Genomic DNA, 56,660 nt, shown 5'->3' with positions numbered 1-56,660 from the left:
TGTGCTGCGGGTACTGGAATGTGGCACACGGCGCGGCCCCGCGGTTGAGGCTCAGACGCTTTACACCTTGCTCGAACCGGAGGGATAGGCTGTGCGCAATGCCGCAGCGAAAAGCCGGGCCTCTCTCTTGAAAGAGGGTTCATCCCCCGCTAGGACGGGGCAGGAAGCTGTTCAATCGGGGTTTCACCAATGACCTACGTCGTCATCGATAACTGCATCAACTGCAAATATACCGACTGCGTCGAGGTCTGCCCGGTGGATTGCTTCTACGAGGGGGAGAATACGTTGGTGATCCATCCCGACGAATGCATCGATTGTGGCGTCTGCGAGCCCGAATGCCCCGCCGATGCGATCCGTCCGGATACCGAGCCGGGAATGGAATCCTGGGTCGAACTAAACCGGAAGTATTCCGAGCTCTGGCCGGTGATCACCCAGAAGAAAGATCCGATGCCGGAAGCCGAGAAATACGACGGCGAGAGTGGCAAGCTGGAGAAGTATTTCTCCGAGGCGCCTGGCGAAGGCGACTGACGGGTCGGTGATTCTGACCAATTTTCCCCGATTCTCTGGGAATTGGGGCGGTTTACGCTGCGGCATTTTGTCAAAATCCCCTGCGTAACTCTTTGAAAACGCATCATATTACATATGCGCGACAGTTACGCGCTTTGAAATTCATGCGATTCTTGCTATATTACTGTCACAAATGAGTTCGACCCCACCTTTTGCGTCGCCCGCTCGCCCGCAAAAGAGATCTCGTGACTGACTGACGAACGCGGAGCTAGAGAGCCCCGTGGGCGTCGTATGCTCGCTGGATACCGGGGTTCGTGACCGGCTGCAAGGAAACGAACCGCATGACCAAAACCAAGAAGACCGAATTCCGCCCCAACGATTTCGTCGTCTACCCGGCGCATGGCGTAGGGAAGATCATGTCCATCGAAGAACAGGAAATCGCCGGGCTCAAGCTCGAGCTTTTCGTGATCTCCTTCGAGAAGGACAAGATGACCCTCCGCGTGCCGACGCACAAGGCGACCGAAGTCGGGATGCGCAGCCTCTCCTCGCCCGACATGGTGACCAAGGCCCTCGAGACCCTCAAGGGTAAGGCCAAGGTCAAGCGGGCGATGTGGTCGCGCCGTGCGCAGGAATACGAACAGAAAATCAATTCGGGCGACCTGCTCGCGATCGCTGAAGTGGTGCGCGACCTGCACCGCAGCGACGATCAGCGCGAGCAGTCCTACTCGGAGCGCCAGCTTTATGAAGCCGCGCTCGAGCGTCTGACCCGCGAAGTGGCCGCCGTTTCGGGCACCGACGAAGAGCGTGCCGCGAAAACCGTTGACGAGGTTCTGGTCGGCCGCGCCGCCTGATCCCGACACACGCGGAACTTTTCCAACGCGAGGCTTGCGAGCCTCGCGTTTTTTCATGGGCGAAGGGCAATGGAGCCGTTGCCCGCGATCACGCTTCCGGCCCGGTCTTTTCGTTGCCCGGGGCCTCGCGATCGCTTTCGTCGCGCTCGCCGCGGCGGCGGAACTGCTCCATCATTGCGGCTTCCAGCTCTGCGTTGAGCTCCTTCGTGCGCGCGATGTACTCGGCGTTCTGTTCGACCGGCACGCCCGGCTTCCAGACCTGCGCCAGGTCGCGCACGGCGGCCCGGTCGAGCTTGAAGAACAGTTTCTCCAGCTCCGAGGCTTCGAAGGCCGACAATCCCGCGTTCTCGAGCACATACCGCCCGGCGCGCAGGGAGCTGTCGAACATCTCGCGCACGATGTCATTCGCGCCGGCTCGATACAGATCGAACACATGCGTCCGGTCGCGCGCGCGGGCGACAATGTGAAGGTCGGGCCGGATGCGGCGCGCATAGGCCACGAGCTTCGTGGTCTGTTCGCGCCCGTCGAGCGCTGCGACCAGCACCCGCGCCTGATTGATGCCGGCCGCGGCGAGCAGGTCGGGGCGCGTCGGATCCCCGAAATAGCCCTTGAAGCCGAAGGTTCGCATCAGCTGGATCGTCTTGAGATCGGCGTCCAGAACGGTCGTGCGCATGCCGGACATCGTCACCAGACGGTTCACCACCTGCCCGAAACGGCCCACGCCTGCGATGATGATCGGCTGCTGCTCGTCGATCGCGTCCGGGTCGGGGCCCGGCGGCTTGCGCAGCCTGAGGCCGATCTGCTCGTGCAGGATGAACAGCAAGGGCGTGATGAGCATCGACAGCGCGATCACCACCAGAAGCTTCTCGGCCAAGGCATTCGGCAAAATCCGTTGGCCGACCGCGAAGGAGACCAGCACGAAGCCGAATTCGCCAGCCTGCGCGAGACTCAGCGTGAACAGCGAACGATCCGGCCCGCGGATCTTGAACAGCACCGACAGCCCGTAAAGCACCGCCGATTTCAGCGCGACCAGCAGGAAGACCAGCGCGAAGATATTCGCAGGCTGCGCGGTGATGACGTCGAAATTGATGCCCGCGCCCACGGTGATGAAGAACAGGCCCATCAGCAGGCCCTTGAAGGGCTCGATATCGGATTCCATCTCGTGTTTGAACTCGCTGTCGGCCAGCACGACCCCGGCGAGAAAAGTCCCAAGCGCGGGCGAGAGACCTACGAGGTTCATCAGGCTCGCGATGCCCACCACGATCAGCAGCGCCATCGCCGTGTTCACCTCGCGCAGCCTTGCGCCTTGCACGAACCGGAACAGCGGGCGCACTAGGTAATGCCCGATCAGCACGGTGAAGGCGACCGCGGCCAGCGTGATCACCGTGACGCCCCAGGCGGGCAACGAGTCGATCACGCGCGCCACGACGTGATCGCCGTGCCCAGCCTTCGCCACCGCCCGCGCGCCGGGCAGGGCCAGAAGCGGCATCAGCGCCAGCATCGGGATTACCGCGATATCCTGCGTCAGCAGCACCGCGAAGGAGGACCGCCCGCCCGCCGTCTGCATCAGTCGCTTCTCGTTGAGAGTCTGCAACACGATCGCCGTCGAGGACAGTGACAGCGTCATCCCGATCGCGAGCGAGACACGGAAATCCTCGCCCATCGTCATCACGATCGCGGTGACGAGGATCATCGTGACCAGCACCTGCAACCCGCCGAGACCGATCAGCTTGTCGCGCATCGCCCATAGCGCACGCGGCTCCAGCTCCAGTCCGATCAGGAACAGCATCATCACCACGCCGAACTCGGCGAAATGCTGCAGGTCGGTCATCTCGGCGCCGGAGAGCCCCGTGACCGGGCCGATCAGGATGCCCGCGATCAGGTAGCCCAGCACAGAGCCAAGGCCGGCACGGGTGGCCAGCGGCACTGCGATCACCATCGCGAGCAGGTACAACGTGGCTTGAAAGAGAAAGCTTTCCATCGGCGGCTTGTTTCCTTGGGCGGTGCGCGGGAGGGGGAGGGGCGCGACGCGTCTACGTCCCAGCGTAATCCAGCGCAGACCGTGCGCAAGGGTTCAAGGTCGCGAATGATTACGCCGCGCGCGTTTAGCCCTCTTGCAGCAGCTTCAGCGTCAGGCTGCGCGACCCTTTCTTATAGGTCAGCGCATTGGAGCCGATCTGCGTCACCCGCCCGCCATCCAGCCGGTCGCCCACCCCCACTTTGACGAAGCGCCCGTTCGAGAGCCGCACGAGGGCGCGGCGGTTCGACGAGGAGCCGTAAAGCCCGATCAGGTTGATCTTGCGCAGGTTGATGACGTTCTTCTCGGTCGCTTGTCTGGCGACGGAGGCAGAGGTCGGCAGGCGCGTCGGCGCGGCAGTGGGTTCCGGCTCGTCGAGATCGGCGGGCCGCGGGTCGGGCACGGGCGTGGCGACCGGGGCGCGCGCGGCAGCGGCGGCGACCGTTTGCGCGGGCTCGGCGGCGATCGCAGCGGCAAGGGCGTTCTCGACGGAACGCGAGAAGTTACGCGGTTTCGTCGGCGGGACGGCGGAGCGCGCCACCGCCAGAGCGGTCGCGCCGGCGAAGGGATCGGCGTTCTCGGCGACGGCTTCATCTTGCGCCTGCACGGCGGCGGCGACCGACTCCTGGATCGATGCCGGACGGCGCGGTGGCCGCAGTGCCGCGAGTTCAGGGTTCGCGACCGCTGCGGATTCCGAGGCGGGCGCCTGCGTTGTGGCGAGCTTGGTCACCGCGTCGGGGCGAGCCGTCGGGCGCGTCGTCTGGAGTTCGGGATTGGGCTGAAGTGCCGGGTCGAGCGCGCCTTGATCGTTCGGATCAGCCTGCGTGGCGGGATCGGTCTCATTTGGCGCTGCGGTTGCGCCGGTGAGGTCGGCGGGCTTGTCCGCGGGACGGAATCCCGACAGCGACGGGATCGCGCCGAGCGTACCTTCCGGCGTGATCGGCTGGGTCGCGGCATAGGCCTTCGCGACGGCTTCGGGGCGGGGGCCCGGAGTGACGGCGGGCGCGCCCGCGTAAAGCGTGAAGCCGCCCGGCATTTCCACTCCGTCCTCCGTCGGCGTGACAGGCGGGGTGTCTGGGGGCTGCGTGTCGCTCTGCAGCGTATCGGCGCTCGGCGGGGCGAGCGGCGTCGCGGTGAAGGCCGGAAGCTCTGCGGGCGGCGTCGCAGGCGACGCGGTCTGCGCCTCGGTTGCGGGAGCTTCGGTCGCGTCGCTTTGTGCGGTTTCGCTGGCGGTCGCGTCGTTTGCCGCAACGTCCGTTTGCGTCTCAGCCGTGGCGTCCGGAGTCTCTGCCTGCGAATTGAGCATGGTGTCGGGGGCGGTGTCCACCGTGTCCGACGCTGTGATGTCCGAAGCGGTCGCCTGCGCGTCGGCGGGCGGCTCTGCCGCCGCCGTATCGGCAGGCTGCGTGTCAGAGGGCTGTGCGTCGGCGCCGCTCTGCGTGGGCGCCTGATCCTGCGCTGGCGCGGCGGTGTCGGGCGTGGCCGTGGTGACCGCGTCGCTTTGTTCCGACGGGGCGGGTTGCGCATCAGTCGGGGCGAGCGCCGCGACTTGCTCGTCTTGAGGAGCGGGTTGGTTGGCCTGAGCCTGAGCGTCGGATTGCGTTGCCTCGGGGGCCGCCACTTCAGGAGTGGCCGGCGCGAGTGCGGTCTGCTCTGGCGCGTCACCCGCAGCCGGGGCGGACGCTTCGGCGATGGCGTCCACCGGCGCATCGACCGGTGCGGGATCGTCCAGCAGTGTGGTCCAGAGCGCGATGATCGCCAGTACCAGCACCAGCGCGCCGGTAAGCATCAGCCCGAGATGGCGCGGCTTGCCGCCAGTCGTCGGCCGCTTGGTGCCGCCGAAAACAGTCTTGTCGCTCGTACGCTCGACGATCGGCGCCGGGGTGGCGGTGCTCGCATCCGGCCCGTCCTTCGCCTCCTCGCGCAGCAACGAGGTCGCGGATTTCGCGCCGAGCGCGGTCGTCCCGCCGATCCCCGTGCGCGCCGAGGGGGCTGTAGCCTTGCCCGCTTTCGCCCCGGTTTTCTGCGGTTCTTTCGGCGTGAAACGCGGATCGGGCTCGTCGAAATCGAGCGTGGGCGCGGTGATCTTGGCGTCGCCCGATGCGATCTTGCTGCGATCGGGCATCGGGCTGAGCCGCGTGGCCCCGCCGAGCCGCGGTGGCGTGTCGTTCACGGTCACCGTCGCCGCGTGGTCGCGGCGCGAAGCGAAGGCGGCGGCGATAACGCTGGCGTCGGATTTCGGCAGATCGTCGTCGTCCTCGTCGCTTTCGAGAGCCTCGGATTGGTCGCTCTCCGCGTCGTGCGCCACCTCCTCAGGTTTGGCATCGGCCTCCGCGGCGGTCGGCAAGGCCGGTGCGGCCGCAAGGCCAGCAGCGGCGAGGGCTGTGTCCGAGGTTTCCTCGGCACTGTCCGCCTCCGCGTCGTCGGAGAGCGCGCCCTCCGGCTCGCCCTCGGCAAATTCGACCGCATCCGCAGCCTCGGTTTCCTCGGGTGCGATTTCGCCCGCCGCCACCGCTTCGGCAGCCTTGGCGGCGGGGCTTGCCGCAGCGGGCGTGTCCTCGCTCGGCGCGCCTTGCTGCGCGTCGGGCTCGGCGCCCGCCGCATCGAGCAACTCGGAGAATTCGCCCGGCTCGTCCGGCAGCGTGAGATCAGCCTCTTCCGCCGTGGCCTCCGCTCTCGCCGACTGATCCAGCGCGCTCAATTCTGCCAGTTCGGTTTCCGAGACTGCGCTGTCGTCGGAGAGCTCCGCCATGTCGCTCTGCGCAGCGGCGGTTCCCACCTCGGCGGACTCCGTCTCCGGGGCTTCTGACGGAACGGCCTCCGCCGGTGTCTCGCTTGCCTCCTCGGACAGATCGACAGCCACGATCAGCGCGGATTTGTCGGGCTCGACATGCGCACCTTCGGGAATGTACTGCGCGACCGACGAGGTCAGCCCGAATTGCGGCTCGCCGGGGAAGTCGCCGGGTTCGGGGGCGGCCACGAAGCTGACCGGGTTGAAGCCGTTCTCCTGCGCGAAGCTCTCGGCTTCCTTCAATGTCTCGCGTGCGATCACGGCGACCTGCACGGTCTGGCCGGGGCCCGCGAAATCATAGACCAGCTCGCTGACGGGGTAGGGCGTCATGCCTTCCAGCGCCGCTTCGATCTGTTTCTTGCGCTGCGCCGGGCTGGGACCGGGCGCGTAGATCGCGGTATATAGAATCTGCGTATCCGGCAGCACGAGCTTCGAAGTGAAGCCGCGCGGAGCCTGCGCCCGGGCCTTGTCGCGCAGGGCCGCGACCTCGGCCATCGGGTCGTCCCCTTCGAGCGCGGCCTCGCCCAGAAGCGTCCAGCCCTCTTTCGCGCGGTGCACCAGAGCGATGCCATCATGCGAGAGGATCAATGCAAAATCGGGTTTCATGGGTGCTGCGCGCGCCTCGGGGCGGTCCGGTCCAAGTGTTCACATCTTGGTAAAGGAGATTCGATCTTCTGAAAAGCGCCGCGACGGGGACGGAGCGGGCATTTGCCGGTTTTCCACCGTTTCAACGGCGCAGACGCGGGAAGCGACGCAAGAAATATCGGAAATGCAATCCGCGGTCATGGATGGCGCGCCGACATCGCGGCGCGCCATCTGTGTTATCAGCTGGTTGCGGCGCTCAGCGCCTGATCGAGATCGGCGATAAGGTCGTCCGCATTCTCGATCCCGATCGACAGGCGCACCACGTTCGGCGCGGCCCCTGCGGCGATCTGCTGGGCTTCGGTCAGCTGGCGGTGCGTGGTTGAAGCCGAGTGGATGATCAGCGAGCGCGCATCGCCAAGGTTGGCGACGTGGCTGAACAGCTTGAGATTGTTCACCAGCTTCACGCAGGCGTCGTATCCGCCTTTGACCGCGACGGTGAACAGCCCGCCCGCGCCCTTCGGCGAGACGGTCTTCATACGCTCATGCCACGGCGAGCTCTCCAGCCCCGCATAGGTGACGTAATCGATGCGCGGGTCCTTTTCGAGCCATTCGGCAATCGCTTTGGCGTTGGCGTTGTGCTTGTCCATCCGCAGGCTCAGCGTCTCGATCCCCATCAGCGTGTAATGCGCGCCTTGCGGGTTCATCGTCATGCCGAGATCACGCAGGCCGACCGCGATCGAGTGAAAGGTGAAGGCCATGGGCCCCAGCGCCTCGTGGAATTTCAGCCCGTGATAGGCGGGCTCGGGTTCGCTCAGCGACGGGAACTTGCCCGAGGCGGACCAGTCGAACTTGCCGCTATCGACGACGCAGCCGCCGGTGACGGTGCCGTTGCCGGTCATGTATTTCGTCAGCGAGTGGACGACGAGGGTCGCGCCATGCTCGATCGGGCGGCACAGGTAGGGGGTGGCCAGCGTGTTGTCGACGATCAGCGGCAGGCCGACCTTGTCGGCCAGTTTCGCCACCGCCGGAAGGTCGGTGATGTAGCCGCCCGGATTCGAGATCGACTCGCAGAAGATCGCGCGGGTGTTCTCGTCCACAGCCGCTTCCAACGCGTCGAGATCGTCGAAATCGACGAAGGTGCAGGACCAGCCGAAGCGCTTGATCGTGTGGCTGAACTGGGTGATCGAGCCACCGTAGAGCCGCGTCGAGGCCACGATGTTCAGCCCCGGCCCCATCAGCGGGAAGAGCGCCATGATCTGCGCCGCATGACCCGAGGAACAGGTCACGCCGCCTGCCGCGCCTTCAAGCGCCGCGACACGTTCGGCCAGCTTCATCACCGTCGGGTTGGTCAGGCGCGAATAGATGAAGCCGACTTCCTCGAGATTGAACAGGCGCGCCGCGTGGTCGGCGTCTTTGAAGGCGTAGGATGTGGTCTGGTAGATCGGCACCTGAACCGCGCCCGTCGCGGGATCGGGATCGGCCGCGGCGTGGATTTGCAGGGTGTCGAATGCGTAGTCGGACATATCGGGGCTCCTCTTTTCTTGCCGAGACGTTAGCGGCACCGGGAGAGGCCGACAAACACATTCGTTTTCGGTGATAAGAGGCCAGAGAAGGACCGCGCGGCTCAGCGCATCCAGAGCTTCGCGCGCTTGATCCGGTTACGCAGCGCCTTCTCCTGCCGTGGCATGCCTTCCTCCGCGATGATCCCGCGCAGCTTCCGGCCCTTACCCTGATAAATCAGCTTCTTGGCAGGCTCGTAAGCCTTCAGCACTTTCTTGACCCTGTTCGGGGACGTCAGCTCTTCGACAGTCGCGATCACGGTGTCGCTCTCGCGCGCGTACATCAACGGCAGCGCGCGGTAATGACAGCTGACATCGCCGTCGAGCCCATCGAGCTCGGATCCCGGGCGCCCGCCGCCGAAGGAATGGATCACCAGCGGCAGCGCAACCTGATCGAGCCACGGATCGAGCGATTGGCAGGCCAGCTCATCCGGCGTCTCGTCGCGGATGTCGCGGGCGTAGCGCAGGAAACGGTCGCCGAACTCCGCCGGGTCGGGACCGAAGAACCAGCCTGCGTTGAAATACATGTAGCGCCGCCAGTATTCGTCCGGCTGGCTCAGATCGAGCGTCTCCTCGAACCCGTCCAGCCCGAATTTGTCGTAGAGCGACTTCCAGATGCCGGTATAGCCCGGACCGTAAAGCGGCGGCTCGGGCCAGGTTCCGGTGCGGCGCATCGAGGCTGATGGGTGGTCGAAGTCGAAACCGACCTGCGACAGCGGCCCGGTAAAAACCGTATCGGTGTCGAAGAAGACGAAGGGCATCCCCGCGGGCAGGGCGGCGAGCGCCTCGATCTTGTTGCCATGGGGGTAGGACTGGCCGAAGACCTTCGACTCGAAGGGCACGATCTCGGCGCCGACCTCTTCGAGCAGCGCCCGGACCGGACCGGAGATCCGCGTCTCCTCGGACCAGCGCGGGCCGGGTTGCGGCTCGGCGATCAGCAAGCGCCCAGCGAAGTCCGGATTGGCGGCGCGGAAACTCAATACGAACAGAATCGCTTCGAATTCCAGCCGTCCCGCCTGTGCAACACAGAAGATGTTGTAGGGTTGTGAAGTCCGGTCGTTCGCCGCCATACTGCCGCCTGTCGGAGGATTTGAGCGCAGTATAGCGAGAAAGTTCAGGGGTAAAAGGTGATACAGATAAGCAAGTTAGCCGCGTTGGCGCTGTGTGGTGTCGCATTGAGCGGCCCCGCGAACGCGCAGAATTTTACCACCGCTGCCGAAGTGCGCCCGATTCTCGGCATGACCCGCGACTCCTGGGTCGCGATCCGGGAATACGGTGGCAAGGATCTGGTCTACTTCACCCATCTTCTGGCGTGGCGCTGCGGGCTGAGCGAGATTCGCTACGGTTTCAACGGTGCGCCGCCCACCAAATCGTTCAAGATGGAGAAATGCCACGAGGGCGCAGCCCAGCCCAACGCGATCTCGGGCGACAATGTCTATGTCAGCCAACCGCAGGGCTCGGTCTCCGAGGTGCGGGTGAAGCTGATCTATGACGATGGCAGTTCGGAAGAAGCACGGTTCAGCCGCAAGGCGGTGCTGCAATAAACGGCGCAACGAATGGGCGTTATTCAACACAGCGGCCCCCCGTGGGAGCCGCGTGTCACCAGTTCCTGAAAGGGGAAGTGGTGGGTGACCCTGGAATCGAACCAGGCGTGGGTCGCCCCGGCGGAGTTACAGTCCGCTGCCGCACCTTGCAGCACGTCACCCGACGCTGGGCGGGAGATACAAAAGGGGGCGGGGGGCGTCAAGAGAGAGTTTGCCGAAAAATCGCGCTCCGGATCAGAGCTTGCCAAACGAGGTCATTCCGCGCAGGTAGGGGCCAAAGGAGACCCGCGATGAAAAAGCCAGCCTGGGTGATCGATAAGGAACGCGCCAAGCGCGCTGCGGCCGCCGAGACCGTGTGGCTCTTCGGCCTGCATGCGGTGCGCGATGCGCTGCAGAACCCGATGCGCGAGCGTCTGCGGTTGGTCTGTTCGAAGAACGCCGCCGACAAACTGGCCGAGGCGATCAAGGCGTCGGGCATGGAGCACGAGATCGTCGATGTCCGCAAGTTCGACAAGTTCGTGCCGATCTCGACCGACTCCGTCCATCAGGGCGCGGCGCTCGAGGTGAAGCCGCTCGATTGGGGCGCGCTGAAGGATGTCTGCTTCGGGGCGCGCCGTGTGGTGCTGCTCGACCGCGTCACCGATCCGCATAACGTCGGCGCCATCCTGCGCTCGGCCGAGGTGTTTGGCGCGGCCGCCGTGATCGCGCCGCATCGCCATTCCGCACCCGAGACCGGCGCACTCGCGAAAACCGCCTCCGGCGCGCTCGAGCGTCAGCCCTATCTGCGGGTGAAGAACCTCTCCGACGCGATGGAGGAGCTTCGCCAGATGGGCTTCCGGCTGATCGGGCTTGCGGGCGAGGCGAAGATGTCGCTCGAAGACGGGCTGTCCGAGGCGGGAATGGAGCCGGTGGCGCTCGTTTTGGGCGCCGAGGGACCGGGCCTGCGCGAGAAGACCCGCGAGACCTGCGACCGTCTGGTGCGAATCCCCTTCGCGGGCGAATTCGGTTCGCTCAACGTGTCGAATGCCGCCGCGGTGTCTCTTTATGCATCTGCAAGTCGGTAATGGTCACAAAATCGCGATCATGAGGGCCTGGACCTTAAAAGCGGCGGGATGCGTTCCTATCTCGATGTCTGAGGCGCAGCTTCGGAACCGCTGCGTCTCTAGTTCACTGTCCCTCGTTCCGCCACTGTTGCGCCCAGCCTTCAAGGCTTGGGCGCATTTTTCTTAGAGGGCTGCGACAAAGGAGAGGTTTCAGATGCAAGACGAGATTCGCGACATTCTGGAAAGTACCAAGGTCATCGCCGTGGTCGGCATGTCCCACAAGCCGGAGCGCCCCTCTTACGAAGTGGCGCGGTTCCTGCAATCCAAGGGGTATCGTGTGATCCCGGTCAATCCTGGGCTCGCGGGGCAGCAGCTGCTGGGCGAGACGGTCTATGCCGATCTCGGCGCGATCCCCGACGAGATCGCGGTGGATATGGTCGACGTGTTCCGCCGTTCCGAGGCGGTGCCGGAGGTCGTGGACGAGGCGCTGGCGCATCTGCCCCATCTCAAAACGATCTGGATGCAGCTTGGCGTGTCGCATGACGCTGCCGCCGAGAAAGCCCGAGGGCAGGGGGTGAAAGTCGTGATGAACCGTTGCCCGAAGATCGACTATCCCCGCGTGATGGTCGGGTAAGGCGAGGGGGGGCTCTGCCCCCTCGGCCTGACGGCCTTGCCCCCGGGATATTTCGATCAAGGAGAAGACCGGATCAGCCCTTCACGGCTTTGACGGCCTCGAGAATCGCATCGGCGATGTAATCGAGATCGGGCTGCTTGAGCCGCGCGGGCAAGCGCGTATCGCAAGCGCGCATCAGCATCTCTCGGGTTTTCGGAAGCTCCGGCACGTCGCCGAGGAACTGCCAGTTCCAGAAGGCGCGCGCATTGTCTTGGCTGAGGCCGAAGACCTGCACGCTGACGCCGCGCGCTTTCGCTTCCGATTGCATCTTGCGGGCTTCGTCATCCGACCAATCGCCCGCGAGGTTGAACTGCAGCGAATCCGGGGCGCGGGTTTCGGGCCCGAGCGGCGGCGGCACGTCGAGCCAGTCGCTCGTGTTCAGCCGCTCCGCGACATAGTCGTGGTTGGCGCGACCATCGTTCACGCGGCGCTCCACTTCCGCGATCTGCGGGCGGATGACGGCGGCGGAGAGGTTCTGCATCCGGCAATTGTATAGCGGCAGCTTGTTCTGCCAGTGATGGAAGCTGTTCTGCAGGCCGGGATGCTTCTTCCAATTATGCTCATAGGCGCCCGACATGATGATCGCGCGGGCGGCGAGCTCCGGATCGTCGGTCAGCAGGATGCCGCCTTCGCCCGCGTTGATCAGCTTGTAGGACTGGAAGGAGAGGCAGCCGATCTTGCCGATGGTGCCGATCTTCTTGCCGTTCCAGAGCGTTCCGAGCGAGTGCGCCGCGTCCTCGATCACCGGCACGTCCTTCTCGGCTGCCAGTTCCATGATCACGTCCATATCGGAGGTGTGGCCGCGCATGTGAGAGATTAGCACCGCGTCGATGCTGTCGTCGAATTTCGCGCGGAAATCGTCGAGGTCGATGCGGAAATTGGAGCCGACTTCGACCAGAATCGGGACGCAATCGGCGTGGACGATGGCGGAAGGGACGGCAGCGAAGGTGAAGGCCGGGACCAGCACGCGCGCGCCGCGCGGCAGGTCGAGCGCCTTCATCGACAGGAAGAGGGCTTGCGAGCAGGATGACACCGCCACGGCGTATTTGACGCCCATGAATTCCGCGAACTCGGCTTCCAGCTTGGCGACCGGCGCGTCTTCCGAGGTGTAGCGGAACAGGTCCCCGCTGGTCAGAAGGCGATCGATTTCGGCCCGGGCGGCCTCGGGAATGGCCTCGGCGTCGTAGCAATTCGGGGCGGTCTGTCCGTCACGCGGCATGGCAAGATATCCTGAAACTGACTTTCAGAAATACTTACACTGCAGGGGGCGAATTCTCCAGTGACCTTTTCATGACGAAACCGAGACCGGCTCAAATCCCCAGTTTGTCGCGCATCGAGAACCACGTCATCGCGGCGACCAGAAGCGGGCTGCGCAGGAGCGATCCTCCCGGGAAGCCCGGCACGTCGAGGCTGGCCATCAGGTCGAAGCGTTCGGCTTGGCCCGCGACTGCCTCGGCCATGATCTTGCCCGCCATCGTGCCCATCGCGACGCCATGGCCGGAAAAGCCGCTGGCCGAGAACGCGTTTTTCAAAGGCCGTGCGAAATAGGGCATCCGGGTGCGGGTGATGGCGAGCGTGCCGCCCCAAGCGTAGTCGATCTTTACATCGGCAAGGGAGGGGTAGACCTCCAGCATCGGCTTGCGCACGGTCTGCACGATATCGGGGAACCTGTAGCCGTAGCTCTCGCCGCCGCCGAAGAGCAGGCGGTTATCGTCAGAGAGCCGCCAGTAATTCACCACGAATTTCGTGTCCGCCACGGCGATATTCTCGCGCAGCACTTGGGCCACGCGCGGGCCCAGCGGCTCTGTCGCGACGATGAAATTGTTGATCGGCATCACATGCGAAGCCACGCGCGGGGCGAGGTTTCCAAGATAGCCATTGGCCGCGAAGATCAGATGATCGGCATCGATATGGCCATGCTCGGTCTGCACGCGCACCGGCGCGCCGGGACGGATATGATGGACGAGCGAACCCTCGTGGATTTCCACGCCGGCCTTGTCGCAAGCGAGCGCCAGGGCCTGGGCGAAGTTCAGCGGATGCAGGTGCCCTGCGCCCCGGTCGATATCGCCGCCAAGATAGGCCTCCGACGGCAGAATTGCGTGCAGCGCCTCGCGGGAGAGCGGCTCCACCTGATCGTAGCCGTAATCGCGGGCCAGTTTCTCCGCCATGTGGTGGGAATGCGCGACCTCGGATTGCGTCCGGCAGGCATGGGCGATGCCGGGGTGGAAGGTCACGTCCATCTCGTATCGTGCGATCAGGTCGCGGATCAGCGCTTTCGCGTCCCCTCCGATATCCCAAAGCCTGCGCGCCATTTCTGGGCCGTGGGCTTTCTCCAGATCGTCCTGCTCCAGCCGCTGGCCCGAGCCCACCTGCCCGCCATTGCGTCCCGACGCCCCGAAGCCTACGCGATGGGCCTCGAGCAGCCGCACAGAATAGCCCTTTTCCGCCAGATGCAGCGCCGCCGAGAGGCCGGTGAAGCCGCCGCCCACCACGCAGACATCCGCCCGGTGGCGGCCCGTCAACGCGGGCCAGCGCCGGTCGGTCAGCGCGGTCGCCGCGTAATAGCTCGGCGCGTGCTCGCCCTTGCGGTCATTGGCGAAGAGCAGGTTCATCGCATCACACGTTCATCAACAGGTGCTCGCGCTCCCACGGCGAGATCACCTGTAGGAACTCTTTGTATTCGTTGCGCTTCACGGCCTCGTAGACGGCGCAGAATTCCGGCCCCAGCACGTCGCGGATCGGGGCACTTTCCGAGAACAGATCGAGCGCATCGCCCAGATTCACCGGCACGTCTTCGGCCGACATATAGGCGTCGCCCAGGCATTCGGGCTTCGGCATCTGCTTTTCCTTGAGGCCCAGATAAGCGCAAGCGAGCGAGGCCGCGAGCCCGAGATAGGGGTTGCAGTCCATTCCCGCGAGACGGTTCTCGATCCGCCGCGCCGCTGGGCCGGAGATCGGCACGCGCAGGCCCGTCGTGCGGTTGTCACGGCCCCATTCAAGATTGATCGGGGCCGCGAAATCCGGGACGTAGCGGCGATAGCTGTTCACGTAGGGCGCCAGCAGCGCGATCACCGCGGGCAGGTGCGTCTGAAGCCCCGCGATGCAATGCAGGAAGGCCTCCGTCTCGCCGCCCTTCTCGTCCGAGAAGATGTTCTCGCCGGTCTTCGTGTCGATCACCGATTGGTGGATATGCATGGCCGAGCCCGGCTCGCCCTCGATCGGCTTCGCCATGAAGGTGGCAAAGCAATCCTGACGCAGGGCGGCCTCGCGGATCAGCCGCTTGAAGTAGAAGATCTGGTCGGCGAGTTCGACCGGGTCGCCATGGGCGAGGTTGATCTCGATCTGCCCGGCACCGCCTTCCTGCAAGATGCCGTCGATCTCGAAACCCTGAAGCTCGGCGAAGTCGTAGATATCGTCGATGACCTTGCCGTATTCATCGACCGCCGACATCGAATAGGCCTGCTTGGCGGCCGCGCGACGACCAGACCGCCCCATCGGCGGGATGATCGGCTGGTTCGGATCCACATTACGTGCAACGAGGAAGAATTCCATTTCGGGGGCGACGACCGGCACCCAGCCCTCGGCCTCGTAAAGCGAAAGCACACGCTTGAGCACGTTGCGTGGGGCGATCGGCACCGGGTTGCCCTGCTGGTCCTCGACGTCGTGGATGATCTGCAAGGTCCAGTCCGCCGTCCAGGGCGCGGCCGTCGCGGTCGAGAAATCGGGCGTCAGGATCATGTCCGGCTCGGTGAAGGCGCCCGAGGGGTTGTCAGTCCACTCGCCGGTGATCGTCTGCAGGAAGATCGAGTTCGGCAGGAAGAAGCGATCCTGGAACTTGAATTTCGACGCGGGCATCGCCTTGCCGCGCGCGACCCCTGCTATATCGGCGACAATGCATTCAACCTCGTCGAGACGCCGACCCTCGATGTAATCGCGTGCGGCTTGCGGGATGCGGTCGGTCCAGTCCTTCATGTCGCTCATCGGTCAGCTTTCCGGGTGCGCGGGCACCCTTGTCTTGAGGAAGAAATCGGCGATGCGCTCGGCGATCCGGGGCGCGCCGTTGGGCCGGCCCAGCCGCGTGCGGGCCGCCTCCATCAACTCGTCGGGCACGACGCCGCGCCCGCGTGTGTCCATCAACCCTTCCACGAATTCGTCGCGAAACTCGGGATGGGGCTGAACGGTGAAGATCGTGTCGCCATAGGTAAGCGCTGGATAGGCGCAGAAATCATTGCCCGCAATCGGTGTCGCACCCGGCGGCAGCTCGGTCACCTGATCCTGATGCCACGCGTTGAGTGCGATCACCTCGCCGCCGAAATCGTAATCCTGCGGGCCTACGGCCCAGCCGCCGGAGAATTTCTCGACCTTGCCGCCAAGCGCCTGCGCGATGATTTGGTGGCCGAAACAGATGCCAACCATCGGCACCTTCTCGGCATGGGCGTCGCGGATGAACGTCTCGAGTGGCTTGATGAAGGGATGATCCTCGTAGGCGCCGTGACGGGAGCCGGTGATCAGCCAGCCGTCGCATTCATGCACGTCTTTCGGGAAGTGCATATGCTCGACGTCGTAGCGTTGGAATTCGAGGCCGCGCCCGGCGAGCAGGGCTTCGAACATGTCGGGATAATCGCCCGCCTTGTCGCGCAGAACGTCGGGGGATTGGCCGGTTTGGAGAATGCCGATACGCATGGGAGGTCCGCTCGTAAGCTCTTGTTGACGAAGCGTAGTGCGGGCCGTGAGCGGCGGCAAGGGGGGCGCGGCTGGTTCGCCGGATCGCGACCGGAAGGCGCGAAGGGGGGCTCCGCCCCCGGCGCGTGCGCGCCTCCCCCGCGATATTTCCATCAAGAGGAAGATCCGTTTCGGCTTGGGCGAAATATCCCGGGGGGAGGGCGATAGCCCGAGGGGGCAGCGCCCCCTCTTCCTTTGGTTTTGTCGCTCTCCGGCGACCGGGGGCAGAGCCCCCGTTCTCGACGCTTAACGCGAGCGGATCATTCCCATGATCTCGAGCGTCTGGCCCAGGATCGGCTGCGCGATCTCGTCGGCCCGGTTTGCGCCATCGCCCAGGATATTGTCGATCTCGCAAGGGTCGTTCATCAGCCGGGTCATCTCGTCCGAGATCGGGGCGAGCTTCGCGACTGCGAGCTCCGCCAGCGCCGGTTTGAACTTGCCGAAGCCCTCGCCGCCATATTCGCCCAGCACTTGGGTCGGCGTCATGTCGGCCAGCGCGGCGTAGATGTTCACGAGGTTGCGCGCCTCGGCTCGGTCCTTGAGCCCCTCGATCTCGGAGGGCAGGGGCTCGGGGTCGGTCACGGCCTTGCGAATCTTCTTGGCGATCGTGTCGGCATCGTCGGTCAGGTTGATGCGGCTCGCGTCCGAGGGGTCGGATTTCGACATCTTCTTGGTGCCGTCGCGCAGGGACATCACCCGGGTAGCGGCGCCTTCGATCAGCGGCTCGGGGGAGGGAAAGAACTCGGTCCCGTAGTCGTGGTTGAACTTGGCCGCAATGTCGCGGGTCAATTCGACGTGCTGCTTCTGATCCTCGCCCACCGGCACCATCGTCGCGTGATATAGCAGGATGTCGGCGGCCATCAGGGCGGGATAGGCATAGAGGCCCAGCGAGGCCTTCTCGGCATTCTTGCCCGCCTTGTCCTTGAACTGGGTCATCCGGTTCATCCAGCCCAGACGCGCGACGCAGTTCAGCGCCCAGGCCAGTTCGGCATGGGCCGACACTTGCGATTGGTTGAACAGGATCGAGCGTTTCGGGTCGACGCCCGAGGCGATGAAGGCGGCAGCTGCCTCGCGGGTGTTGCGGCGCAGCGCCTCGGGCTCTTGCCAGACCGTGATCGCGTGTAGGTCGACGAGGCAGTAGATCGTCTCGATTCCTTCGTCCTGCTTCTGGGCGAAGCGCTTGAGCGCGCCCAGATAGTTGCCCAGCGTAAGCCCGCCCGAGGGCTGGATGCCGGAGAAGATCCGCGGTTTGAAATTGGCGTTGAGGGGTTGCGCTTGCTCGCTCATCTGATGCTCCTGATCTGCGGGGGGTGGAAGCCCGCCATTGAGGATCTCCCGGGGTGGAAATCCGCTCTCCGCTCGCTTATCGCTAAAGCGCAAAGGGCGCAACTGAGCCCGCGAGCAGGAGACCATTAATGCGCGACGGCTATGACGAACACCCGATGAACCCGCTGCCGCCAGTGGTCTGGCTTCTGGCGCTGCCGATCATCGCGACGGAGCTGTTCTTCGCGATGGGCCAGTCGGGGCTGATCGGCGGGGCGCAGGCGGCGGGCTGGCGGCTCGACGCGCTGCAGAAATTCGCCTTCTCGCCGCAGGTGATGCGCGCGATGGTCCAGACCGGGCAATATCCGCCGGAGCAGATGATGCGAATTCTGACCTATCCGTTCGTCAACGCTTCGGTGACTCAGGCGATCTTCGTGCTCGTGTTCCTCTTGGCGCTGGGCAAGATGGTGGGCGAGGTGTTCTCGGGCCTCGCCGTGGCGATCGTCTTCTTCGGGGCGACGATCCTTGGCGCGCTTGTCTATGCGGCGCTGCCCTTTACGCAGATCGGGCTCTATGGCGGCTATCCCGGCGATTACGGGCTGATCGGGGCGTTCACATGGATTCTGTGGACGCGACTGGGGCAGGAAAATGCGAACCAGTTCCGGGCCTTCTCGTTGATCGGCGCACTGATGGGCATTCAGCTGCTGTTTGCGATGATCTTCGGCGCGCGGCCCGACTGGATCGCGGATATCGTCGGGTTCGTGGCAGGCTTCGTGCTGAGCTTCTTCGTGGCGCCCGGCGGAATGCAGCGGACGTTGCAGCGGCTGCGGCGTCGGTGAGCCTTCCTGGCCAGGGGCGACTAGCCCCGGGCCGCGCCCGACCCTCCCACCGGGAGGGCGCATTGGCGAAGTCGGCGCAGGCATTAGCGGCCGTCGGGCATGAGAGATAAAGCGCCCAGCGAGAGACGGATTAAAGTGCCACCCAAGGGTCGGGCGCGGCCCTTACGCCCCGCCCGGACCGCGCCGCATCGCACCTTTCAGATCGGCCATATGCATCGCACCGATCGCGATGGCCGTGCCGAAATAGACGACCATCCCGAACAGCACGAGCCCCAGTAGCGCCAGCGCACGTAGGCCCGGCACGGCGAATGCGCCCGGCACCGCCCAGGTCACCGCCCAGATCGCAGCGCCCATCACCAGCGCCGCGATCACGATGCGGGGCAGGCGGCGGTAGAAACGGTGATCGAAGCTCGCGGCTTCCCCCATCGGGCGTGCGCCGAGCCAAAGCTGCGCGACCATCGCCCAGGCGGCGAGCGTCGTTCCGACGGCCGCCGCAAGGTAGCCGATCACGAAGGACAGCCCGATCGCCAACACCGCATTCACCACCATCGCGACGAGCGCGTAGTTGAACGGCGTGCGCGTGTTCTCGCGGGCGAAATACAAGGGCTGCAGAACCTTTTGCAGCACGAAGGCGGGCAGGCCGAGGCCGTAGATCGCGGTGGCCCAGGCCGTGGCAATGGTGTCCTCGTGGATGAACTGGCCGCGCTCGAACAGGACCGAGACGATGGGCTGGGCTGCCACCAGCAGCGCTACGGCGGGGCCGACGGTGAAGAGGAGCGCGAACTCTCCCGCACGCGAAAAGGAATAGCGGCTGCCGGCCGTGTCGCCGCCGCGCAAGCGACGAGACAGGTCGGGCAGCAGAACCACGCCGATCGCGATGCCCACGACGCCCAGCGGCAACTGATAGAGCCGATCGGCATAGTTCAGCCACGCGATCGCGCCGTCGAAATGCGAGGCGACCTGACGGCCCACCAGCAGGTTCACCTGCACCACGCCGCCCGCGAGCATCGCTGGGATCGCGATCCGAACGAGGCGTTTCATGTCGGGAGAGAGGCGCGGGCGTTTCGGCACGATCTTGTAGCCCGCCCGCCATGCCGCGGCCCAGACCAGCGCCAGTTGCGCCACGCCCGCGACGGGCACGGCCCAGGCCAGCGCATCGCCCACCGGCCAGCCGGCCTGATCGGCCATCAGCATCGCGATGACGAAGGTGACGTTCAGCAGCACGGGTGCCGCGGCGGCAGCGGCGAAGTGACCGGCGGCGTTCAGCACGCCCGACAGAAGCGCGCTGAGCGAGATGAAGAGGATGTAGGGGAAGGCGATCCGGCCATAGCTCGTGGCGATGGCGAACCGCTCATCGCCCGCGAAGCCCGAGGCCATCGCCAGCACCAGCCACGGCATTGCCGCCGAAGCCACCAGTGTCAGCACGATCAGCACCGAGGCCAAGCCGCCCATTGCCTCGCGCGCGAAGCCCTGCGCGTCCTCGCCGCCCTCCAGCTTCTTCGAGAAGATCGGGATGAAGGCGGTGTTGAACGCGCCTTCCGCGAAGAAACGGCGAAACAGGTTCGGTAGCGAGAAGGCCACGAGGAAGGCCTCCGCCACCGGGCCTGCACCGAGATAGGCCGCGATCATCATGTCGCGCGCAAAGCCGAGGATGCGGCTCGCCATGGTCCAGCCGCCCACCGTGAGGAAGCCGCGCACCAGCCGGATTGGTTTCATATTAGTTGCCCGCCCGTTTCGCGCCCGAGGCAATCGCGTCCATCAGCTTCTTCTCGAGAGCTTCCTGGCGCGATTTGGAATGGAGTTTCAGGCCGAACATGTCTTTCACGTAGAAGCTGTCCACGACCTGCGCGCCATAGGTGGCGATCACCGCCGAGGAGATCGAGATATTGTTCGATGCCAGCGCCCGGGTCAGGTCGTAGAGAAGGCCGGGCCGGTCGCGGGTATCGACTTCGATGATCGTGTAGATATCCGATCCCTCGTTGTCGATGGTGATATGGGTCGGGAACTTGAATTCGCGCTCACGCTTCTTGAGCTTGTCGCGATCCTTGAGCGCCTCGCGGGCGACGACCTCGCCTTTCAGCGTCTTCTCGATCATCCCGCGCAGGCGGGTCAGTTTCGAGGCCTCGTAGGGATGGCCCTCGGCATCCTGAACCCAGAAGACGGCGGTCGCGTAGCCGTCCTTCGAGGTATAGGTGCGCGCATCGACCACGTTCGCGCCGACCAGCGCCAGCGCGCCGGAGAGCCGGGAGAAGATGCCGGGGTGATCGGCGAGAGCGAAGCTGACGCGGGTCGCGTCGTGATCGTCATCGGGATGCAGGTCGATACGGATCTCGTTATCGCCCAGATCGCGCAGCAGCCGCGCGAAGATCTCGTGATTGACCGTGGCGAGCGCCTGCCAGTAGGGCGGGTAATGGCGGGCGAGCTCGGCGCGGATGCGGGTCTTGTCCCAGTCGTCCTGCGCCTCCAGCACTTCGCGCAGGGCACGTTTGGCCTCGTCGGTACGCTGCTCGCGATTGACCGCTTCCAGCCCGTGCTCCAACGCCATCGCGGTCTCGGAATGCAGCTTGCGCAGCAGCGTCGCTTTCCAGTTGTTCCACACGTTCGGGCCGACGCCGCGAATGTCACAGACCGTCAGCACCGTCAGCAGGTCGAGTCGCTTGCGCGACTTCACGCGCTTGGCGAAATCGCGGATCGTGCGCGGGTCCGACAGGTCGCGTTTCTGCGCCACGTCGGACATCAGAAGGTGATGGCGCACCAGCCATTCGACGGTGTCGCATTCCTCTGGGTTCAACCCCAGCCGCGGCGCTACCTTGCGGGCGATCTTCGCGCCGAGGATCGAGTGATCTTCGGGGCGTCCCTTGCCGATGTCATGCACCAGCAGCGCGACATAGAGAACCTTGCGATTGATGCCTTCTTCGAGAATATGCGACGAGAGCGGCAGATCCTCCACCAGCTCCTTGCGCTCGATCTGTGCCAGCGTCGAGACGACCTGTATCGTGTGCTCATCCACGGTGTAGCTGTGATACATGTTGAACTGCATCATCGCGACAATCGGCTCGAATTCGGGGATGAAGGCGGCCAGCACGCCCAGCTCGTTCATCCGGCGCAGCGCGCGTTCCGGGTTGCCGTGCTTCAGGAGCAGATCGAGGAAAATACGCTGCGCCTCGCGATTGGTGCGCACCTTGTCGTCGATCAGGTCTAGATTGGCCGAGACGAGCCGCATCGCGTCAGGGTGGATCAGCATCCCCGAGCGCAGCCCCTCTTCGAAGAGGCGCAGCAGGTTGACCGGATCGGAGAGGAAGGCCTTCTCGTCGGCCACGTTGATGCGTCCGTTCTCTTCGCAATAGGGGGCCTTCAGCTTGCGTCGCCGGCGGAAAATCCGCGTCAGCATCGGCGCGCTTTTGACGTGCTGCGCTTCGAGCTTGGTCAGGAAGATGCGGGTCACGTCGCCCACGGCGGTCGCGTGGCGGAAGTAATCCTGCATGAAGACCTCTACCGCGCGGCGGCCCGCCAGATCGCGATAGCCCATGCGCTCGGCCACCTCGACCTGCATGTCGAAGGTCAGCTGATCCGAAGCGCGGCCGGAGATCAGATGCAGGTGACAACGCACCGCCCAGAGGTAATTCTCGGCCTCGTGGAAGGTCTCGTATTCCTCGGGCGAAAATGCCCCGATCTCCATCAATTCGCGGGCGCGGCCCACATGATGGATGTATTTGCCGATCCAGTAGAGGGTCTGCAGGTCGCGCAGGCCCCCCTTGCCCTCTTTCACGTTCGGTTCGAGCACGTAGCGCTGCCCGCCCTGCCGGCGGTGGCGTTGCGAGCGTTCCTCAAGCTTGGCCTCGATGAACTCGGCCTCGGTCCCCTCGAAAAGGTCGTGGTGAAGGCGCAGCGACAGCGCCTCGGCCAGCTTATCGTCGCCGCCGACGCAGCGATGCTCCAGAAGTGCGGTGCGGATCGTGATGTCCTCGCGCCCGAGCCGGATGCAATCGTCGAGCGTCCGAGACGAATGACCGACCTTCAGCTTCAGATCCCAGAGCATGTAGAGCATCGACTCGATGACGCTCTCGGCCCAGGGGGTGACCTTGTAAGGGGTGAGGAAGAGCAGATCGACATCGGAATGTGGCGCCATCTCGGCGCGGCCATAGCCGCCCACGGCGAGCACCGCGAAACGCTCTGCCTCGGTGCGGATGCCGCTTGGATGCAGACGCGTCGTCGCGATGCGCAGCACCGACCGGACGATCCCGTCCGTCATCTGGGCATAGGCTTCGACCGTGTCGCGCGCCGCGCGCGGGTGCCTCTCGAAATCAGCCTCGATCGCAGCGGTGGCGGCGCGGCGCTCCTCGGTGAGGAAGTTCACCGTCGCGGTCCGGATGTCCTTGGGATCGCTTGCACCGGAGGTTGCGGCGTCGAGCGCGTCGAACAGACGCTGCTGATCCAGAAGGAGGGGCGCCCCGGTCGATGCCGGGGCGGTTTCTGTCATGCTGGTCACTGCGCGATCTCGTCCCTTTGCGGGCCCTTTCCTGTAGCGGCGCTCCGGATCAGAAGCCGAAACCGCCGAAGTTGCGCGGCGCCGGATCGATCACGACCGCCTGCCCGTTGCGGACCTGAGCTACGGCGAGTGCGCGCTCGTTGGTGCCGTCGGGCAGGAGCCGGAAGACGCCGTTGACGCCCACGAAGCCCGAACGCTGGGTCAGGCCCTGCTTGGTCAGCGCGTTCGGATTGCCCGATTTCACCAGCGCGCCGATCGCCGCGACCCCGTCATAGGCGAGGCCCGCGATCGGGTGGGGCGCTTGCCCGTAAGCGGCGGTGTAGCGCGACACGAACTGCTGTTGCAGCGCCGGGTCGGGCTCGGCGAACCATCCACCTTGGGTGCCCGGAAGCGACAGGGTCGCCGGCGGGATATCCCAACGGGTCAGGCCGATATATTGCGTGGTCTGCGGGGTCACTCCCTGCTCGCCCATCAGCTGCGTGAGCAGCGGGAGCGCGCCTGCGGTATCGGCGGTCAGGAACAGCGCATCGACGTCGCCGGACTTCACGCGGCTTGCGATCTGCGGCGTCGCATCGACCACGCCCTGCTGCGAGAACGGGTAGGAGGCCACGCCCGCGAGCGAAGCGCCCGACCGTGCGATCGCCGTCTGGATCGCCTGCGCGCCGATTTCGCCTGCCGTGGTCTGCTCATGCACGACCATGATCCGCTGCTTGCCCTGACGCGCGGCGAAGCTCACGAGGCGGTTGGCGGTGTTCTGGAAGGTCGGGCCGAGCACGAAGACATTGCCGCCCGCGACGTTGGTATTGTTCGAAAACGCAAGCACGTTGATGTTGCGCGAGGCCACCGCAAGACCCGCCGCATTCGCCGATTGCGCATAGACGGGGCCGAGGATGACCTTCGCGCCCTCGTCGGCAGCCTTGGTCGCCATCGCGGCGGCCTGCTGCGGATTGCCCGCGGTGTTGTAGACCTGCAGGTCAATGCGGGTGCCCTTCAGGTCCTGGATCGCGAGATTGGCCGCATTCTGCAGAGCCCGTGCGAGAGTCTCATCGCCCGCATTTCCCGACCCCGACGGGACGAGAAGCGCGACCTTGACAGGTGCGCTGCTGTCGATCTTCTGGCCGGAATTGCCCATCGGCCCCGGCTGACAGGCCGCGAGCCAGACCAGAGCAAGGAGGGCTGCGATTCGCGCAGCGAGGGCGCGGGGGTTACGAATGAGATTAAACATGATACGTCCTTTTGGGCGTTGGCGTCCGGTCCGGGCACTGAAGCAAAGCCTGCGAACCGCGATCGGATGACGCGATCGAGACTACGCACAAGCAGGCGTGAAGTAAACGATCCACACAAGTGATGAGGCGGGCGATGGGCGAGGGTGTTGTATCTGATGCAAACGCGCAAAATGGCGGAACCAAGAGGGTGCCTGCGCCGTTAAGCCCGGGGCTTCATTTCATCGCCACGCCGATCGGAGCGGCCCGCGACATCACGCTGCGCGCCCTAGATATGTTGCGCGCCGCCGATGTTCTGGCGGCCGAGGATACCCGCAGCCTGCGGCACCTGATGGAGATTCACGGAGTACCGCTCAACGGGCGCCAGGTGCTCGCCTATCATGACCATAACGGTGCCGCGATGCGGCCGAAAATCCTTGCCGCGCTCGAGGCCGGGAAGTCGGTGGTTTATGCCTCCGAAGCGGGCACGCCGCTGGTCGCCGACCCCGGCTATCAGCTCGGCCGCGCGGTGATCGAGGCCGGGCTGCCGCTCTACAGTGCGCCGGGCCCCTCAGCGGTGCTGACGGCGCTGACGCTCTCGGGCTTGCCGACGGATCGCTTCCTCTTCGCCGGGTTCGCGCCGAACAGTAAAGGCGCGCGGCGGAATTGGCTCGCCGAGTTCAAGGAAATTCCCGCGACACTGGTTTTTTATGAAAGCCCCAAACGCATTAGGGAAATGTTAGCTGACGCGGCCCATAGTCTGGGAAAGGAGAGACAAGCGGCGCTGTGCCGGGAACTGACGAAGCGGTTCGAAGAGGTGCGCCGGGGCACGCTGGAAGAACTTGCGGCAGGCGTGGCTGATGCGCCGATCAAGGGAGAGATCGTGGTGGTGGTCGACAGGCCGCACGCGGTCGAAGTCGATGATGCGGAACTGGAGCGCCGGTTGAGCGCCGCGCTCGAGCGGGAGTCGCTTCGCGATGCGGTCGATGCCGTCGTGGGCGCGACCGGTTTGCCGCGACGCAAGGTCTATCAGGCCGCTCTGGCTATGGAGAAGAAGAAATGAGTGGATCGCTGTCGTATCATTCGGGTCTCGCCGCCGAAGAACAGGTGATGCTGCATTACGAGAGAGAAGGCCGCGCGGTGTCGGAACATCGCTGGCGCGGCAAATATGGCGGCGAGATCGATTTGATCGCGCGCGAGGGCGACACCTTGATCTTCATCGAAGTGAAGAAATCGCGGAGCCATGCCCGTGCTGCCGAACGTCTTTCGCAACGTCAGATGCGCCGAATCTGCGTTTCGGTCGAAGAATACCTGATGCGCCATCCGGCTCCGGCCAACTGCAATCGCAAGGTTCGGTTCGATCTCGCGCTGGTCAATGAGATCGGGGAGATCAAGGTTCTGGAGAACGCCTATTTCGGAATGTGACCGGCCGATGGGTTGAGGTTGCATCCGGGCGCGCCACATTGCATCAAGATTGCACTGAAACAGGGGGCGCGGATGGGTTTGAAAGTTGCGATCCAGATGGATCCGATCGAAGCGGTCAATATCGAGGCTGACAGCACGTTTCGGATCGCCGAAGAAGCGCAGGCTCGTGGACATGAGCTGTTCTATTACACGCCGGGCCGTCTGATTTATCGCGAGGGTCGCGTTTATGCACGTGGTTGGCCGCTCACGGTGCGCCGCGAGAAGGGCAATCACTTCTCGTTGGGCGAAGAGGCCGAGATCGATCTGGGGGATTGGGACGTCGTCTGGCTACGGCAGGATCCACCCTTTGACATGGGTTACATCACCACGACGCATCTGCTGGATCGGATTCATCCCGAGACGCTTGTGGTGAACGATCCTTTCTGGGTTCGCAATTCGCCCGAGAAGCTACTCGTTCTCGACTTCCCCGACCTGACGCCGCCGACATTGATTGCGCGCGACCTCGAGGCCATCCGGGCCTTCAAGGCCGAGCATGGCGATATCATCCTCAAGCCGCTTTATGGCAACGGGGGGGCGGGGGTGTTTCGGCTCGATCCGAACGACCGCAACCTGTCGTCGCTGCATGAGCTTTTCATCGGCATCAACAACGAGCCGTTGATCGCGCAGAAATTCCTGCCCGCGGTGTCGAAGGGCGACAAGCGGATCATTCTTGTCGATGGCGAGCCCGTGGGCGCGATCAATCGGGTGCCTGCGGAAGGTGAGACGCGGTCGAACATGCATGTCGGCGGCCGGCCCGAAAAGGTCGAGCTGACCGCGCGCGATCGAGAAATCTGTGCGCGGATCGGTCCGCATCTGCGCGAGAAGGGTCAGATTTTCGTCGGAATCGATGTGATCGGCGATTGGCTGACCGAAATCAACGTGACTTCGCCCACCGGAATTCAGGAGCTCGAACGGTTCGACGGCGTGAATATCACCGCCCGGATCTGGGAGGCGATCGAAGCGAAACGGAGCTGATATGTCGATCCGTCTGGTTTTACTCAATCTCTGGCTGCGCGCTTTCGCAAAACCGATGGTGCGCAGGTTCCACGGCCCTGCGCAAATGCGGCGCGGGACCGAGAGATTGGCCAGTTGGATCGTGCGCGAGCCCACGGAGATATGTCGTCTGCAAATCAGGCTGGCCGGGCGTGATGCGCTGTCGTTGCGCGCGGGACAATGCGTGGCCGGGCGCGTCATTCTCTATCTTCACGGCGGTGGTTACGTCACCGGCTCCCCTTGGATGTATCGCGGTCTCACCGGGCGCTTGGCGAAGCTGAGCGGCCTCGAGGTGATCGTGCCGGATTACCGCCTCGCGCCCGAAGCGCCGGTGGGCGCCGCGCTCGAGGATGCGACGGCGGCTTTCGACGCGCTTGTTGAAACCGGGTATGATCCTAGCGCGATCGTGCTCGCAGGCGACAGCGCGGGGGGCGGCTTGGCGGTGGCGCTTCTCAGCGCCCTGTGCCAGCGCGGCACGCCGCCTGCCGGGGTGATCGCTTTGTCCCCCTGGACGGATTTGACCTGTTCGGGCGAGAGCCTCCGCCTCAACGCTTCTAAAGATGCAATGCTGCCGGTCGAGCGTCTTGGCGACACCTGCGAAATGGTTCTGCGCGGCCATGACCCGACCGATCCGCGCTTCTCGCCGCTTTTCGCGGAATTTCCCGATCCGCCACCGGTGCTGATCCAGCATTCGATGGCCGAAATCCTGTGTGACGACTCGCTGCGCGTGGCCGAAAGGCTGCGCGATTTCGGTACGGATGTCACCGTGCAGAGCTGGCCCGACACGCCGCATGTCTGGCATTTCTTCGACGGTCGGATTCCCGAGGCGCGCGAGGCGCTGGAAGACGCGGCCGCCGCGGCGCGCAAGATGCTCAACCTGCCACAGCGCTGAGGCGATAGCTCAACGCCTCCGCGATATGTGGCTTGCGCACCTTATCGGCGTGATCGAGATCGGCGATCGTGCGTGCGACCCGCAAGACGCGGTGGTAGCCGCGCGCCGAGAGCTCGACCCGTTCCGCCATCCGCGCCAGAAGATCGCGTCCCTCGGTATCCGGCGTTGCGATATCTTCGAGCAACCGTCCTTCGACTTCGGCGTTGACGCGGATTTCCGGGTGATCCGCGAAGCGTTGGGCCTGCCGCTCGCGTGCGTCAGCGACGCGCGCCGCCACTTCTGTGGAGCTGTCGCCGGTGGCGGGCAGGTCGAGATCGGCATAGCGCACCGGGGGCACCTCGATGCGCAGATCGAACCGATCCATCAGCGGTCCTGAAATTCGGCCCAGATAGTCGTCACCACAGCCGGGAGCGCGGGGGCATGCGCGTTCGGCATCGCCGAGATAGCCGCATTTGCAGGGGTTCGCGGCGGCGATCAACAGGAAGCGGCAGGGGTAGCGCGTATGGGCGTTGGCGCGCGAGACGACGACTTCTCCGGTCTCGATCGGTTGGCGCAGAGTCTCCAGCACGGCGCGGGGGAATTCGGGGAACTCGTCCATGAACAGGACGCCGTTATGGGCGAGGCTGACCTCGCCGGGGCGTGCGCCGCGCCCGCCTCCGATCATCGCCGCCATCGACGCGGTATGGTGCGGTTCGCGGAAGGGGCGGGTGCGCGAGATGCCGCCCTCGGCCAGCAGGCCCGAAAGCGACTGGATCATCGAGGTTTCCAGCATCTCCTCGGGGCGCATCTCGGGCAGGATAGAGGCCAGCCGCGCGGCCAGCATGGATTTGCCCGAGCCGGGCGTGCCGATCATCATCAGGTGATGGCGTCCGGCAGCGGCGATTTCCAGCGCGCGTTTCGCCCGCTCCTGACCCTTCACGTCACGCAGGTCGCGTGGATGCGCGATCGCTTCGATCAGACCCGGTCGCGCAGGCTCCAGCGGGAGGCGACCGCTGAGATGGTCGATTGCGCCGCCGAGCGTCTCCGGCGCCGTTACATCGGTCGCGCCGACCCAGGCGGCCTCTGCGCCGGAGCCTTTCGGGCAGATCAGCCCCTTGTCCGCTGCGGCAGCCGCCATCGCGGCGGGTAGGGCGCCCGCGACCGGCAGCAGTCGTCCGTCGAGCGATAGTTCTCCCACCGCGACCAGTGCCTCGATACGGTCGCGGGGCACCACGCCAATGGCGCCCAGCAGCGACAGGGCGATGGGCAGATCGAAATGCGAGCCCTCTTTCGGCAGGTCCGCGGGCGAAAGGTTCACGGTGATCTTCTGCATCGGCAGTGCGATCCCCAGCGCGCCGAGCGCCGCGCGCACCCGCTCGCGCGCCTCGGAGACCGCCTTGTCGGGCAGACCCACGACCGCGAAGCCGGGCATGCCTTCGGAGAGCGCGCATTGCACCTCCACGAGGCGGGCTTCCACCCCCTCGAACGCCACCGTGTAGCTCTGGCTGACCATCGGTTCTCCCACGCCTCCTCGTCGATGGGTAGCGCGATCATGGTTTAGGATTGGTTAACGGTCGCCGAGGCCGAGAGGCGGCACCCGAACCTCGACTCAGGGGCGAAAGGCGCCTGGGGGAAAGCTGCCGAAATCTCCACGAGAACCTGCATTTTCTGCATATCCGCACAGCGCTCGCTTCAATTTCGCGCACAAGATCAACGCGTTGCGTTACAGTTTCTCAAGTGTCCGTGAGCAGGCTTATGATATGTCGTGCTCAAGAAGGAGTGATGGTCCTTCCGTAGGGGTATGAATTTCTTTCATTTTTCGCTTGAAAACGTCGTCAAGTGCGCCACGCGCACAAAGTTTCAAGCAAAATTCAACATTTCCGTGAGGAACTAATTCATGTCATTCGCATTGGGTGGGCAAAGCAGCCACCCAATTCAAGGTTGCGCCGGTTTGGGCTGGACACCCCAGGGAGATTGTAAATGGCACTTGATGGTATGACCGATGAAACCCTGCCACGCCAAGCGATGCGGGCAGAGTTCCTGGACGCTGACACCGAAGCAGAACTGGCGCGCGCGTGGCGCGATCATCGGGATGAGCAGGCCCTCCATCGACTTGTAACCGCTTACATGCGCCTGGCGATTTCGATGGCGTCGAAGTTCCGCCGCTACGGCGCCCCGATGAACGATCTCATTCAGGAAGCGTCACTTGGTCTGATGAAGGCCGCCGACAAGTTCGATCCGGAACGCGGCGTGCGCTTCTCGACCTATGCCGTGTGGTGGATCAAGGCCTCGATCCAGGAATTCGTAATGCGGAACTGGTCGATGGTGCGCACCGGGTCCACCTCGTCGCAAAAAGCGCTGTTCTTCAACATGCGCCGCGTTCAGGCTCAGTTGACCCGCGAGGCGCAGCAAGAGGGCGAGCAGCTCGACGCGATGCAGCTGCGGCAGCGCGTGGCCGAGGTGATCGGCGTGCCGCTTGCCGACGTCGAGATGATGGAGGGCCGCCTGTCCGGCTCCGACTTCTCGCTCAACGCGACGCAGTCCAGCGAAGACGAAGGCCGCGAATGGGTCGACACACTGGAAGATGACGGCGCGAGCCCGGAGGAAACCGTGGCCGACACCCATGACGGCCAGACGATGAAAGTCTGGTTGGGCGAGGCGATGGAGCGACTGACCGACCGCGAAGCCTACATCGTCCGCGAGCGTCGCCTGATCGACGAGCCGCGCACTTTGGAAAGCCTCGGTGAAGAATTGGGTCTTTCGAAAGAGCGCATTCGTCAGCTCGAAGCGCAGGCCTTCGGCAAGATGCGCAAATCGCTTGAAACGCATCAGGGCGAGGTGCAAAGCTTCTTTATATGAGGAAGTTTCTCGCCGCGATCTGCCTGCTGTCGCTGACAGGTTCCGCTCAAGCTGCGGAAATATCGCCCGACCAGCTCGATACGCTTTCGGGCGATATTGTCGTTCTGGGCGAGATTCACGACAACGCCACCCATCACCTCAATCAGGCGCGGGCGATCAAGGCGCTGAAACCCGCCGCTGTGGTGTTCGAGCAGTTGACGCCCGAGCAGGCCGCGAAGATCACGCCGGCGCTTTTGAAGGACGAGGGGGCGCTGGAAAAGGCGCTGGATTGGAATAACTCGGGCTGGCCCGATTTCGCGATCTACTATCCGATTTTCGAGGCTTTGGGCGATGCGAAAGTCTATGGCGCCGCGCAGCCGCGCGAGACAGTGCGCGCCGCGATGACCAAGCCGCTACCGGAGGTGTTCGGCAAGGGCGCTGCGCGTTACGGGCTCGATCAACCCTATCCCGACGCGTTGCAAGCCAAGCTGGAAGCTCAGTCGCAGGAAGATCATTGTAACGCGCTTCCGGTCGATCTGCTCCCCGGCATGGTCGCCGCGCAACGCTTCCGCGACGCCGCCTTTGCCCGGGTCGCTCTGAAGGCGCTGAAGGAAACCGGCGGCCCGGTCGCGGTGATCACCGGCTCGGGCCATGCCAGAACCGATCTCGCGGTCCCCGCGCTTCTGCGCAAGGCGGACCCGGAGGCGAAGGTCGTGGCGATCGGCCAGATCGAGGCCGAACCGGGTGCCGATCCCGGCCCACAGCCCTATGACGACTGGATCGTCACGCCCCCGACCGAGCGCGCCGATCCCTGCGCCGCGTTCAAGTGATCCTTGCACCAATGCGCCCCGGCGCTTAGACCATCTGAGAGAGTTTCACGGAGAGGCAAATGCTTGCCGGCAAACGCATCCTGTTGATCGTCGGCGGCGGCATCGCCGCCTTCAAGGCGCCCGAGCTGATCCGACTGCTGCGGGGTGCGGGAGCCTCGGTGAGCCCGGTCCTGACCAGGGCCGGCGCCGAGTTCGTGACGCCGCTGACCCTGTCCTCGCTTGCGGGCGAGGCCGTGCATTCCGACCTTTTCGATCTGACGCATGAGGCCGAGATCGGTCATATCCAACTGTCGCGCGCCGCCGATCTGGTCGTCGTCGTGGCGGCCACCGCCGACCTGATGGCGAAGATGGCGCACGGTCTGGCCAATGACCTCGCCTCGACCCTGCTGCTCGCGACGGACAAGCGTGTGCTGATCGCGCCCGCGATGAACGTGCGGATGTGGGAGCATCTCGCAACGCAGCGCAATATCGCGACGCTGAAATCCGACGGCGTGATCTTCGCAGGTCCGACCGAGGGCGACATGGCCTGTGGCGAATACGGCGAGGGCCGGATGATCGAGTCCGAGGCGATCCTCGCGGCGATCGGTGCGGCGCTGTCCGACGGTCCGCTGAAAGGCCGCCATATCCTCGTGACCTCGGGGCCCACCCATGAGCCGATCGACCCGGTGCGCTATATAGCGAACCGCTCCTCGGGCGCGCAGGGCACGGCGATTGCCGCAGCCCTGCGCGACCTCGGCGCGACTGTCACCTTCGTCACCGGTCCCGCGACGGTTGCGCCCCCTGCGGGCGTGAAGGTGATCAAGGTCGAGACCGCTCGCGAAATGCTCGACGCGGTGCAGACCGCGCTGCCTGCCGAGGCCGCGATCTTTGCTGCCGCCGTGGCGGATTGGCGCGTCGCGAACGCGGCCGAGCGGAAGATGAAGAAGGACGGCACCGGCGCGCCGCCCGCGCTGGAATTTGCCGAGAACCCGGACATTCTCGCCACAGTTTCGAAGATGGGCGAGGGCCGCCCGGGTCTCGTGGTTGGCTTCGCCGCCGAGACCCACGATGTCGCGCGCTTTGCGGCGGACAAACGCGCCCGCAAGGGCTGTGACTGGATCGTCGCCAATGACGTGAGTCCCGCGACCGGGATTATGGGCGGCACCGAGAACGCGGTGACGATCATCGACGAGACCGGCGCGGAAAGCTGGGACCGGACGGGCAAGGACGAGGTTGCGCGGCGGTTGGCTGCGCGCATCGCGGCAGCCTTGGGCGCGGCGACGGGGTAAGGGACGCTCCGCGGGGGATATTTATGCCAAGCCGAAGCGAAGCGCCCCTCTTTCGGCTTGGTCCAAATATCCCCGCCGGAGGCATCTGCAATTGACGCCCGCGCGACATCGGGCAGGAGAGGGACACGTGAGCACACCGATCATCAAGGTTCTGCACGAAGACTGGGCCGATCACGAGATCGCCCTGCCGCGCTACGAGACCCACGGCGCCGCCGGGGCCGACCTGCGCGCCAATCTCCCGCCCGAGGATCGCGGGCGCGGCGTCATGCTCGGCCCGATGCAGCGCGCGATCATTCCGACAGGGCTGCGAGTCGAGATCCCCGAAGGGTTCGAGATGCAGATCCGTCCGCGTTCGGGGCTTGCGTACAAACACGGGATCAGCCTGGCCAACACGCCCGGGACGATCGACGCCGATTATCGCGGGCCGCTGGGGGTGCTGCTGATCAACCTCGGCCAAGAGCCCTATCTGATCGAGCATGGGGCACGCATCGCGCAGGCGATCGTCGCGCCGGTGGTGCAGGCGCGCTTCGAGGTCGCCGACACTTTGGGTGACACCGCACGCGGCGCAGGCGGTTTCGGCTCGACCGGCAAGGGCTGAGGCATGCTCGGACTCACTCTCATGGCGGCGATCCTCGGGCTTGGGCTGGTGATGAAAGCGTCTGCCCGTGCGATCTTCGGGATGCTGGTGCTGGTCTGGGCGGCGCTGGTTATCGCGCATCTGCCGATCCCGGGATTTTCTCCCATCGGACGTGTTCTGGGCGGTTCGCTTGCGGGGTGGATTGGCCTCGGTGTCGTGGTCGCGCTGGTGCTGATCTATCGCTGGATGCTTGGGGCGATCCGGACGAGGGCCGAGGCAAAGGAACCGCAGTCGCCAACCGCCAAACCGGGCAGCTTCTCCGAGGCTGAACTGGACCGCTACGCGCGCCACATCATGCTGCGCGAGATCGGCGGGCCGGGGCAGAAGCGGCTCAAACAGGCTAAGGTTCTGGTGGTCGGAGCCGGGGGGCTGGGCTCGCCCGCGCTGCTCTATCTCGCCGCTGCCGGGGTGGGGCGGATAGGTGTCGTGGATGACGATGCCGTCTCGAATTCCAACCTGCAGCGGCAGGTGATCCACCGCGACGCCGATCTCGGAATGCCCAAGGTCTTCTCCGCACAGAAAGCGATGCTGGCGCTCAACCCGCATATCGAGGTGCTGCCCTATAACCGCCGCCTGAGCGCCGAGGATGCCGAAGGGCTGGTTGCAGAATATGACCTCGTCCTCGACGGGACCGACAATTTCGACACCCGCTATCTGGTGAACGCGGCCTGCGTGGCGACAGGCACGCCGTTGATTTCTGGCGCGATCACGCAATGGGAAGGGCAGCTCTCGCTCTATGATCCAGCGAAGGGTGCGCCCTGTTACGCCTGTGTTTTCCCCGAGGCGCCGGCGGCGGGTCTTGCGCCCACCTGCGCCGAAGCGGGGGTGGTCGGCGCGTTGCCGGGCGTTGTGGGCTCGATGATGGCGACCGAGGCGATCAAGGAGATCACCGGCGCGGGGCAATCCGCGCGCGGACGGTTGATGATCTACGACGCCCTCTGGGGCGAGAGCCGTCAGTTCGGCGTGAAGCGGCGCGCCGATTGCGCGGTTTGCGGCGAAGGGCGCGGCGCGGGGGATGGTCAATCCTAAGCGTGCGTCCTAGCTTGCGATGCAAAGGAGACACGCCATGACCAACCCGCTTCTCGCCGACTGGACCGGCCCCTACGAACTGCCGCCCTTCACCGAGATCTCAGATGCCGATTTCGCGCCTGCTTTCGATGCTGCGCTGGCCGAGGCGCGCGCCAATATCGCGGCAATCGCGGACTCGCCCGACGCCCCGACATTCGCCAATACGATCGAGGCGATGGAACTGGCTGAAGAGGCGCTCGAAAAGGTCGCGGGCGTGTTCTACAACCTCGCCGGCGCCGATGCGACGCCCGCGCGGCAGGAGTTGATGCGCGATCTGGCGCCGAAGCTCGCGGCGTTTTCCTCCGAGATCACGATGAACAAGGCGCTGTTTGCGCGGATCGACCAGCTTTGGCAGGACCGCGAGAGCCTCGGACTTGACCCGGAGCAGGACCGGCTTCTGGAGCAATATTATCAGATGTTCACCCGTTCCGGCGCGGCGCTGGAAGGGGCCGAGGCCGAGCGGATGCGCGAGATCAAGCAGCGCTTCGCCTCGATCACCACGCAGTTCAGCCAGAACCTGCTGGCCGACGAGAGCGGGTGGTTCCGCCCGCTGGCCGAGGATGAGCTGGAAGGGCTCCCCGATTTCGTCGTGGATACCGCCCGCGCGGCGGGCAAGGAGCGTGGGCAGGACGGTCCGGTGCTGACGCTCTCGCGCTCTCTGATCGTGCCCTTCCTGCAGTTCTCGCCCAATCGCGAGCTTCGCCGGATCGCCTACGAGGCCTGGGCCGCGCGCGGCGCGAATGGCGGCGAGACCGACAATCGCGAGATCGCCGCCGAGGTGCTCAAGCTGCGCGAGGAACGCGCGAAGCTGCTGGGTTACGAGAGCTTCGCCGCCTACAAGCTGGAGCCCGAGATGGCCAAGACGCCCGAAGCGGTGCGCGGTCTTTTGATGCGGGTCTGGGCACCTGCGAAGGCCGCCGCCGAGGCCGATGCCGCGAAGCTGGCCGAGATGATGCACGCCGACGGGATCAATGGCGATCTGGAGCCGTGGGACTGGCGCTACTATGCCGAGAAGCGCCGCGTGGCAGAGCATGATTTCGACGAGGGACAGATCAAGCCCTATCTCTCGCTCGACGCGATGATCGGTGCGGCCTTCGATACGGCGAACCGGCTCTTCGGGCTGAAGTTCAAGGAGATCGACGGGCCGTTCTATCATGCGGACGTGCGTGGCTGGGAAGTGTCGCGCGGGGGCAAGGTTCTGGCCGTGTTCCTCGGCGACTATTTCGCGCGCGGTTCGAAGCGGTCTGGCGCGTGGTGCTCGGCGATGCGCTCGCAGCGCAAGCTGGGCGGCGCGCCGGTGCCGATCGTGGTGAACGTGTGCAACTTCGCCAAGGGCGATCCGGCGCTTCTGTCGCATGACGACGCACGCACGCTGTTCCACGAATTCGGCCATGCGCTGCACCAGATGCTGTCCAACGTGACCTATCAGTTCCTATCAGGCACCTCGGTCGCACGCGATTTCGTGGAGCTGCCGAGCCAGCTGTACGAGCATTGGCTCGACGTGCCCGAGACGCTCGAAAAACACGCGCGCCACTACAAGACGGGCGAGCCGATGCCGACGGAGCTGCGCGAGAAGCTGAACGGTGCTGCCACTTTCGACCAGGGCTTCTCGACGGTGGAATATCTCGGTTCGGCGCTGGTCGATCTGGCTTTCCACGAGGGTGCGGCCCCGGAAGATCCGATGGCGAAACAAGCCGAGGTGCTTCGCGAGATCGGCATGCCCCACGCGATCCGGATGCGCCACGCGACGCCGCATTTCTCGCATGTCTTCTCGGGCGACGGCTATTCGGCGGGCTATTACAGCTACATGTGGTCCGAGGTGATGGATGCCGATGCGTTCGAGGCCTTCGAGGAAGCGGGCGACGTGTTCGACCCGGAAACGGCGGCGAAACTCGAACGCTTCGTTCTGTCTGCGGGCAATTCGCGGCCGCCGGAGGAACTTTATACCGAGTTCCGGGGCAAGATGCCGGGGGTCGAGCCTCTGCTGAAGGGTCGCGGGCTGCTCGATCCGGCCGCCTGAGCGAGTGGTGATGTCGGAGCCTCCGGCGGGGATATTTGAGGCAGTTGGAAGCAAGACGATCTGCCTTCCTCTTGGCCAAAATATCCCGGGGGGCGGCGCAAGCCGTGGGGGCAGCGCCCCCTCCGCGCTCAGCCCCGATAGACATCCTTATGGATGATGACGTCGGCCTGCGGATAGGCCGCGACAATGGCGCGTTTGAGCGCGGCGCCGATGTCGTGCGCTTCCTCCAGCGTCTGATCCCCGTCGAGTTCGATATGCAGGTTTACGAAGATCTGCGCGCCGGCGGTGCGGGTTTTAAGATCGTGAAAGCCGCGCACATCGGGCCAGTCGCGGGCGATCTTGGCGATGCCTTCGATCACGTCGTCAGGGGCTGCGCGGTCCATCAGGGCGTGCCATGCGCCAATGAAGATCTTCGCCGCGCCGGCTAGCATGATCGCGGCGGCGATCAGGGCGACGATGCTGTCCACGTCGCCCCAGCCAAAGGCATGCGAGAGCCAGAGCGCGAGGATCGCGCCCAGCGTCGGCAGCAGGTCGCCCACATAGTGCAGACGGTCGGCGGCAACGACCTTGTTGCCGGTCGCCTTTGCCACGCGGCCCTGCCACCAGATCAGGCCGAAGGTGATCACCGCAGAGGCGAACATCACCGCGATCCCAAGCCCCTCTGCGGCGAGCGGCGGGGGCGAAGGCGCCATCAGCCGCCGTATCCCGGTGATGCCGATCGTGGCGCCTGCGCCCAGCACGATCAGCGCCTGACCGAGGGCCGCGAGGTCTTCGGCCGAGCTATGCCCGAAAGCGTGATCGTCATCGGCGGGTTTCGCGGCATAGAGGATCGCCAGCAGCCCCGCGCCCGAGATCAGCAGGTCCACCGCGCTATCGGCCAGCGAGGCGCCCACGGAGAGCGCCCCGGTCTGCCACAGCGCCCAGGCCTTTATCGCGACGAGCAGCGCGGCGGTGCCGACCGAGGCCAGACCCGCCGAGGTGTTCATCCGGTGTTCGTTTTCGCTATAGGCCATCGCCGCCGCCTCTACCTTTGCGCCGTTGCTCTAGCGCAGGAGAGCGTCTCAGTCACGGGTCTCGTCGGGGTCGACGCCCCAGATTTCCGTCTTGGGTAACCAGCCATCCGCGCCCGAACCCGAGATTTCGCACCAATCGTGGGTGCAGGCCCCCAGCTGCGCGATCGCTCCGGCCTGCGCCTTGGCAGTGACCGCGGATTTCGGATCGGGACGGGCATGGAGCGAGACCATGTCCTGCATGACGATCACGTTCCGGACGCCCGAGATCAGCGTGTAGTGAATCCAGCCGCCTTGGCCTTCGTTATCCTCGACGCGCCGCCAGTGGCCGAATTCTGCGGTGACTTTCAGCGGCATGCCCGGGTGGGTGAAGACCCAGTCGATCCGGTGCGACAGCGACGGGCCGCGGCGCACATTTCCCTTCGAGCCCTTGAGCGAGACGTAGCGCGGGATCGGCAGGTGGGTGACGGGGCCGCGATGTTGCGGTTTCGACAGTTGCACGTCGGGGCCATTGCCATCGGGTTCGGCCGCGGGCTTCGCTTGGGGCTTGTTGGTCTGGCTGCTTGCAGCCGTCTGAGAGGGTGCCGCGTCGGGTTTCGATTGCGCGCCCGAGGCATTGCCCGACACGCTCCAGACCGCACCCACCAGAATCGCAATTGAGGATACCGCCGCGAGGATTTTGCTGCCCGTCATCATCCGCCTCATATCCCGGCCCGCCCGTCGGCTGATCCGCGGGTCTGCGACATCCGGTGCGCAATAAAATTGCGCTCGCGTGTCGATTTCGGCCATTACTGCTCTTGCCGGGCCTTGTGCCTGCCCGCGTTGAGGGGCAGTTTGCATCCAACCGCCCCGCGATGGAAGAGAGGAGAGGACCGAGATGCCTGCACCGCGCCTGAGTGTTGTCGTGACGCGACGCCTGCCCGAGGTCGTCGAGACCCGGATGAAGGAATTGTTCGAGGTCGAGCTCAATCACGACGATCGCAAGATGAGCCGGGAGGACCTTGTCGAGGCGATGAAGCGCGCCGATGTTCTCGTGCCTTGCGTGACCGATCGGATCGATGCGTCGATGATCTCGCAGGCTGGCGAGCGCCTGAAACTGATCGCGAATTACGGCGCCGGGGTCGATCATATCGACGTGTCCTCGGCGCGTCAGCGCGGGGTGCTGGTGTCGAACACGCCCGGTGTCGTCACCGATGATACGGCGGATATGACGATCGCGCTGATGCTGGCGGTGACACGACGCATTCCCGAGGGGCTCGCGCATATGCAGGCGGGCGACTGGAAGGGCTGGGCCCCCACCGCCTTCATGGGCCATCGGATTGGCGGAAAGCGGCTGGGCATTCTCGGCATGGGCCGGATCGGTCAGGCGGTGGCGCGGCGCGCCAAGGCCTTCGGGATGCAGATCCACTATCACAACCGCACCAAGGTTCACCCCGATATCGAGGAGGAGCTGGAGGCGACCTACTGGGACAGTCTCGACCAGATGGTGAGCCGGATGGACGTGATTTCGGTGAACTGCCCGCACACGCCCTCGACCTTCCACCTGCTCAATGCGCGGCGGCTGAAGATGCTCAAGCGCGAGGCGGTGATCGTGAATACGTCGCGGGGCGAGGTGATCGACGAAAACGCGCTGACACGGGCGTTGCGGGCGGGCGAGCTGGCCGGGGCCGGGCTCGACGTGTTCGAGCATGGCGCGGACGTCAATCCGCGTCTGCGCGAGCTGCCGAACGTGGTGCTGCTGCCCCATATGGGCTCGGCCACGGTCGAAGGACGTGTTGAGATGGGCGAGAAGGTACTGGTCAATATCAAGACCTTCGCCGACGGTCACCGGCCGCCGGATCTCGTCGTGCCGTCGATGATCTGATCCCCAGGTGGCAGAGAAAAGGCCCCGGTGCGATCCTGACGCATTCCGCGTGGTGGGAGGCCCAAAAGATCGGGCCTGTCGTGATACTCACGGCAGGTCTTTATTATTTCTAAGGAAAATGCCGCGTCAGGTTCCTAAAAAAGATGTCGTAAATCCGAGACTTTTTTCTCGGCGGCGCCTGCGTGAATAAAGAAAAATCAGTGATTTCAGACCTTTCTGCTTCCGATTTCATGAATGCAGCCAATATCCCTCGGCCACAAGCTTGACCTTCGAATGCGGCAAAATTCGCGGACGAGCATCCGTATCGACTTCAAGCCGCGCGCCGTTCTCCTCACCAAGAAGAACAAGCCAGGCAAACAGGCCACGCAGAAAGCATTTCACACCCAGAATGTGAACGCATTACACTCCCGCTACAACGCCTTCATGGGGCCCTTCTAAGGTCCGGCGTCGAAGTGTCTGGGGCGTTACCTGCGTTGGTTTCTACTCCGGTCGAAGATAGACGGCGGAGCAGTCTTTCGAAGGGTGCTTTCGCCGCAATGAGTTGGGAGGGCGTGGAGACATGACGGTCGACAGAAAGGCACACTGGGACACCGTCTATGGCGAGAAGTCCGAGGCCCAGTTGAGTTGGCATCAGGATGATCCACGGGTCTCGCTCGAACTGATCGAGATGGCTGGCGCAACTGCGAATTCATCAATCATCGACATTGGCGGAGGAACCTCCCGCCTTGCGGGCGCTCTCGTCGCGATGGGACTTCGCGATATCACAGTCCTCGATCTATCGCAGGTCGCCCTGGATGTAGCCCGAGACCGGCTGGGACAAGCCGGTGAAACAGTGAAATGGATCTCAGTAGACATCACCACTTGGGCTCCTGATCGCCATTACGACCTGTGGCACGACAGGGCAGTGTTCCACTTCCTCGTCGATGCGGCGGAGCGGGCGGCCTATCTGGAAAACCTCGCGCGCGCGGTGAACATCGGCGGCCATGCGATCATTGCCACCTTTGCGCCAGACGGGCCGGAGAAATGTAGTGGCCTCTCGGTCGCCCGATATAGTCCAAACGACCTCGCCCAGTTGCTTGGAGAAAGCTTCGAACTCGTGGCGCATCGCCACCACCTGCATCAGACTCCCTCGGGCAAAAGCCAGTCCTTCCAGTTCAGTCTTTTCCGCCGCTTCGGCTGAAGCCGCAGATGAAACTGGTCGTGAGCCGACCTGCCCAACACGCTTTCGAGACATCGCCATAGCAAGTAGGCGACGATGAAATCGCCGCGTACTTGCTATGGCCAACGAGCTCTACGCTCGGTTCCTCTTGTCGCCGATGAGATACCTCATCAAAACTCCCACCACGCGGAATGCGTCAGTGCGATCCGGGGCCTCTTCATTTGTGGCAGGCGACCCCGAGGTCGAAATGTGCCCGAAATGACGAAAGGCCCCGGGACAGTCCCGGGGCCTTCGCTGGGAGCAGGGGCTGCCCCCGCTCTCCGTCACATCATCCGAAGATTACTTCGCTTCGTATTTCGGAAGCTTCTTCAGTTGCTCTTCGGTCAGACCCGTATGCACAGTGATCGAAGTGTCGTTCTTCAGAACGGTCAGCTCGCTGGCCTTGATCTCGACCGGCTTGGCGCCGATGCCGAGGAAGCCTCCCACGTCGATCACGACGCCCGAGACTTTACCGTCCTTGCCCTGAACCAGTTCGGACACGTCGCCGACCTTGTCGTCGTTCGGGCCATAGACCCCTTCACCACGCAGCGTGTCGGGATCGACCGAAGCCACGTCGACCTTCTGGCCGCTCTCCTTGTCGGCTTGCCCCATGGTGCCCACGGCGGCAGCGGTGCTGTCGACGGCGTCGTCGATCGCGCTCCCGGTTTCGTTCGCGGCTTCCTTGGTCGCTTCGCCAGCGTTGTCAGCAGCGTTCTCGACGGCTTGGCCGGTCGCGTTCGCGGCTTCCTTGGTGTTCTGAGCGGCGTCTTTCGCCATCTCTTGGGTCTTGTCGGCGGCGTTGTTCATCGCCTGCTCGGTGTCCTGCGCGGCGTTCTGAGCAGCGTCGGCAGTGTTCTCGGCAGCGTTGTCCATCGCTTCGCCTGCGTTATCGGCAGCTTTGGCAGTCTTGTCGGCAGCTTCGTTCGCAGCGGCGCCAGCGGCAGCGGCGGTCGCGGTGGCAGCGGCTTCCGCGTTGTCGCCAGCCTTATCCATCTTCTGCGACGCGTCGGCGTTTTCCATCTTGTCGCCGTCCATGTCCGAATCCTGCGACTGCGACGCATCGGCGTTCTGCATGTCTTCGCCGTTGTCGTTGCCGTTCATCTCGCCCTTCGTGTCCGAGCTGAACGCGGTCTGCATTTCGGCGTCGTATTTCGGGGCTTGGTCCAGCTGGTCCTTGCTGCCCTGAGCGACGACGAAATAGGAATTTTCGGTGTCGCCATCGGGAACCAGGTTCAGCGAATCCATCGAGATCGCGACGGTCTTCTCGCCGATGCCGAGGAATCCGCCAACGTCGACGAGTACGGCATCGACCTTACCATCGGTGCCGAGCACGACGTCGCTGACTTCGCCGACGTCATCCCAGTTGTCCTGCGCCTCGTTGACCGCGGTCTTGGCGTCGACCTTGTCCTTCGAGATGTACACGCGCTTGCCCATGAGGCCCGAGGCGTTGAAGGAATCCGGAATCGACTTCATGAACATGTCGCCCGACATGCTGGCCGAAGCGTTCGCGTTGGCTTCCGCCTTGGCGTTGGCATTCGCTTTGTCTTCGGCATGTGCGGGCAGGGCAAGCATCAGGCCGATTGCGGTAGTGGTGATGAGCTTCTTCATATCTCGTCTCCCTTTCGAATTAGGCGAGGCGGGTCGGCTTTGCTTTCCGTCACCGCCGCCTCTGATGCACTGAAAACTGGTGAACCCGCGCACAGTTCCTGTGCATGCAAGGGAAAAATTTTTACTTTTTGCGGGAACTAAACACGAATTCGCGACTCGCATCACGACCATGTCATCGCTCGGTTCTGGGCCGTCCAACGAGGCTTGGGCTTTCATGAACGGGCTATGGCGGGCTGGCGCCGCGCGCCCAAAGCGTGGCGTGTGCGGTTTTGTCGTTTTTGTCGCGCGAATGTCGCCCGGATCGGATTGCGTTCGCGAATATGAGGGTCAATCTGCCCCTACGTCCGTATCGGCAAGGAGGCCCCGCGATGAAAACCCATGTGAAAGCTCTGGTCGTCGGTGGCGGCGCGGTCGGGTGCGGTGTCGCCTATCATCTCGCCAAGGCGGGCTGGGACACGCTGCTGATCGAGCGCGACGAACTGACCTCGGGCTCGACCTGGCACGCCGCGGGTCTGCTGCCGCTGTTCAACATGAGCTACGCGACGACCCACATCCACAAATACTCGGTCGATTTCTACAAGACGCTCGAAGCCGAGACCGGGCTGAATGCGGGTTTTGCGATCGTGGGCAACCTGCGCATGGCGCAGACGCAGGAACGGATGGACGAGTACAAGCTCTATTCTTCCGTGGCCGAGACCGCGGACGTCTATCACGAGTTCCTCACGCCTGCGCAGATGAAGGAGCGTTGGCCGCTTCTGAACACCGAAGACCTCGTGGGTGCGCTGTTCCACCCGCAGGACGGCTATATCAATCCCGCCGACGTGACGCAGGCGATGGCCAAGGGCGCGCGCCAGCACGGTGCCGAGATCGCGCGCAAGCTGCAGGTCAACGCTTATCGCTGGACCGGTTCGGAATGGGTCGTGACGCTCGAGAAGATGGTCGAGAAGGGCGGCAACCTTGTCGGCTCCGGCGAAGAGATCGAGGTCCGCGCCGAGCATGTCGTGACCTGCACCGGCAACCACGCGCAGCGCACCGCCCGCCTGCTGGGCATCAAGATCCCCGCCATTCCCGTCGAACACCAGTTCATCGTGACCGATGCCGATCCGGCGCTCGTCAAATGGCGCGCCGAGGGCAACCCCGAGCACCCGGTGCTGCGAGATGCGGATGCGAAATGGTATGTCCGCGAAGAGCGCGGCGGCTGGATCTTGGGCCCCTATGAGCGCAACGCGCCCGCGCGCTTCCTCTACGACGTGCCGGAGAGTTTCCGCGCCGATCTGTTCCAGCTCGATCTGGAGCGTATCGAAGAAGAATACATGTCGATGATCCATCGCTTGCCGAGTTCCGAGGAAGTCGGCCTGAAGGACGATTTCAACGGCCCGATCTGCTACACCCCCGATGGCAACCCGCTGGTCGGCCCGGCGCCGGGCCTGCGCAACATGTGGCTGGCGGAAGGCTTCTCCTTCGGTATCACCGCCGCGGGCGGCACCGGCTATTACCTCGCGCAAATGATGGTCGAAGGCGAGGCCGAGATCGACATGGCCTCGCTCGACCCCAAGCGCTACGGCAGCTGGATGACCACCGAATACGCGGCGCGCAAGAACGAAGAGGCCTATGAGCACGTCTTCATCCTGCACCACCCCGATGAAGAGCGCGAAGCCTGCCGCCCGCTGCGCACCGCCCCCGCCTATGATCGCCAGATCGCGGCGGGCGCGCAGATGGGCCAGACCAACGGCTGGGAGCGTCCGAACTACTACGGGCCCAAGGATGCGCCTTCGAGCTTCGACCATGACAGCCGATCGTTCCGGCGCGGCGAATGGTGGCAATATGCCAAGGCCGAGGCCGAGGCGCTGCGCGACACCGCCGGCCTTATCGATGCCTCCGCCTTTACCAAACACTTGGTGCGCGGCCCCGGCGCGACCGCCTTCCTCGATGCCTTCACCTGCAACAAGTTGCCGAAAGTGGGTCGGATCAACCTGACCTACGCCCTGACCGAAGCGGGCACGACCCGCACCGAATACACGATCGTGCGGCTGGCCGAGGATGAATACTACCTGATCTCGGCCGGTGCCTGGACCGATTACGACGGCGACTTCCTGCGCAAATCGATCGAGGATTTCCGCGCGGCGGGCGGCGACTATGTCGATTGCCACGACGTGACCACGCAATGGGGCGTCTTCGCGCTCGCAGGCCCCAATGCCCGCAAGATCCTGCAGGAGGTCGTCAAGGACGCCTATCCGGAGACGGTTCTTTCGAACAAGCGCTTCCCGTGGCTTTCGATGCGCAATATCGAGCTGGGCATGTGTCCGGTCCGTGCCGTGCGCGTGGCCTATACCGGCGAGTTGGGGTGGGAACTGCATCACCCGGTCGAATTCGGCCGCTACCTCTGGGATCTGCTGGTCGAAGCGGGCGAGAAGCACGGGATGAAGCTCGTCGGCGCGCGCGCCCAGAACTGGCTGCGTCAGGAGAAGAGCTACCGCGCTTTCGGCAACGAGCTGGGCCGCGACGCGACCCCGCAGGAAGCCGGTCTCGACCGCTTCATCGACCTCGAGAAGGAGTTTACCGGTAAACAGGCGATGCTCGACACCGGCATCCGCTCGAAATGCGTGACGCTTTTGATCGACGGGCCGGACGATGCCGATCCATGGGGCAAGGAAGTCATCAAGCGGGACGGCGAGAAGGTCGGGCGTCTGACCTCGGGCGGCTGGTCGGTGGCCTTCGGCAAGCAGATCGGCATGGGCTATGTGCGCCCCGATCTGGCCGAGCCGGGCACCAAGCTGAGCGTGCGCATCCTCGGTGCCGATTATCCGGCGGAAGTGACCGAGGATAGCCCGCACGATCCGACTAACGCACGCATCCGCGTCGACGGCTGAGCCTGTCTCTCGATGGAGATCGCAGAAGGGGGCGCTGCCCCCCTTTTCGCTTCGCGAATTTACCCCCGGGGATATTTGCGCCAAGGCGAAGAGGACGACGCTTTGCGCCTCTTCGGGCTTGAGAAATATCCCGGGGGAGGCGCGTGTCCCGCGCCGGGGGCGGAGCCCCCTCGCTATCAGCCGTTACCCGCTCACGCCAATGTATTGACGCAGGTCAAGGATTTCGCCCGCGCCCCGTGTCACGCCGCGAGGGACGAAATGCGAAGGAGACCTGCGATGAGCTACAAGGCGAAAATCGACGAGATGCGCAACGAGCTACGCGTGATGAACAAGACGATCCCCGACGCAGTCGGCGGCTTTGGTGTGCTGTCGAAAGCGGTGAAGGAGAATGGGCCGCTCGATGTGAAGACCAAGGAATTCATCGCCCTCGGCATGGCGGTCGTGCTGCGTTGCGAGCCCTGCATCATGTTCCATGTAGAGGCGTTGATGAAAGCGGGCGGCACGCGCGAGGAGCTGGGCGACGTGCTTGCCATGGCGATCCAGATGGGCGGTGGCCCGGGTGTGATGTATGCCGGTCACGCGCTGGCGTGCTGGGACGAGCTGGCTGCCGCGAAAGGCTGAGGCTTCTCCTCTGCGACATGTTGTCAGGCCCGCGCCGGAAAGGTGCGGGCCGTTTCGTTTTATTTTCGACATCACATTGTAAAGGACAGACAGATGAAACGGTTCGCCTCTCTTGCCGCCCCGTTTGCCGCGGCCCTCCTGCTCGGCGCCGCTCCGGGCTTCGCGCAGACTGCCCCGGTGCCGGGGCAAGAATTCCTCCTGCAATGGGATCTCGATGGCGATGGTGGCGTCACGCTGTCCGAAGCCCGCGAGCGGCGCGGCGACATCTTCACGATGTTCGACGAGAACGAGGATGACGCCTATTCCGCAGCGGAGATCGCCATGATCGACGAGCATAAGGCAATGGAGCGCGCGGCCGGCAAGGGTCCGGGGCATCAGATGCCAGAAGGTATGGGGCAGGGGCCCGGCAAGCGTCAGGGTCAGGGCCGTGCGATGCGCTCGGGGCACGATGTCCCGGCCGCCGAAGGGCTGCGGGCCTTCGATGCGAATGGTGACGGGGTAATCTCGCGCGTGGAGTTCGTGGGCGGTACCGATCGGTGGTTCGCGATGCGCGATCGCAACGGGGACGGCGTGCTGACTAGCGCCGATTTCGGCCCACGGACCTGACCCGGACCCTTTAGGCGAAGCCTCGCCGATGTCAAAAGACGCCCGCCTGTCAGCGATGACAGGCGGGCGTTTGCATGAGAGGCTGGGAAAAAATCACGGGGGAGTGAGCATGGGGATTTCACGCAGGTTCTTCGTCTCGGGCGCGGCCTTGGCCTTGGCGGGCTGCGGTGGCGGGCCGGGCGGCAAACAGGCCACGCTGATGCGTCCGGCCGTGTTGTCCGCCTCGAACTACCGGGCGAGCGGCATCCCTGCGCGCTTCGGCGATACCGATCCGCATGACTGGGAAGGTCTGGCGCCAGCGCGGTTGCCGGTCCACGGGATCGACGCCGCGCGCTATCAGGGCGAGATCGACTGGCGACGGGCGCGCGCGGCTGGCGTGTCCTTCGCGTGGCTCAAGGCGACCGAGGGCGGCGATCACTCCGATCCCGGTTTCCACATCAACGCGACCCGCGCGCGGGCAGCGGGCGTGCCGGTGGGGGCGTATCACTTCTATTATTTCTGCCGTTCCCCCGAAGAGCAGGCGGATTGGTATATCCGCAACGTGCCGCGCCGGCGGGGGGATCTGCCGCCTGTGCTGGATATCGAGTGGAACCACACCTCGCGCACCTGCCAGCGCCGCCCCGCGGCCCACGTCACCCGCGCCGAGATGCACCGCTTCCTCGCTGCTTTGACGCGTCATTACGGCACGAAACCGGTCATCTACACGACGATCGACTTCTGGCGTGACAACGACCTGTCGCGTTTCTCGGGCTACGAGATGTGGCTGCGCTCGGTCACCGCGCACCCGATGGAGCGCTACCCCGGCGCCGATTGGAGCTTCTGGCAATATAGCGGCACGGGCGTGGTGCCCGGCGTGCCCGGAACGGTGGACATGAACGCTTTCGCGGGGTCTCCGGGCGCGTGGCAAAGCTGGCTCGCCCGGCGGGCGCAGCGGGCGTGACGGGGGCACCTCGCGGGCAGCGGGGATGAAAAAGGGCGACTTGGAGCCGCCCTTGTCATGAGTATAAGCCGTCCGACCGGTCAGGCAGCAGAGTTACCTTGTCCAGGCAGATAGCGCAAAAGGTCGCGCTGCTCGAATGTCGCGCCTTTGTTCGGACCGAAGGTGAATTTCGCGCCGATGGAGATGAAGTCCGAAGCCCCGCCATAGCCCATGTCGAGGTGGCCGACAGTGCCGTTCAGCGTGAAGGCGTCGTTCACACGGTAATCCATCCCGAATGACACGCGGTTGGTGTTGAGGTACGAGACGTTGAAGTTGTCGAGGCTCGCGTTGAACTCGATCCGGTCATTGAGCGTGTAGAATATCCGGAATGTGAAAAATGAATGTCCTCCGAAGCTTGTGCTTCGGAGGACACATGTCTTTCTGAACTGGCGCGGTCGCTTACTGTAGCGAGCGGACGTGGACTTCGCCCTCTTTGCGGCTCTTGATCGCTGCGACGGCGGCGATCGAAGCGGCGGCGGTGGTGAAGTAGGGGATCTTGTCATAGAGCGCGACCGCGCGGATGTCGCGGCTGTCCGAGATCGCCTGACTGCCATCGGTGGTGTTGAAGACGAGGTCGATCTCGTCGTTCTTCAGCCGGTCGACGATGTTCGGGCGGCCCTCATAGACCTTCAGCACCTTCTCGCTTTCCACGCCATGCTCGGCGAGCCAAGCGGCGGTGCCGCCGGTCGCGACGATGGTGAAGCCCATCGAGATCAGCGTGGCGGCGGCCTCGGCCAGATCGTCGGTCTTGTTGGAATCCTTGATCGAGAAGAACACGCGACCGCTTTCAGGCAGCACGGTGCCCGCGCCGAGCTGGGCTTTCCAGAAGGCCGACGGGAAGTCGCGATCCCAGCCCATCACCTCGCCGGTGGAGCGCATTTCCGGGCCGAGAAGCGTGTCGACACCCGGGAAGCGGGCAAAGGGCAGCACGGCTTCCTTGACCGAGAACCACGGCGTTTGCGGATCGGCCAGCGTCAGCGGATCGGCGAAGGGCAGCGGCGTGTCGGGGCCGACGCCTTCGGGGTAGGGCGGGCGCGCCGGGAAGGCCGACAGCTTCTCGCCCGCCATCAGGCGCGCCGCAATCGAGGCGATGGCCGAGTCTGTGGCTTTCGCGACGAAGGGCACGGTGCGCGAGGCGCGCGGGTTCACTTCGAGCACATAGATCTCGCCGTCCTTGATCGCGAATTGCACGTTCATCAGGCCGACCACGTTGAGGCCCTTGGCCATCTTCTCGGTCTGCACCTTCAGCTCGGCCACGATCTCGGGGCTCAGCGAGTAGGGCGGCAGCGAGCAGGCGGAGTCGCCCGAGTGGACGCCGGCTTCCTCGATATGCTGCATGATGCCCGCAACATGGACGCTTTCGCCGTCGCAGAGCGCATCCACGTCCACCTCGATGGCGCCCGCCAGATAGCTGTCGAGCAGCACCGGGTTGTCGCCCGAGACCACCACCGCCTCTTTGATGTAGCGCTTGAGGTGGTCGAGGTCGCGCACGATTTCCATCGCGCGGCCGCCCAGCACATAGGAGGGACGGATCACCAGCGGATAGCCGACGCGGCCCGCAATCTCGAAGGCCTGCTCGTCGGAGCTGGCAATGCCGTTGACCGGTTGCTTCAGGCCCAGCCGGTTGAGCAGGTCCTGGAACCGCTCGCGGTCTTCGGCAAGGTCGATCGCGTCGGGCGTGGTGCCGAGGATCGGGATGCCTTCGGCCTCCAGCGCGTTTGCGAGTTTCAGGGGCGTCTGGCCGCCGAATTGCACGATCACGCCGTGCAGCGTGCCGTTGTCACGCTCCACCCGCAGGATTTCGAGGACGTGCTCCAGCGTCAGCGGCTCGAAATACAGGCGATCCGAGGTGTCGTAGTCGGTCGATACGGTCTCGGGGTTACAGTTGACCATGATGGTCTCGTAACCCGCGTCGGTCAGCGCGAAACAGGCGTGGCAGCAGCAATAGTCGAACTCGATCCCCTGGCCGATCCGGTTCGGACCGCCACCGAGGATGACCACTTTCTTGCGGTCGGAGGGACGCGCCTCGCATTCGACCTCGCCCATCGCGGGGGCCTCGTAGGTCGAGTACATGTAGGGCGTCTGCGCCTCGAATTCGGCGGCGCAGGTGTCGATGCGCTTGAAGACCGCGGTGACGCCAAGGTTGCGGCGGGCGCGGCGGACCTGCGCTTCGTCGCGGCCAGTCAGCTTGGCGAGACGCGCGTCCGTGAAGCCCATCATCTTGAGATTGCGAAGACCCTTTTCGTCGAGCGGCAGGCCCTTCTTGCGAATCTCGTTCTCGGCCTCGACGATTTCGCGGATGCGGGCGAGGAACCACGGATCGAACGCGGTCGCGTGCTGGATTTCCTCATTGCTCAGCCCGTGGCGCATCGCCTGCGCGATCAGGCGCATCCGGTCGGGCGTCTGCTGCGAGATCGCCTTGATGACGGCGGCTTTCTCCGGCGCGCCGTCGATCTCGATCTCGTCGAAGCCGCTGAGGCCCGTCTCCATCGAGGCGAGCGCCTTCTGCACGGATTCGTGGAAGGTCCGGCCGATCGCCATCGCCTCACCCACCGATTTCATCGCCGTCGTCAGCTCCGGCTTGGAGCCTGCGAATTTCTCGAAGGCGAAGCGCGGGATCTTGGTGACGACATAGTCGATGGTCGGCTCGAAGCTGGCGGGCGTGACCTTGGTGATGTCGTTGTCGAGCTCGTCCAGCGTGTAGCCCACGGCGAGTTTCGCCGCGATCTTGGCGATCGGGAAGCCGGTGGCCTTGGAGGCTAGCGCCGAGGAGCGCGATACGCGCGGGTTCATCTCGATCACGACCATGCGGCCATCTTCGGGGTTGATCGCCCATTGCACGTTCGATCCGCCGGTCTCGACGCCGATCTCGCGCAGCACGGCGATCGAGCCGTTGCGCATGATCTGGTATTCCTTGTCGGTCAGCGTCAGCGCGGGCGCCACGGTGATCGAGTCACCGGTATGGACGCCCATCGGGTCGACGTTCTCGATGGCGCAGACGATGATGGCGTTGTCGGCGCGGTCGCGCACGACCTCCATCTCGAATTCCTTCCAGCCCAGCAGCGACTCGTCGACGAGGATCTGGGAGACGGGAGAGGCGTCGAGGCCCGAGCGGCAAATGCGCTCGTAGTCTTCGCGGTTATAGGCCACGCCGCCGCCGGTGCCGCCCAGCGTGAAGGCGGGGCGGATGATCGCGGGCAGGCCGATATGCTCCAGCTCGACCAGCGCCTGACGCACACCCTCGTTGACGTCATAGGTGCCGTTCTCACGCTTGGGCGAGGATACGATGGTCGCTTTCGGGTTCTCGAGGCCGATCCGGTCCATCGCCTCGCGGAAAAGCTTCCGGTCTTCGGCCATCTCGATCGCGTCACGGTTCGCACCGATCAGCTCGACGCCGAATTTCTCCAGCACGCCCATATCGGCCAGAGCAAGCGCCGTGTTGAGGCCGGTCTGCCCGCCCATCGTCGGCAGCACCGCGTCGGGGCGCTCGGCCTCGATGATCTTGGCCACGACTTCCGGCGTGATCGGTTCGATATAGGTGGCGTCGGCCAGACCCGGATCGGTCATGATCGTCGCGGGGTTGGAGTTGACGAGGATGACGCGGTAGCCTTCTTCACGGAGGGCTTTGCAGGCCTGGGCACCCGAATAGTCGAACTCGCAGGCTTGCCCGATCACAATGGGCCCGGCGCCGATAATGAGGATTGACGTGATGTCTGTTCTCTTCGGCATGGGAATCCCCTCTGGTCGCTGCGCAAATTGAGGCGCTTTATACGCAAAGGGTCAGGCGTCGCAAGAGGGTCAGGACGCGATAGCCGGGTTGCGGGATGACGCGAAGGCGCGGGCCCAACCCCGCCAAGGCCGCGCGCGGCGAGGGCGCGACCCGATTTCGGCCCGGTGAGGGGATACCCGCCTATTCGGCAGCCAGCCTGTGTTCCTGTTCGTCGTCGTCCCGATAGAGGTAATCGCGGGTCAGCGGCACGTCGCCGACCTCATGGGCCAGCTGGTACTGGAACACGACCTGTCCGCCATGGCGGAAGGCCATCTCCGAGGCCACGAGGTAGAAGCGCCACATCCGGCAGAACCGCTCGTCATAGAGTGCGACCGCCTTGTCGATATTCGCCTCGAACCGATCGCACCAGTGGCGCAGCGTTTCCGCGTAATGCAGCCGCCACACTTCGAGATCGGTGGTGATGAGCCCTTCGTGTTCGACCGCGTTCGACGCTTCGGACATGGCGGGGCAATAGCCGCCGGGGAAGATGTATTTGGTGATGAAATCGGCCGTCGCGCCGCCGGGGCCTGAACGTCCGATGAAATGGATCAGCGAGATGCCACCCGGTTTCAGCAACTCGCGGACCTTCGCGAAATATTCCCGGTAATGGGGCACGCCGACATGCTCGAACATGCCGACCGAGACGATGCGGTCGAACTTGTCGGTCACGTCGCGATAGTCTGTCAGACGGATGTCGATCTTGTCTTCGAGCCCGGCCTCTTTCACCCGCTTGCGGGCCAGCGCGTGCTGTTCGGTCGAGAGCGTCACGCCCACCACTTTCGCGCCGAAATCGCGCGCCAGCGTCATCGCCATGCCGCCCCAACCGCAGCCGATGTCAAGAATGGTCATCCCCGGTTCGATCAGCAGCTTCTTGGCGATATGGCGTTTTTTGGCCTCCTGCGCCTCCTCCAGCGTCATGTCGGGACGCTCGAAATAGGCGCAGCTATATTGCCGATCCTCGTCGAGAAAGAGATCGTAAAGTTCGCCAGACAGGTCATAGTGATGCGCCACGTTGGTGCGGGCCTTGTTGACCGGATTGAACTGCGCGAAACGGCGACCGAAAAAGCGGCTCGCCTCGCGCGGCTTCTCGAACCATGGCATGCCCGAGCCGGTCTGGTTGCGGATTGCGAGCGCGAGAAATCCGCGCAGGTCGTCATCGGCAATCGTATAGTCGCCGTTCATGTAGCCTTCGCCGACACCGAGGTCGGGCCGCAGCACGATCTTCTTCGTCAGTTCCGGGTTGCTCATGGTAACGCGGACCGGATTCCCGGTGCCGTCGCCATAGCGTATGAGGGTTTCGTCAGGATAGACGAGTTCGAGTGTGCCCCTGCGGATCAGGTGGCGCAACATACGGTCGAGAAGCGAGTCCCAAGCTCTCATGCGGTCTCTCCGGATCGTGCCGGGGCTGGCAGGCTCCAGCGTGTGTCTTCACGACGGTAACCTTTGTGAAATTACCAAAGTTCCCGTTCTCACTGAAGTTAACCGAAAATTTACTCTTTTTCGAGCCACGCGCGCGTGATCGGCTCGAGACGTGCCTGTGTTCCTCCGCACAGCTTGACTTTTGCGCTCTCAACGGGTGTATCGGCGCGACTATACGCAATTCTCGATCCGGGAGCCTCCCATGCATGCCTTTCGCAGCCATACCTGCGCCGATCTGAGCGCCGCCAACGCCGGTGAGACCGTCCGCCTTGCGGGCTGGGTCCATCGCGTGCGCGATCACGGAGGCGTGCTCTTCATCGATTTGCGCGACCATTACGGGATGACGCAGGTTCTGTGCGACGGCGACAGTCCGGCGTTCAAGACGATGGAGAAAGTGCGCTCGGAATGGGTGATCCGCATCGACGGCACCGTGAAACTGCGCGACGAGAGCCTGATCAACCCGAAGATTCCGACCGGCGAGATCGAGGTCTATGTTCGCGACATCGAAATCCTGGGTGAGGCCGAGGAACTGCCGCTGCCGGTCTTCGGCGAGCTGGAATATCCCGAAGAGACCCGTCTGTCCTATCGCTTTCTCGACCTGCGCCGCGAGAGCCTGCATGACAAGATGATCCTGCGCTCGAATGTCGTGAAATCCATGCGCAAACGCATGTGGGACGCCGATTTCAACGAGTTCCAGACGCCGATCATCACCGCCTCCTCGCCCGAAGGCGCACGCGACTTCCTCGTGCCCTCGCGTCTGCACCCGGGCAAGTTCTACGCGCTGCCGCAGGCGCCGCAGCAGTTCAAGCAGCTGATCATGGTCGGCGGCTTCGACAAGTATTTCCAGATCGCACCGTGCTTCCGTGACGAAGACCCGCGCGCCGACCGTTCGCCCACCGACTTCTACCAGTTGGACGTCGAGATGAGCTTCGTCGAGCAGGAAGACATCTTCAACGTGATGCAGCCGGTGATCCAGGGCGTGTTCGAGGAATTCGGCGACGACCGCACCGTCGATCCGAACTGGCCCCGCATCCCCTATGCCGAGGCGATGCTGAAATACGGCTCGGACAAGCCCGACCTGCGCAACCCGATCGAGATGCAGGTGGTCTCGGATCACTTCCGCGACTCGGGCTTCGCCATCTTCGCCAAGCTGCTGGAGCAGGACGGCACCGAGATCCGCGCGATCCCGGCCCCCACGGGCGGTTCGCGCAAGTTCTGCGACCGGATGAACAAATTCGCGCAGGAGCAGGGCCTGCCGGGAATGGGCTACATCTTCTGGCGCAAGGGAGAGGATGGCTCGCTCGAAGGCGCAGGCCCGCTGGCGAAGAACATCGGCCCCGAGCGGACCGAGGCGATCCGCGCGCAGCTGGGTCTGGGCGAAGGCGATGCGGCCTTCTTCCTCGGCGGCGCGCCGTCGAGTTTCGAGGGCGTCGCCGGTCGTGCGCGCAACGTAATCGGCGAAGAGCTGGGCCTGACAGACAAGACCAAGTTCAAGTTCGCCTGGGTCGTCGACTTCCCGATGTACGAGGAAGATGACGAGGGCAAGATCGACTTCTCGCACAACCCGTTCTCGATGCCGCAGGGCGGCATGGAGGCGCTGGAAGGCGACCCGCTGCAGGTCAAAGGCTACCAGTATGACCTCGCCTGCAACGGTTACGAGATCCTTTCCGGCGCGATCCGGAACCACAAGCTCGAGACGATGTACAAGGCGTTCGAGATCGCGGGCTACCCGGCCTCCGAGGTCGAGAAGCGCTTCGGCGGTATGGTCAAGGCGTTCAAATACGGCGCCCCGCCGCACGGTGGTTGCGCCGCCGGCATCGACCGGATCGTGATGATCCTCGCCGATACCGCAAATATCCGCGAAGTCATCATGTTCCCGATGAACCAGCGCGCAGAAGACCTGATGATGGGCGCGCCGTCGGAGCCGATGAACGAACAGCTGCGCGAGCTGCGCCTGCGGGTTCTTCCTCAAGAAGACTGATCCCGGCGCTATCGTCCGAATCTAAAAGGCCCCGCTCGGGATCGAGCGGGGCCTTTTTCTATTCGCGTCGGAGGAAAGATGCAGCCGCAGCGGAATGTTTTGCGGCAGGTGCCGCGCCAGCCTCAGGTGGAAGCCCGATCAGCCTTCAGGGTCGTCGTTCCGCTTCTCGTCGACCAGCTTCATCTCCTTTTTCTTACGCGCGACGAATTTCTCGCCGTAATCCTCGATCTCGCTGTCGTCGATCACTTCCTTGGCACGGCCGAAGATTTCGTCCTCTTCCTCGTCCATGTGGTGGTTGTAATCATGCTCCAGCTTGTGGAACTTGTTGAGCCAACCGGGGCTCGCCATGTCCATTTCGTTGAGTTCTTCGAGCAGATCGTCGAGCTCGGCATGTTCCTCGACCGAGTGGCGCGCGGAATCCTGGCCCCAGGTCTTGGTCATCAGCTTGGAATAGAAGGTCTCTTCCTCGGCGGCTGCGTGGGACTTGATGTCGTAATAGAACTCTTTCCACGCTTCGGTGCGCGCGGCGCTGTCGCCGGACGTATCGGCGATCTTCTTCATCAGGGCGCGGTGGTTTTCGTGATCTTGCTTGATGGCGTCGTAGATCGAGCTCATCTGGCGGTCCTCCGTTGCTTCAACTCGTTTTGGCAACGCGAAGTCTTGCGGGCGGTTCCTCGACCGCGTCAGAATGCCCCGGCCGCCGCGATCCGCTCGTCGAGCAATTCCGTGACCCGGGTCATGTCGTCGCGCGATGGGCCGCCGCGGCGGCCGAGCCTTTGCGCCGCGTCTCCAAGTGCCGCGTCATGCGCCGAGCGGGCGACGCTCGACAAGAAATGCGCCGCGTAGGGCAGGGCGGGGAGCGGCATGCCCGCCCCGACCGCGTGCAGGAGGTTCGATAGGCGTTGCAGGTCGTCACGCAGCGCGAGCGGGTCCGGTTCGACCACGAGATCGGCGAGCGGGCGCCACCCGAGCGGGCGCATCTCTTCGGGAAGGGCGGAGAGGATCGTGTCCTGAAATAGCGCAAGGCTCTCGATCGGTTTGTCGAGGAACCCGTTCGCCCCCGCGGCAAGAGCGGCCTCCTTCAGCGCGGTATCGCCCGAGGTGCCGAGGATCACCGGATGCGGGCCGTGCAACCCTCGGATTTCGGCGATGAGATCGCCGCCTGATCCGTCGGGCAGGCCCATATCCACGATCGCGATCGAAGGGCGGTAGGTCTTGAGGTGGCGGTCCGCCGAGGCGAGGCAATCGGCGCGACGGATTCGTGCGCCCGAGCGCAGACACAGGAGACGCACCGCTTCGGAGGCGAAGCGGCTGTCCTCCACCAACAGCACCGTCAGTCCGGTCAGCGGACGCTCCGGCGTCGGAGTGCGGGTCGGGTTCGGTATCGTGTCGCTCATGGCGGCCCCCAGTCGATATGGAAATCGTCGGATTCTCGAGATTCGGCAGGTCCTCTCCAGTAAGGGGCAAAGTGCCTAACTCCGTGTTAACGCGAACAGGGGCATCCAGGCTTGCGCGAACCGATACGCCCCGCTACCCCTTGATCCATATCACCGGAGGAGACCCAGATGATCGGACGCCTGAACCATGTCGCCATTGCCGTGCCTGACCTCGAGGCGGCCTCGGCCAAGTATCGCGACACGCTGGGTGCCAATGTTGGCGCGCCGCAGGACGAGCCCGATCACGGCGTCACGGTCGTCTTCATCGAACTGCCCAACACCAAGATCGAACTGCTCTACCCGCTGGGCGAGGACAGTCCGATCAACGGCTTTCTGGAAAAGAACCCCGCGGGCGGCATCCATCACATGTGTTTCGAGGTGGAGGACATCCTCGAGGCCCGCGACAAGCTCAAGGCGGACGGCGCGCGGGTTCTGGGCAGCGGTGAGCCGAAGATCGGTGCGCATGGCAAGCCCGTGCTGTTCCTGCACCCGAAAGATTTCAACGGCTGCCTGATCGAACTGGAGCAGGTCTGATGAGTCTCACGGGCGGCATCATTCTCTTCGCGGTGATCTGGTTCATGATCTTCTTCATGGTCCTGCCGGTTCGTCTGAAAACGCAAGGCGATGTGGACGAGGTCGTGCCGGGCACTCCCGCAGGCGCACCGCACGAGGCGCATCTGGGCGCGAAGGTGAAGATCACCACCGTTGTCACCATCGTGCTCTGGGCGGTCATCGCGGCAGTGCTGCTGTCGGGGATCATCACTTTGGAAGATATCGACTTCTTCGGGCAGTTGCGCCGCTGACCGCGCCGGGAACCGCATCTGATCAGCCGGGTTGGGGGGCTGAAAGGAGCCTCCCATGACACCAAACTGGTTTACCGTTCTGAGCTGGTTATCGCTTGCTGTAGGCGTGCTCTCGTTCATCTATCTTCTCGTGCAGGTGCGTCGAAACCCGCCTCACATGGCCATCATGGCGTGGGTCTGGCCGATTTGCGGGCTGTTTGGCGGACCACTAGTAATCTGGTTGCACAGTCGCTTTCCGGGCCATGGTAATGCGCCCTTCCCGGTCTCGGTCGCGAAGGGGACACTGCATTGCGGCGCGGGCTGCACCTTGGGTGACATTCTGGCCGAGAACCTCGCGCTCGCCGTTCCAGTGATTCTGGTCGCGTTCGGCTGGCCGGATTTCTGGGGGCACAAGATCTTTGCGGTCTGGGGGCTCGATTACG

General features: G+C 64.3%; 48 protein-coding genes and 1 tRNA gene (2 of these 49 running past the window's edge). 27 read left to right on the top strand and 22 right to left on the bottom strand.

Annotation, left to right across the window (positions count from 1 at the left end):
• From BMG03_RS16430 to BMG03_RS16420, 3 genes are all read left to right on the top strand, one after another.
• Positions 1–88, top strand: partial view of an RNA-binding S4 domain-containing protein gene (locus BMG03_RS16430; protein WP_075774086.1) — the 3' end only. It extends 203 nt beyond the left edge of the window; only the last 88 of its 291 coding nucleotides appear in the window; the start codon falls outside the window, past its left edge; its stop codon occupies positions 86–88.
• 101 nt (positions 89–189) lie between these two features.
• A complete protein-coding gene (gene fdxA, locus BMG03_RS16425; protein ID WP_075774087.1) occupies positions 190–528 on the top strand; it encodes a ferredoxin FdxA in 339 nt (112 codons plus the stop codon).
• Between the two features lie 320 nt (positions 529–848).
• Positions 849–1,358: a CarD family transcriptional regulator gene (locus BMG03_RS16420; RefSeq protein WP_075774088.1), complete on the top strand. Its 510-nt coding sequence runs from the start codon at positions 849–851 to the stop codon at positions 1,356–1,358.
• An 88-nt stretch (positions 1,359–1,446) separates the two neighbouring features.
• On the opposite strand, the gene BMG03_RS16415 is transcribed toward BMG03_RS16420, so the two are convergent.
• The 4 genes from BMG03_RS16415 to BMG03_RS16400 form a co-directional block, all read right to left on the bottom strand.
• Complete coding sequence (locus BMG03_RS16415) at positions 1,447–3,339, bottom strand: monovalent cation:proton antiporter-2 (CPA2) family protein (protein WP_075774089.1); 1,893 nt, start codon at positions 3,337–3,339, stop codon at positions 1,447–1,449.
• 124 nt (positions 3,340–3,463) lie between these two features.
• Positions 3,464–6,772, bottom strand: coding sequence for a hypothetical protein (locus BMG03_RS16410; protein ID WP_075774090.1), 3,309 nt, complete (start codon positions 6,770–6,772; stop codon positions 3,464–3,466).
• 218 nt (positions 6,773–6,990) lie between these two features.
• Positions 6,991–8,274, bottom strand: coding sequence for an O-acetylhomoserine aminocarboxypropyltransferase/cysteine synthase family protein (locus BMG03_RS16405; protein ID WP_075774091.1), 1,284 nt, complete (start codon positions 8,272–8,274; stop codon positions 6,991–6,993).
• Positions 8,275–8,375: 101 nt separating this feature from the next.
• Positions 8,376–9,380 (bottom strand): hypothetical protein, encoded by a 1,005-nt coding sequence (locus tag BMG03_RS16400; protein ID WP_075774092.1) that lies wholly within the window; start codon positions 9,378–9,380, stop codon positions 8,376–8,378.
• 168 nt (positions 9,381–9,548) lie between these two features.
• Between BMG03_RS16400 and BMG03_RS16395 the strand changes: the two genes are divergently transcribed.
• The gene (locus BMG03_RS16395; protein WP_233242987.1) at positions 9,549–9,854 is read left to right on the top strand and encodes a hypothetical protein; all 306 of its coding nucleotides are present in this window, start codon (positions 9,549–9,551) and stop codon (positions 9,852–9,854) included.
• A gap of 78 nt (positions 9,855–9,932) precedes the next feature.
• On the opposite strand, the gene BMG03_RS16390 is transcribed toward BMG03_RS16395, so the two are convergent.
• A tRNA-Tyr gene (locus BMG03_RS16390) sits at positions 9,933–10,016 on the bottom strand.
• 128 nt (positions 10,017–10,144) lie between these two features.
• Here BMG03_RS16390 and rlmB point away from each other — a divergent pair.
• Both rlmB and BMG03_RS16380 read left to right on the top strand, forming a co-directional pair.
• On the top strand, positions 10,145–10,918 hold the full coding sequence (gene rlmB, locus BMG03_RS16385; protein ID WP_075774093.1) for a 23S rRNA (guanosine(2251)-2'-O)-methyltransferase RlmB: 774 nt from the start codon (positions 10,145–10,147) through the stop codon (positions 10,916–10,918).
• A 193-nt stretch (positions 10,919–11,111) separates the two neighbouring features.
• A complete protein-coding gene (locus BMG03_RS16380; protein WP_075774094.1) occupies positions 11,112–11,531 on the top strand; it encodes a CoA-binding protein in 420 nt (139 codons plus the stop codon).
• Between the two features lie 73 nt (positions 11,532–11,604).
• Here BMG03_RS16380 and BMG03_RS16375 read toward each other — a convergent pair whose 3' ends face one another.
• The 5 genes from BMG03_RS16375 to trpS form a co-directional block, all read right to left on the bottom strand.
• Entirely contained in the window at positions 11,605–12,789 is a 1,185-nt protein-coding gene (locus BMG03_RS16375; RefSeq protein WP_075774095.1) for a DegT/DnrJ/EryC1/StrS family aminotransferase, read from the bottom strand.
• Positions 12,790–12,880: 91 nt separating this feature from the next.
• A complete protein-coding gene (locus BMG03_RS16370) occupies positions 12,881–14,182 on the bottom strand; it encodes an NAD(P)/FAD-dependent oxidoreductase (protein WP_075774096.1) in 1,302 nt (433 codons plus the stop codon).
• 4 nt (positions 14,183–14,186) lie between these two features.
• Positions 14,187–15,542, bottom strand: coding sequence for a glutamine synthetase family protein (locus BMG03_RS16365; protein WP_075774330.1), 1,356 nt, complete (start codon positions 15,540–15,542; stop codon positions 14,187–14,189).
• Between the two features lie 12 nt (positions 15,543–15,554).
• On the bottom strand, positions 15,555–16,253 hold the full coding sequence (locus BMG03_RS16360) for a type 1 glutamine amidotransferase (protein ID WP_075774097.1): 699 nt from the start codon (positions 16,251–16,253) through the stop codon (positions 15,555–15,557).
• Between the two features lie 285 nt (positions 16,254–16,538).
• Positions 16,539–17,579, bottom strand: a complete 1,041-nt coding sequence (gene trpS / locus BMG03_RS16355) for a tryptophan--tRNA ligase (RefSeq protein WP_075774098.1) — start codon at positions 17,577–17,579, stop codon at positions 16,539–16,541.
• A gap of 128 nt (positions 17,580–17,707) precedes the next feature.
• On the opposite strand from trpS, the gene BMG03_RS16350 reads away from it, so the two are divergent.
• The gene (locus tag BMG03_RS16350) at positions 17,708–18,394 is read left to right on the top strand and encodes a rhomboid family intramembrane serine protease (RefSeq protein WP_075774099.1); all 687 of its coding nucleotides are present in this window, start codon (positions 17,708–17,710) and stop codon (positions 18,392–18,394) included.
• A gap of 162 nt (positions 18,395–18,556) precedes the next feature.
• On the opposite strand, the gene murJ is transcribed toward BMG03_RS16350, so the two are convergent.
• From murJ to BMG03_RS16335, 3 genes are read right to left on the bottom strand one after another with little or no spacing between them, the layout of a single operon-like run.
• A complete protein-coding gene (gene murJ, locus BMG03_RS16345; protein WP_075774100.1) occupies positions 18,557–20,110 on the bottom strand; it encodes a murein biosynthesis integral membrane protein MurJ in 1,554 nt (517 codons plus the stop codon).
• Position 20,111: 1 nt separating this feature from the next.
• Positions 20,112–22,874 (bottom strand): [protein-PII] uridylyltransferase, encoded by a 2,763-nt coding sequence (locus tag BMG03_RS16340; protein ID WP_075774101.1) that lies wholly within the window; start codon positions 22,872–22,874, stop codon positions 20,112–20,114.
• 58 nt (positions 22,875–22,932) lie between these two features.
• Complete coding sequence (locus tag BMG03_RS16335) at positions 22,933–24,108, bottom strand: penicillin-binding protein activator (RefSeq protein WP_075774102.1); 1,176 nt, start codon at positions 24,106–24,108, stop codon at positions 22,933–22,935.
• 188 nt (positions 24,109–24,296) lie between these two features.
• Between BMG03_RS16335 and rsmI the strand changes: the two genes are divergently transcribed.
• The 4 genes from rsmI (at position 24,297) to BMG03_RS16315 (ending at position 27,434) form a co-directional block, all read left to right on the top strand.
• Positions 24,297–25,148: a 16S rRNA (cytidine(1402)-2'-O)-methyltransferase gene (rsmI, locus tag BMG03_RS16330; protein ID WP_075774331.1), complete on the top strand. Its 852-nt coding sequence runs from the start codon at positions 24,297–24,299 to the stop codon at positions 25,146–25,148.
• A complete protein-coding gene (locus tag BMG03_RS16325; RefSeq protein ID WP_075774103.1) occupies positions 25,145–25,510 on the top strand; it encodes a YraN family protein in 366 nt (121 codons plus the stop codon). Before rsmI ends, BMG03_RS16325 begins: the two co-directional genes overlap by 4 nt.
• A 72-nt stretch (positions 25,511–25,582) precedes the next feature.
• Complete coding sequence (gene gshB / locus BMG03_RS16320) at positions 25,583–26,524, top strand: glutathione synthase (RefSeq protein ID WP_075774104.1); 942 nt, start codon at positions 25,583–25,585, stop codon at positions 26,522–26,524.
• 1 nt (position 26,525) lies between these two features.
• Positions 26,526–27,434: an alpha/beta hydrolase gene (locus tag BMG03_RS16315; protein ID WP_075774105.1), complete on the top strand. Its 909-nt coding sequence runs from the start codon at positions 26,526–26,528 to the stop codon at positions 27,432–27,434.
• On the opposite strand, the gene BMG03_RS16310 is transcribed toward BMG03_RS16315, so the two are convergent.
• The gene (locus tag BMG03_RS16310) at positions 27,415–28,926 is read right to left on the bottom strand and encodes a YifB family Mg chelatase-like AAA ATPase (protein WP_075774106.1); all 1,512 of its coding nucleotides are present in this window, start codon (positions 28,924–28,926) and stop codon (positions 27,415–27,417) included. The two genes, BMG03_RS16315 and BMG03_RS16310, sit on opposite strands and share 20 nt — an antisense overlap.
• Before the next feature lie 467 nt (positions 28,927–29,393).
• On the opposite strand from BMG03_RS16310, the gene BMG03_RS16305 reads away from it, so the two are divergent.
• From BMG03_RS16305 to BMG03_RS16280, 6 genes are all read left to right on the top strand, one after another.
• Complete coding sequence (locus tag BMG03_RS16305; RefSeq protein ID WP_075774107.1) at positions 29,394–30,272, top strand: RNA polymerase factor sigma-32; 879 nt, start codon at positions 29,394–29,396, stop codon at positions 30,270–30,272.
• Entirely contained in the window at positions 30,269–31,081 is an 813-nt protein-coding gene (locus BMG03_RS16300; protein ID WP_075774108.1) for a ChaN family lipoprotein, read from the top strand. Before BMG03_RS16305 ends, BMG03_RS16300 begins: the two co-directional genes overlap by 4 nt.
• A gap of 59 nt (positions 31,082–31,140) precedes the next feature.
• Positions 31,141–32,349, top strand: coding sequence for a bifunctional phosphopantothenoylcysteine decarboxylase/phosphopantothenate--cysteine ligase CoaBC (gene coaBC / locus BMG03_RS16295; protein WP_075774109.1), 1,209 nt, complete (start codon positions 31,141–31,143; stop codon positions 32,347–32,349).
• Positions 32,350–32,476: 127 nt separating this feature from the next.
• Positions 32,477–32,947, top strand: a complete 471-nt coding sequence (gene dut / locus BMG03_RS16290; RefSeq protein WP_075774110.1) for a dUTP diphosphatase — start codon at positions 32,477–32,479, stop codon at positions 32,945–32,947.
• Between the two features lie 3 nt (positions 32,948–32,950).
• Entirely contained in the window at positions 32,951–34,015 is a 1,065-nt protein-coding gene (locus BMG03_RS16285; protein WP_075774111.1) for a HesA/MoeB/ThiF family protein, read from the top strand.
• Positions 34,016–34,052: 37 nt separating this feature from the next.
• On the top strand, positions 34,053–36,074 hold the full coding sequence (locus tag BMG03_RS16280; RefSeq protein ID WP_075774112.1) for a M3 family metallopeptidase: 2,022 nt from the start codon (positions 34,053–34,055) through the stop codon (positions 36,072–36,074).
• Between the two features lie 128 nt (positions 36,075–36,202).
• Here the strand turns inward: BMG03_RS16280 and BMG03_RS16275 are convergent, their stop codons facing one another.
• Both BMG03_RS16275 and BMG03_RS16270 read right to left on the bottom strand, forming a co-directional pair.
• Entirely contained in the window at positions 36,203–37,087 is an 885-nt protein-coding gene (locus BMG03_RS16275; RefSeq protein ID WP_075774113.1) for a cation diffusion facilitator family transporter, read from the bottom strand.
• 48 nt (positions 37,088–37,135) lie between these two features.
• Positions 37,136–37,777 carry an SH3 domain-containing protein gene (locus BMG03_RS16270; protein WP_077701392.1) on the bottom strand — a complete coding sequence of 214 codons (642 nt, stop codon included), beginning with the start codon at positions 37,775–37,777 and terminating at the stop codon, positions 37,136–37,138.
• A gap of 184 nt (positions 37,778–37,961) precedes the next feature.
• Between BMG03_RS16270 and BMG03_RS16265 the strand changes: the two genes are divergently transcribed.
• Together BMG03_RS16265 and BMG03_RS16260 are read left to right on the top strand one after the other, a co-directional pair.
• The gene (locus BMG03_RS16265) at positions 37,962–38,948 is read left to right on the top strand and encodes a 2-hydroxyacid dehydrogenase (RefSeq protein WP_075774114.1); all 987 of its coding nucleotides are present in this window, start codon (positions 37,962–37,964) and stop codon (positions 38,946–38,948) included.
• A 559-nt stretch (positions 38,949–39,507) separates the two neighbouring features.
• Positions 39,508–40,128, top strand: a complete 621-nt coding sequence (locus BMG03_RS16260; RefSeq protein WP_075774115.1) for a class I SAM-dependent methyltransferase — start codon at positions 39,508–39,510, stop codon at positions 40,126–40,128.
• Between the two features lie 318 nt (positions 40,129–40,446).
• On the opposite strand, the gene BMG03_RS20900 is transcribed toward BMG03_RS16260, so the two are convergent.
• Complete coding sequence (locus BMG03_RS20900; RefSeq protein WP_075774116.1) at positions 40,447–41,754, bottom strand: PRC-barrel domain-containing protein; 1,308 nt, start codon at positions 41,752–41,754, stop codon at positions 40,447–40,449.
• Positions 41,755–42,122: 368 nt separating this feature from the next.
• Here BMG03_RS20900 and BMG03_RS16250 point away from each other — a divergent pair, with 368 nt between their 5' ends.
• The 4 genes from BMG03_RS16250 (at position 42,123) to BMG03_RS16235 (ending at position 46,791) form a co-directional block, all read left to right on the top strand.
• Positions 42,123–44,624 (top strand): GcvT family protein, encoded by a 2,502-nt coding sequence (locus BMG03_RS16250; protein ID WP_075774117.1) that lies wholly within the window; start codon positions 42,123–42,125, stop codon positions 44,622–44,624.
• A gap of 276 nt (positions 44,625–44,900) precedes the next feature.
• Complete coding sequence (locus BMG03_RS16245) at positions 44,901–45,245, top strand: carboxymuconolactone decarboxylase family protein (protein WP_075774118.1); 345 nt, start codon at positions 44,901–44,903, stop codon at positions 45,243–45,245.
• A 93-nt stretch (positions 45,246–45,338) separates the two neighbouring features.
• Entirely contained in the window at positions 45,339–45,851 is a 513-nt protein-coding gene (locus BMG03_RS16240; RefSeq protein ID WP_077701300.1) for an EF-hand domain-containing protein, read from the top strand.
• A 109-nt stretch (positions 45,852–45,960) separates the two neighbouring features.
• Positions 45,961–46,791, top strand: a complete 831-nt coding sequence (locus BMG03_RS16235) for a glycoside hydrolase family 25 protein (RefSeq protein ID WP_075774119.1) — start codon at positions 45,961–45,963, stop codon at positions 46,789–46,791.
• 80 nt (positions 46,792–46,871) lie between these two features.
• On the opposite strand, the gene BMG03_RS16230 is transcribed toward BMG03_RS16235, so the two are convergent.
• The 3 genes from BMG03_RS16230 to BMG03_RS16220 all read right to left on the bottom strand — a co-directional run bounded on the left by BMG03_RS16230 (position 46,872) and on the right by BMG03_RS16220 (position 51,979).
• Complete coding sequence (locus BMG03_RS16230) at positions 46,872–47,060, bottom strand: hypothetical protein (RefSeq protein WP_075774120.1); 189 nt, start codon at positions 47,058–47,060, stop codon at positions 46,872–46,874.
• 169 nt (positions 47,061–47,229) lie between these two features.
• Positions 47,230–50,559, bottom strand: coding sequence for a carbamoyl-phosphate synthase large subunit (gene carB / locus BMG03_RS16225; RefSeq protein WP_075774121.1), 3,330 nt, complete (start codon positions 50,557–50,559; stop codon positions 47,230–47,232).
• Between the two features lie 181 nt (positions 50,560–50,740).
• The gene (locus BMG03_RS16220) at positions 50,741–51,979 is read right to left on the bottom strand and encodes an SAM-dependent methyltransferase (RefSeq protein WP_075774122.1); all 1,239 of its coding nucleotides are present in this window, start codon (positions 51,977–51,979) and stop codon (positions 50,741–50,743) included.
• Between the two features lie 241 nt (positions 51,980–52,220).
• Here BMG03_RS16220 and aspS point away from each other — a divergent pair, with 241 nt between their 5' ends.
• Positions 52,221–53,999 carry an aspartate--tRNA ligase gene (gene aspS, locus BMG03_RS16215; protein WP_075774123.1) on the top strand — a complete coding sequence of 593 codons (1,779 nt, stop codon included), beginning with the start codon at positions 52,221–52,223 and terminating at the stop codon, positions 53,997–53,999.
• A 138-nt stretch (positions 54,000–54,137) separates the two neighbouring features.
• Here the strand turns inward: aspS and BMG03_RS16210 are convergent, their stop codons facing one another.
• Both BMG03_RS16210 and BMG03_RS16205 read right to left on the bottom strand, forming a co-directional pair.
• Positions 54,138–54,614: a hemerythrin domain-containing protein gene (locus BMG03_RS16210; protein ID WP_075774124.1), complete on the bottom strand. Its 477-nt coding sequence runs from the start codon at positions 54,612–54,614 to the stop codon at positions 54,138–54,140.
• Between the two features lie 68 nt (positions 54,615–54,682).
• Entirely contained in the window at positions 54,683–55,396 is a 714-nt protein-coding gene (locus tag BMG03_RS16205; protein ID WP_075774125.1) for a response regulator, read from the bottom strand.
• Between the two features lie 168 nt (positions 55,397–55,564).
• On the opposite strand from BMG03_RS16205, the gene mce reads away from it, so the two are divergent.
• The 3 genes in view from mce to BMG03_RS16190 are tightly spaced (at most 55 nt apart) and all read left to right on the top strand, a layout consistent with a single transcriptional unit that may run on beyond the window.
• Positions 55,565–55,969 carry a methylmalonyl-CoA epimerase gene (gene mce, locus BMG03_RS16200; RefSeq protein ID WP_075774126.1) on the top strand — a complete coding sequence of 135 codons (405 nt, stop codon included), beginning with the start codon at positions 55,565–55,567 and terminating at the stop codon, positions 55,967–55,969.
• Positions 55,969–56,238: a DUF1467 family protein gene (locus BMG03_RS16195; protein WP_075774127.1), complete on the top strand. Its 270-nt coding sequence runs from the start codon at positions 55,969–55,971 to the stop codon at positions 56,236–56,238. The genes mce and BMG03_RS16195 overlap by 1 nt, the downstream gene beginning before the upstream one ends.
• 55 nt (positions 56,239–56,293) lie before the next feature.
• On the top strand, positions 56,294–56,660 hold the 5' portion of the coding sequence (locus BMG03_RS16190; RefSeq protein ID WP_075774128.1) for a DUF4396 domain-containing protein. The gene runs 311 nt beyond the window's last position; the window shows 367 of its 678 coding nt (coding positions 1–367); it begins with the start codon at positions 56,294–56,296; its stop codon lies off the right edge, out of view.

The organism is Thioclava nitratireducens (assembly GCF_001940525.2).
Lineage (GTDB): Bacteria > Pseudomonadota > Alphaproteobacteria > Rhodobacterales > Rhodobacteraceae > Thioclava > Thioclava nitratireducens.
This window is presented reverse-complemented; position numbering and strand designations above follow the sequence as displayed.

Bases quoted from the DNA above. Each gene is read 5' to 3' on its own strand.
- BMG03_RS16195 (WP_075774127.1), top strand. From the start codon at position 55,969: ATGAGTCTCACGGGCGGCATCATTCTCTTCGCGGTGATCTGGTTCATG.
- BMG03_RS16220 (WP_075774122.1), bottom strand. From the start codon at position 51,979: ATGAGAGCTTGGGACTCGCTTCTCGACCGTATGTTGCGCCACCTGATC.
- BMG03_RS16300 (WP_075774108.1), top strand. From the start codon at position 30,269: ATGAGGAAGTTTCTCGCCGCGATCTGCCTGCTGTCGCTGACAGGTTCC.
- BMG03_RS16260 (WP_075774115.1), top strand. From the start codon at position 39,508: ATGACGGTCGACAGAAAGGCACACTGGGACACCGTCTATGGCGAGAAG.
- BMG03_RS16205 (WP_075774125.1), bottom strand. From the start codon at position 55,396: ATGAGCGACACGATACCGAACCCGACCCGCACTCCGACGCCGGAGCGT.
- BMG03_RS16325 (WP_075774103.1), top strand. From the start codon at position 25,145: ATGAGTGGATCGCTGTCGTATCATTCGGGTCTCGCCGCCGAAGAACAG.
- BMG03_RS16360 (WP_075774097.1), bottom strand. From the start codon at position 16,253: ATGCGTATCGGCATTCTCCAAACCGGCCAATCCCCCGACGTTCTGCGC.
- BMG03_RS16370 (WP_075774096.1), bottom strand. From the start codon at position 14,182: ATGAACCTGCTCTTCGCCAATGACCGCAAGGGCGAGCACGCGCCGAGC.
- fdxA (WP_075774087.1), top strand. From the start codon at position 190: ATGACCTACGTCGTCATCGATAACTGCATCAACTGCAAATATACCGAC.
- BMG03_RS16310 (WP_075774106.1), bottom strand. From the start codon at position 28,926: ATGGTCAGCCAGAGCTACACGGTGGCGTTCGAGGGGGTGGAAGCCCGC.
- BMG03_RS16350 (WP_075774099.1), top strand. From the start codon at position 17,708: ATGCGCGACGGCTATGACGAACACCCGATGAACCCGCTGCCGCCAGTG.
- rlmB (WP_075774093.1), top strand. From the start codon at position 10,145: ATGAAAAAGCCAGCCTGGGTGATCGATAAGGAACGCGCCAAGCGCGCT.
- BMG03_RS16315 (WP_075774105.1), top strand. From the start codon at position 26,526: ATGTCGATCCGTCTGGTTTTACTCAATCTCTGGCTGCGCGCTTTCGCA.
- BMG03_RS16210 (WP_075774124.1), bottom strand. From the start codon at position 54,614: ATGAGCTCGATCTACGACGCCATCAAGCAAGATCACGAAAACCACCGC.
- BMG03_RS16405 (WP_075774091.1), bottom strand. From the start codon at position 8,274: ATGTCCGACTACGCATTCGACACCCTGCAAATCCACGCCGCGGCCGAT.
- BMG03_RS16365 (WP_075774330.1), bottom strand. From the start codon at position 15,542: ATGAAGGACTGGACCGACCGCATCCCGCAAGCCGCACGCGATTACATC.
- BMG03_RS16410 (WP_075774090.1), bottom strand. From the start codon at position 6,772: ATGAAACCCGATTTTGCATTGATCCTCTCGCATGATGGCATCGCTCTG.
- aspS (WP_075774123.1), top strand. From the start codon at position 52,221: ATGCATGCCTTTCGCAGCCATACCTGCGCCGATCTGAGCGCCGCCAAC.
- BMG03_RS16265 (WP_075774114.1), top strand. From the start codon at position 37,962: ATGCCTGCACCGCGCCTGAGTGTTGTCGTGACGCGACGCCTGCCCGAG.
- gshB (WP_075774104.1), top strand. From the start codon at position 25,583: ATGGGTTTGAAAGTTGCGATCCAGATGGATCCGATCGAAGCGGTCAAT.
- BMG03_RS16230 (WP_075774120.1), bottom strand. From the start codon at position 47,060: ATGGATTACCGTGTGAACGACGCCTTCACGCTGAACGGCACTGTCGGC.
- mce (WP_075774126.1), top strand. From the start codon at position 55,565: ATGATCGGACGCCTGAACCATGTCGCCATTGCCGTGCCTGACCTCGAG.
- BMG03_RS16250 (WP_075774117.1), top strand. From the start codon at position 42,123: ATGAAAACCCATGTGAAAGCTCTGGTCGTCGGTGGCGGCGCGGTCGGG.
- BMG03_RS16285 (WP_075774111.1), top strand. From the start codon at position 32,951: ATGCTCGGACTCACTCTCATGGCGGCGATCCTCGGGCTTGGGCTGGTG.
- carB (WP_075774121.1), bottom strand. From the start codon at position 50,559: ATGCCGAAGAGAACAGACATCACGTCAATCCTCATTATCGGCGCCGGG.
- BMG03_RS16245 (WP_075774118.1), top strand. From the start codon at position 44,901: ATGAGCTACAAGGCGAAAATCGACGAGATGCGCAACGAGCTACGCGTG.
- BMG03_RS16415 (WP_075774089.1), bottom strand. From the start codon at position 3,339: ATGGAAAGCTTTCTCTTTCAAGCCACGTTGTACCTGCTCGCGATGGTG.
- coaBC (WP_075774109.1), top strand. From the start codon at position 31,141: ATGCTTGCCGGCAAACGCATCCTGTTGATCGTCGGCGGCGGCATCGCC.
- BMG03_RS16395 (WP_233242987.1), top strand. From the start codon at position 9,549: ATGACCCGCGACTCCTGGGTCGCGATCCGGGAATACGGTGGCAAGGAT.
- BMG03_RS16235 (WP_075774119.1), top strand. From the start codon at position 45,961: ATGGGGATTTCACGCAGGTTCTTCGTCTCGGGCGCGGCCTTGGCCTTG.
- BMG03_RS16275 (WP_075774113.1), bottom strand. From the start codon at position 37,087: ATGGCCTATAGCGAAAACGAACACCGGATGAACACCTCGGCGGGTCTG.
- BMG03_RS16240 (WP_077701300.1), top strand. From the start codon at position 45,339: ATGAAACGGTTCGCCTCTCTTGCCGCCCCGTTTGCCGCGGCCCTCCTG.
- BMG03_RS20900 (WP_075774116.1), bottom strand. From the start codon at position 41,754: ATGAAGAAGCTCATCACCACTACCGCAATCGGCCTGATGCTTGCCCTG.
- BMG03_RS16380 (WP_075774094.1), top strand. From the start codon at position 11,112: ATGCAAGACGAGATTCGCGACATTCTGGAAAGTACCAAGGTCATCGCC.
- BMG03_RS16305 (WP_075774107.1), top strand. From the start codon at position 29,394: ATGGCACTTGATGGTATGACCGATGAAACCCTGCCACGCCAAGCGATG.
- BMG03_RS16270 (WP_077701392.1), bottom strand. From the start codon at position 37,777: ATGACGGGCAGCAAAATCCTCGCGGCGGTATCCTCAATTGCGATTCTG.
- BMG03_RS16340 (WP_075774101.1), bottom strand. From the start codon at position 22,874: ATGACAGAAACCGCCCCGGCATCGACCGGGGCGCCCCTCCTTCTGGAT.
- BMG03_RS16400 (WP_075774092.1), bottom strand. From the start codon at position 9,380: ATGGCGGCGAACGACCGGACTTCACAACCCTACAACATCTTCTGTGTT.
- BMG03_RS16375 (WP_075774095.1), bottom strand. From the start codon at position 12,789: ATGCCGCGTGACGGACAGACCGCCCCGAATTGCTACGACGCCGAGGCC.
- BMG03_RS16420 (WP_075774088.1), top strand. From the start codon at position 849: ATGACCAAAACCAAGAAGACCGAATTCCGCCCCAACGATTTCGTCGTC.
- BMG03_RS16335 (WP_075774102.1), bottom strand. From the start codon at position 24,108: ATGTTTAATCTCATTCGTAACCCCCGCGCCCTCGCTGCGCGAATCGCA.
- murJ (WP_075774100.1), bottom strand. From the start codon at position 20,110: ATGAAACCAATCCGGCTGGTGCGCGGCTTCCTCACGGTGGGCGGCTGG.
- trpS (WP_075774098.1), bottom strand. From the start codon at position 17,579: ATGAGCGAGCAAGCGCAACCCCTCAACGCCAATTTCAAACCGCGGATC.
- BMG03_RS16280 (WP_075774112.1), top strand. From the start codon at position 34,053: ATGACCAACCCGCTTCTCGCCGACTGGACCGGCCCCTACGAACTGCCG.